The sequence below is a fragment of the Gordonia asplenii genome, from assembly GCF_012933505.1.
GTDB lineage: Bacteria > Actinomycetota > Actinomycetes > Mycobacteriales > Mycobacteriaceae > Gordonia > Gordonia asplenii.
Window position 1 is genome coordinate 1 of record NZ_JABBNB010000037.1, and the last position, 57,671, is coordinate 57,671.

The following is a 57,671-nucleotide window of genomic DNA, read 5'->3' on the forward strand; positions in this document are numbered from 1 at the left end:
GAGCGGCCCCATCCGCTGGTTGAGGGGCCGCCACCCGCTGGTTGACGGGCCCACCCGCTGGTTGAGGGGTCCCATCCGCTGGTTGAGCCGGGCCGAAGCGCTAGCGCAGGCCCGTGTCGAAACCACGCAAGCCGACCACCAAACGCCATGAAACAGTTGGTAATTCGTGTGCCGCGGTGATTTCGACTCGGCTGACGCCTCGCTCAGTCGGCAGACCTTCCGACCACCTCGCTCAATCGGCGCACCTTCTGACGGGCTCGGTACGCAGCCGGGAGATTAAATCGTCGGTGGTTCAACCGGTTTCGTGACGGCCGTGCGTCGATACGGTGTCTGCACCCGACGGCCCCTCGCCGTCTCCAGACACCGTGAGGAACTTGTGACGTGACCGACCAGACCATCATCGAAACCTCGCCGGATACGGCGACCCGAGCCACGAAACCCGCTGAACGACAACGACTCACCGGGTCGCTCGGCGTGTGGGGCATCGTCTTCATCGTCGTGGCCGCGGCGTCGCCGCTCGGAGTCATCGGCGGGCCGGTGCCACTGGGCATCGGCCTCGGAAACGGCGCGGGACTGCCCACCGCCTTCGCGGTCAGTACTGTGATCCTGCTGCTCTTTGCAGTCGGCTTCACCGCACTGACGCCGTATGTGCCCAATGCCGGCGCCTTCTACTCCTATATCGGCAAGGGACTCGGGCGAGTCACCGGACTCGGGTTCGCGTTCGTCGCGCTGATTTCCTACCTGGCGTTGGAGATCGGCGTCTACGGGCTGATCGGCCAGGGCGCCAAGGCGCTCGTCGAATCGTGGGGATTCCCCCAATTGCATTGGGCCGTCTGGGCTCTAGTCGCCTTCGCGGTCGTGTCCGTCCTCGGGCACCGCAACATCGACCTGTCGCGCACGGTTCTCGGCGTGCTGTTGATCGCCGAGGTGGCGATCGTGCTGGTCCTCGACGCCGTGATCGTCGGCAAGGGCGGCGACCATGGCCTGTCGACCGGGTTCGCATCCATCCACACCGTACTGTCCGGCGCTCCCGGCATCGCGCTGCTGTTCGCGATCCTGAGCTTCGTCGGGTTCGAGGCGACCGCGGTGTTCCGTGACGAAGCCCGCGATCCCGACCGCACGATTCCCCGGGCGACATACCTGTCACTCGGGCTGATCGGGGTGTTCTACGCCGTGTCGACGTGGGCGCTGCTCAGCGGATGGGGCGATGACACGGCCGTTGCCAAGGCGCAGTCGACCCCGGATACGCTGCTCGCACAGACCACCGAACGCTATCTCGGTGCGGTCGGCGGCCACATCATTCAGGTGTTGTTCGTGACCAGTCTGTTCGCGTGCATTCTGTCCTTTCACAACATCGGCTCGCGTTATGTCTTCACGCTGGCACAGCGGTCGGCGCTGCCGTCGCACGTCGGCCGCCCCCACCAGCATCACGGGTCACCGCATCTGGCGTCGGCCGCAGTATCGGTTGTGGTCGGCGTGTTCTTGATCATCGGCGTCCTCGCCGACCTCGATCCGGTGACGCAGTTGTACACGTGGTTCGCCGGCGTCTCCACCGTCGGCATCGTGACTCTGCTGCTCGCGACGTCGATCGCCGTGCCGCTGTTCTTCGCTCGCCGACGGCGAGAGGGTGAGCTGACGGTCCCGGCGTCGAGGGCGCTGGTCGCGCCGAGTCTCGCGGTGCTGGGCTTGACCGGGGTGTTGATCCTGATTCTCGCGAACCTGCCGAGTCTGGTCGGAGATTCGACGGCCATCGCCGTGGGTGTGGTCGCATTGTTGGCGGCGACATTCGCCGCTGGCGCGGCCCTGGCGTGGCAGCGTCCACAGATCGTCGTGGACTAAGGCGTGTCGCGCCTAGTGGTATTGATATCGTGCGCGGATCCTGCTTCGCCGCATCCTGCTGGTTGAGCGAGGCGAAGCCGAGTCGAAACCACTGTGACGCTCCGGGTTGCGTCATCGCCCGGCCGGCGGGTTTCGACTCGCTCCGCTCGCTCAACCGGCAGAGGAACGCAACGTCATACAACGCTTTAAGTGCGACACCCTGCAAATGTCCCGGGCGGTCAAAGGTAGTCGACGCCGGTCAACTTCTCTGCGAGGACCCACAGGCCCTCGCCCAGGTCGGGGTCGTAGACAGCGTCGGCCGCCTGTACCAGAACTGGTGCACCGGTGAATTGCAGGCGGCCCGAGGGCCCGTAGAAATGCCCGCCGCGCGCCGACGGATCGGTGGCGGCGCGAAGCGTGGGCAACGCGCCCTCGGGCGGCTCCTGAATGAACAGGTGCACCAGCCGACGCGTCTTGGGGCTGTGAAAACCCCACTGCAACAAACGGTTATGCCCCCGCATCACGCCGGTGCGCGACGCGCCGGGGTGCGCCATCACCGACGTCACCTCTCGATTCGACGCCGACAGCCGACGGTCGAGTTCGGTGGCGAACACCATTTGTGCGAGCTTCGATCGCGAGTACGCGGCGGACACGCTGAAGCTGCGGCGCATGTCGATGTCGTCGAAGTCGATCGTGCCGCGCCGGTGCGCGACGCTGCCCACGGTGACGATCCGGCCGCCCGGCGCGACGTGGTCGAGCAGGCGTCCGACCAGCGCGAAGTGACCGAGGAAGTTGGTTCCGAAGTCCATCTCGAATCCGTCGACGGTGAGGGCGTACTCGCTGGCGATAAGGCCCGCGTTGGCGATCACCAGGTCGACGGCTTCGGTGAGTCCGATGATTTCCGCGGCCGCCGAGCGCACCGACTCCAGTGAGCTGACGTCGAGTGCGACGATGTCGACGATCGCGTCGGGCAGCCCGCCGAGGATGTCCTCGCGTGCTTCGCGGGCGGATTCGACGTTGCGGCAGGCCATGATCACCCGGGCGCCGAGCTGCGCCAGCCCGCGAGCGGTCTCCCGACCGATACCCGAGTTGGCGCCGGTCACCACGGCGACCCGGCCACTCTGCGACGGCGCGTCGGACAGCGCCCAGTTGAGGTCAGACATCCCCGAAAGCCTACGGGGGCTCACGGGGGTGAAGGTGTGCGGGGCATTGCTGAGTCAGAAATTGGGACACTTTCGCGTCATCGTCGGGGAAAAGGCTTTCGCTTGTAGTCGCACCACACCGGACTTGAACCGGCAACATACTGATTTGAAAATCAATCGCTCTGCCAATTGAGTTAATGAAGCATTCGACTGAGGATGCACTTTCCCACGCGGCTCCGATACTTTTGGCATCGGAATACCGCGCACCCTCGACCTTTCGATTGTCATTTCTATTCGATCTCTCGCGCGAAGCAGCCCTGCACCGCGCCCACGGTTGTAGGATCCGCCCTCGACTGACCGTCTCGGACTGTGATTCCCTTCCCCTGCCGCAGTTTTCCGTCGCTTCTGCACAACGCCCCGGCTTGGGGCGATGGGTCACCGATCGGCTCCCCCGGCGTCGAAAAGCTCCGGCGCCAGCGGTGTCGCTTCGAATCTGCCTCCACCCGGAGATGAAGGATTTCGGCTCAGAGTGCATCGGGTACCCGAATCGCTTCGGGCGGGGGTTGTCACCCACCCTTCGCCGAGTCTCCCCGACTTATGCGCCATGCCGCTTATCGCTATTCAATTGTGATCATGCCCTGCCTCGCGAGCGACAACCTCGTGACGCGAGCACGCATAGAGAATCTCGGCGTACTCGACGACCGGTGCAAGGCGATATTCTCGCCGACCGATAGTGTGCGGGTATGAGCGCCTGGGAGTTGGTCGTCGTCGCGCTCGCGGGAGTCGCCGCGGGTGCCATCAACGCCGTCGTCGGCAGCGGCACGCTGATCACCTTCCCGACGCTGGTGGCGTTCGGCATCCCGCCGGTCAGTGCGACGATGTCGAATGCGATCGGACTGGTGGCCGGCGGCGTCTCCGGAACCTGGGGCTACCGGCGTGAGCTGTCGGGCCAGTGGCCGCAGTTGAAGTGGCAGATCCCGGCGTCTTTCCTCGGCGCTCTGCTCGGCTGCTTTCTGCTGATGCACCTGCCGGAGAAGGTATTCGAAAGTGTCGTGCCGGTACTGCTCGTCGGTGCGCTGATCCTGGTGGTGGCTCAGCCGGCGATCGGGCGGTGGGCCGCCGCACGCGTCGGAGTCGCCGAGGACTCCCCCAGACTCGACGCCGCGCTGCTGACCCCGGGGCGGATCGTGGCGCTGGCCGTCGCAACCTTCGCCGTCGGCGTCTACGGCGGATACTTCACCGCGGCGCAAGGGATTCTGCTGGTCGGCGTGATGGGGGTCATCGTTCCCGGCGACCTGCAACGGATGAACGCCGCCAAGAATCTGCTGTCGCTGATCGTGAATGTGGTTGCCGCACTGACCTACACGTTCGTCGCCGTCGACCGTATCAATTGGGTGGTGGCCGGGCTGATCGCGATCGGTTCGCTGGCCGGCGGCGTCGTCGGCGCCCGCTACGGACGCCGACTGACTCCGACGGTGCTGCGTGCCGTCATCGTCGTCGTCGGGCTGATCGGGCTGTGGCGGTTGATGACGACCTGACCCGACCCACGTCGACCGCTCAATGCGGGACGGGACACCCCTTCGCGAAGGTGCCGAGCTTTTCCAGGTCGTAGCCGTTGGGGTAGCTGCGGATGTTCGGCAGGTCGCGGGTGTACTGCGGTTCGGTACGTGACGGCATCACCGACAGCAGCCGCCCCCGCAGTCGTAACGCGCCGTGCGACACCGCGCGCACCGCCGCGTGTGGTTGCCGATAGCCGAACGCCGTAATCAACGGCTCGTCCATCAGGGCCCGGCTGAACACCTCGACGGCGCTGCGGGCGGGTCGTGGATAGAAGGTGGTCATCAGCTCTTTGGTGGCGTCGGCGACACGCCGCGCACCTGCGTCGTAGTCGAAATGTGCCTCCTCGTAGGAGTCCATCAGGGCGGCGAACTCGTCATATGTCGCCGGGATGTCTTTGATCGCCATGTGTCGGCCGAGATCCTGGTAGAAATGCACGGTGGCGAGGACCTCGGCGTCGGTCAACTGACGCCATCCGTAGTCGGCGATCCATCGCGTCGGCACCACCACGAAGGTGCTCAGCACATAGCGCATGTCGTCGTTGGAGATGTCGTACATCTTGTGCATCTGGTTGATCCGACGCATCGCGGATTTGCCGGTGGCACTGTCGAATCCGTCGATCAACGGCGCTTCGAGGAGCAGCGCGGTGTCGTCATAGCGCTTCTGGGTGAAGTCGCAGAACTGCCTGGTCTCATCGAGCAGGGCGCCGATGCTGGGGACCGCGTAGGTCCGAAACAGCGCGAAGCTCAGCGACTGGTTCATGTCCCACGGGAATTCGTAGATGGTGAGGTTGCGATAGATCTCGGTGTAGTCCTCGGCTGGATCGAGACCCTCGTTGGGATTGCGTTTGGCTGCCTTGCGCTTGGCGATCGCGGCGCTCGGCAGCGCCGCCACGGTCGCTGTGACGTGGGCGAGTGTATCGAGTGCCATGGTCATCCTCCAGACGTGTCGACAGCGTCGTAAGTCGACTTACAAAGGTACTATAAGTCTTGTTATAGCGTCCGTGCAACAGGTCACAGGAGATCGTCGTGTCGAATCCCACTTCCCCGCAGCTGCGATACCTCGACGCGGGCTTGGCGATCCTCGCCCGTGACGGCTATCCCGCGCTCAAACTCGCGGCGATCTGCACCGAGACGTCGACGACGACCGGCTCGTTCTACTACGCCTTCCCCAACTGGGCGTCGTACTGCCAGAAGCTCATCGAATACTGGCGCCACAGCAAGAGTGATGTGCTCATCGACGCCATCAAGTCGATCGACGACCCGCGCGAGCGCTTCGACGCACTGGTCGAGGTGTCCCTGAATCTCCCCTACGCGTCCGAAGCCGCCATCCGGATCTGGTCGGCGAGCGACCCCGACGTCGCGAAGGCCGTCGCCGAAGTGGACGCCGACCGTGTCGCCGTCATCGCCGAGACCTACACCGCGATCATCGGCGACGCCGCACGCGCCGAGCACATCGCCCGACTGGCGATGATGCTGCTGGTGGGCCACGAGTTGGGCACCACGTCGACCTACGACGAACTCGAATGGAGTTTTCGCAGCCTCGTCGATTGGGCACTGGCGCCGGTCGACGAAACCACACCCTAGGGCGCTAACCTCGCCGAGTGCATGTCGCGACTTGGCTGGCGCTGCTCTCCGCCTGCCTGCTGATCAGCTTCACCCCGGGCGCCGGGGCGATCAACACGATGAGCAATTCGCTCAACGTCGGCTTTCGCCGCGCACTGTGGGGAATTCTCGGTCAGCAGGCCGCCCTGATGATCCAGCTGGCAATCGTCGCCGCGGGACTCGGCGTCGTGATCCAGCGATCACCGACCGCGTTCGACGTCGTGCGCTATCTCGGTGCCGCGTACCTCGTGTATCTCGGTGTGCGCCAATTCTTTCGGCGCCCCGACCTGTCCGAGGAGGCTGTCGAGCAGCTCGCCGGCGAGTCGTCGTGGTCGATGTTTCTGCGCGGCCTGTGGGTGAACCTGCTCAACCCGAAGGCCATCGTGTTCCTGCTCGCGTTCATTCCGGGCTTCGTCGCCACCGCCGATCCTCTGCTGCCGCAGTACCTGACGATAGGCGTCACCATCGGCGTCGTCGACATCGCCGTGATGTGGCTGTTCTTCGCCCTGGTGGCCCGCGGGTTCAGGCGCATCACTCGCAGCGAACGAGGGCAACGCAACCTGAACCGGCTGTTCGGCTGCCTGTTCGTCGCGGTCGGCGTGCTGCTCGCGCTGGTCTGAGGCCTACTCAGGCCGCGGTCGCGTTCACCATCCAATTGACGCCGAAGCGGTCGGTGAGCATGCCGAACGTGTCGCCCCACGGCGCCTGCATGAACGGCGCGGTCACGGTGCCGCCGTCCGCGAGCGCTTCGAACCATCCGCCCAACGTCTCGACATCGTCTCCGGAGAGCGACACGGTGATCGAGTCGCCGACGTTGAGCGGCATCGCGTTCGGCGTGTCGGCACCCATCAGGACCAGGCCGTCGGGCGTGGTCAGCATCGAGTGCATGATCTTGTCCGCCTCGGCTGGGTCGGAGCCGGGCATCTGCTCGAACGTCATCACCTCCAGTTCGCCGCCGAGCACGCTGCGATAGAACTCCATCGCGTCGCGGGCGTTGTCCCGAAAGCTGAGGTAGGGATTGAGTCGGACGGTCATGGTTGCTCCACAGGTCGACGACGGTATTCGACGCCCATTGTCCCGCGTCGGCGAGCCGTTGTCCGTCGGTACGACAGATCGGCGACCACACACCCCAACACACCACGCCGCCCGGGCACGCCGGACGCGTACAAATCCGCATTTCCGCCCACCATCGGGGGCCGGTGGGTCATGATGAACTCGGCGTGTCGCAGATCGCAGGCCCGCTACCAGCGCATATCTCACTAATCTGGATTAATTCCAGAAAACACTTTCCCTTTGGTCACAGCGTCGTTAAGGTGAATGCATGGCCGAGTCATCCACCCACGCCGAACGGTTGCGCACAGCCGATCTGCGTGTGACGAAGCCACGGTTGGCTGTCTTGACGGCGGTCGACGGCAACCCCCACGCTGACACCGAGACCGTCTTCGATGCCGTGCGCAGCGAGTTGCCCAGCGTGTCCCGTCAGGCGGTCTACGACGTGCTCCACGCACTCACCGTCGCTCGGCTCATCAGACGCATCCAGCCCTCGGGTTCGGTCGCGCGTTACGAGTCGCGCGTCGGCGACAATCACCACCACGCCGTGTGCCGATCATGCGCGACGATCGTCGACGTCGACTGCGCGGTCGGTGAGGCACCCTGCCTCGACGCCGTCGACGACAACGGTTTCGCCATCGACGAGGCCGAGGTCATCTACTGGGGACTGTGCCCGCAGTGCGCGGGAACCAGCACGATCGGTGATTCCCCGCAGGACGTCGTCAGCCCGTAAGCCAGCCCAAACCGAGTAGTACCCGTTGTCCGCAGTTCTTCAACGTCAGCCCCAAAGAACACTCTCGAAAGGTCTATCGTGTCGGTCGAACATCCCCCCATCGGCGAAGCCAACACCGAACCCGCAGCCGGCGGCTGCCCCGTTGCGCACGGCGGAATCAAGCCGCCCGTCGAGGGTGGCGGCAACCGTGACTGGTGGCCCAACCAGCTCGATCTCAAAGTGCTGCAAGAGAATCCCGATATCTCCAACCCCGAAGGCGCTGACTTCGACTACGCCGCGGAGTTCCAGACACTCGACCTCGCCGCGGTCAAGAGCGACATCGAAGCCGTCCTGACCGACTCCAAGTCGTGGTGGCCCGCCGACTGGGGCAACTACGGCCCGTTCTTCATCCGGATGGCGTGGCACGCCGCGGGCACCTACCGCATCGGTGACGGACGCGGCGGCGCGGGCACCGGCATGCAGCGCTTCGCGCCGCTGAACTCGTGGCCGGACAACACCAGCCTCGACAAGGCTCGCCGCCTGCTCGGACCCGTGAAGAAGAAGTACGGCCGCAAGCTGTCCTGGGCCGACCTCATCGTGCTGGCCGGCAACGTCGCGCTGGAGTCGATGGGCTTCGACACCTTCGGTTTCGGCGGCGGCCGCGAAGACAAGTGGGAGCCCGAGGGCGTCTTCTGGGGCCCGGAGCGCACCTGGCTGGGCGATGAGCGCTACACCGGTGAACGCGATCTCGACAACCCGCTCGCAGCGGTCCAGATGGGTCTGATCTACGTCAATCCCGAGGGCCCCAACGGCAACCCGGACCCGCTGCTCGCCGCGGTCGACATCCGCGAGACCTTCGGCCGGATGGCGATGAACGACGAAGAGACCGTCGCGCTGATCGCCGGCGGCCACACCTTCGGCAAGACCCACGGTGCCGGCCCCGCCGACAACGTCGGCCCGGAGCCGGAAGCCGCTCCGCTGGAGCAGATGGGCCTGGGCTGGAAGAGCACCTACGGAACCGGTGTCGGCGGCGACGCCATCACGTCGGGCCTGGAGGGCGCCTGGAACTCCACCCCCACCACCTGGGACAACAACTTCTTCTGGACTCTGTTCGGCTACGAGTGGGAACTCACCACCAGCCCCGCGGGCGCCCACCAGTGGATCCCGAAGGACGGTGCCGGCTCCGACAGCGTCGCCGACGCCCACGATGCGGAGAAGACGCACCCGCCGGTCATGCTCACCACCGACCTCGCGCTGCGCTTCGACCCGATCTACGGCCCGATCTCCAAGCGGTTCCAACAGAACCCGAAGGAGTTCGCCGACGCCTTCGCGCGCGCATGGTTCAAGCTGACCCACCGCGACATGGGCCCGATCGCCCGCTACCTCGGCCCGGAGGTCCCGCAGGAAGTTCTGATCTGGCAGGATCCGGTTCCCGCAGCTGACTACGACCTCATCGGCGACGCCGACGTCGCCAAGCTGAAGGCCGACATCCTGGCGACCGGTTTGACTGTGGCACAACTGGTTTCGACCGCTTGGGCGGCAACGTCGTCGTTCCGTGGCAGCGACAAGCGCGGTGGCGCCAACGGTGGCCGCATCCGCCTGCAGCCGCAGGCCGGCTGGGAGGTCAACAACCCCGACGAGCTCGCGCAGGTCATCTCGACCCTCGAGGGCGTCGTCGAGGCGTTCAACTCGGCACAGTCGGGCAACACCAAGGTCTCGTTCGCCGACGTCGTCGTGCTCGGCGGCGCAGCGGCGATCGAGAAGGCCGCCAAGGACGGCGGCGTGGAGATCACCGTTCCGTTCACCCCGGGCCGCACCGACGCCACCCAGGAGTGGACTGACGTCGAGTCGTTCGCCGCACTCGAGCCCGGCGCCGACGGCTTCCGCAACTACCTCGGCAAGGGTGCCGCACTGCCCGCCGAGTACCTGCTGGTCGACAAGGCCAACCTGCTCAGCCTCTCCACCCCGGAGATGTCGGTGTTGGTCGGCGGACTGCGAGTCCTGGGCGCCAACTACGACGGTTCGGCGCTGGGCGTCCTGACCGACGCTCCCGGCACCCTGACGAACGACTTCTTCGTCAACATCACCGACATCGACGTCGCGTGGGCTCCGTCGTCGGCCGACGACGGCACCTACGTCGGCGTCGACCTGAACACCGGTGAGACCCGCTGGACCGGTTCGCGCGTCGACCTGGTCTTCGGTGCGAACTCGCAGCTGCGTGCCGTGTCGGAGGTCTACGGCGCCGACGACGCCAAGGAGAAGTTCGTAGCGGACTTCGTCAAGGCCTGGGCGAAGGTAGCCGACGCTGACCGCTTCTGAGCGAATCGGCAAGTGCGACAACTGAATAACTGAGCAATGCGATGGCCGGTCCGAATGGGCCGGCCATCGCATTGCGCTCAGTGCCAGTTGGAGATCTGCACGTCGCGCGGCGCGGGGGCGCCGGTTCCGGTCTCCACCAGCGCCTTCAGGCTTTGCAGGAAGACCGCCCACTTGGTGCTGCAGTGGTACATGAACTCAGCCTGCTCACGCCATCCGCGGTGCTCGAACAGCACGACGTTGTAGTCGCCGTCGCGGGTGATGCGCCAATCGATGTCGGTGCCGATCCATTCGGCCGGGCCGTCGACGACGTGCCATCCGACGTGGTCGGGGGCGACCGAGGTGACGGCGATGTCGAAGCCGCCGTTCTCACCGAAGCGGAAGGCGCTGATTCCACCGGCCGACGCGCTGCCGGACACATCGGTGGTCCACCAGTCAGCGAGGCCGTCGATGGTGGTCAGTGCGTCGAGCACCTTCTCGGCGGGCTCGGTGGTGGCGATGCGATGAACGATGGTGAACATGATGACTCCTTATTTTTGTTTCGGCTGATTGTTGTCGGGATTCTTCGCCTGCTGGATGGCCTCGGCGAGACGCTTGATGCGTTGCATCCTGCGGTCCCATGCGGCGCCGACCGCGTTGAGTTGGGTCACCGCCCGCGCCAGTTGCGCCTCGTCGACCCGATAGCGGACTTCCCGTCCGACGCTGGTGGGATGCACTAAGCCGGCGCGGTCGAGTACGGCCAGATGTTTGGCGACGGCCTGGCGGGTCACCGGCAGTCGATCGGCCAGCACGGTGGCGGTGGCGACGCCGTCGACGAGCAAGAGGTCGATCATCTGCCGTCGCATCGGGTCGCCGACGGCCGACCACAGTCGATCGTCGACGTCGTCGTTCATCGCGGGGCCGTTCGCCGTGCGCCCACCTGCTCGGCGTAGGCGATCAGGACCGGCAGGTGCTGCCCCCATCCCTGCACGTGATCGTGGTAAATCTGCTCCAATACTGCTGCCTCCCAACCCTTTTCACGGAATCCAGTCTCCGTCATGGACACCCACGTGCCCGCGCCCCGCGGGGTCAGGGTGAAGGTGACCAACAGCGCCCGGCCGGCGAGTTCGGCGTCGTCGTCGGGATAGCACCAGTGGAACGAGAAGGTGGTAGGCGGGACGGCCTCGACGATCTGAAACGACTCGGCGTGAAAGTCGGGCCCGTCGGGTTCACCGAAGGAGATCACGCCCGACGCGCCCGGTTCATCGCCGTCGAGCGTCAATTCGTCCGACCACCACTGCGTGATGTGTTCGGGCTGACTGACGACCTCGTAGACGATGTCGGGGGTGGCGTCGATGTACATCTCACGGGTGATGCTGCCCAGTTCTGGGTCATTGCCTTCGGTCATCTGCGACTCCCATCAATATGCAACCTTTGGTTGCTTATTACTGTACGACGACCGTTCGCCATAGGCAACCATTAGTTGCGTATTTCTGCGCTGGTGGCGATCGAGCAGCTGCCGGATCTGGCAAAATCGGTTGACGTGGCGGCATTCGACGACGACGAGCTCGAGCGGTACTACCGGCTCATGGAAGAACGCACCGCCGCGCGCGCCGCCGATTCGACTACGCGGCGGCTGCACCGTCGAATCGCCGACGAACTCGTCGGATGCCCGACCCCGTCGAAGACCGCGTTCACCAGTCGAGCCGACGCCGCTGCCGCGATCACCTCGATGTCAGTGGGTACCTGGCGGACCGTGTCGCTGCGTACCTACCGGTGCCAGTGCGGCTCATGGCACCTGACGAGCAGCACCCGCGACGACTGAACGAGCGGCGAAAGCCCTCCCCGCTTGATCCATCGATCGACGCACGTGTGAAACTCAACACGCCGGGTTGCGGTTCCACGTACCCGAAATGTCCGCTTCCGTGCAGTAAACAAGGAGAAGACAAGCGATGATTCAATCGACGATGCAGCATGGCGAGCTGTCGATCGCCCGACTGGTCGAATACAGTCGGCGAGTATTTCCCGAAGCCAAGATCCGCACCTGGACGGGCACCGAGCTGCGCGACATCTCGTTCGCCGAGGTCGGCGACAAGGCTGCTCAGCTGGCCAATGCGCTTGCGAAACTCGGTGTGCAGCGCGGAGATCGCGTCGCCACGTTCATGTGGAACAACAATGAGCATCAGGTCGCCTATGCCGCCGTCCCGGCGATGGGCGCCGTACTGCACACACTGAATCTGCGGTTGTCGCCCGAGCAGGCCGTCTTCATCATCAAGCACGCCGAGGACCGCGTGATCCTCGTCGACGCGTCGATCGCACCGATGCTCTCGCAGTATGTCGCCGCGACTCCCAACGTCGAGCATGTCATCGTCGTCAACGGCCCGGCGTCGGCGTTCACCGCGCCCGACGGTGTCACGGTGCACCAGTTCGACGAACTGATCGCCGACGAGCCCACCGCCTACGCGTGGCCGCAGGTCGACGAGAACGATGCCGCGGTCATGTGTTACACCTCGGGCACCACCGGCGACCCCAAGGGCGTCGTCTACTCCCATCGCAGCATCTGGCTGCACTCGATGCAGGTGTGCCTGCCGTCGGGGATGGCGCTGTCGAACGCCGACTCGGTCCTGGCGATCGTGCCGATGTTCCACGTGATGTCGTGGGGCCTGCCGTTCGCCGCGATGATGTCGGGCATCACGCTGATCATGCCGGACCGCTTCTTGCAACCGGAGCCGCTGCTGGCGATCATGGCAGCCGGCCAGCCGACCTTCGCGGCCGCTGTCCCGACCATTTGGCAGGGCGTCGCCGCGCAGCTCGACGCTGTGCCGCAAGACATTTCACATCTGCGCGAGGTGGTCGTGGGTGGCGCCGCAGTGCCGCCGTCGATGATCCGCAAGTTCGACGGCTACGGCGTCCCGATCGTGCACGCGTGGGGCATGACCGAGACCTCGCCGCTCGGCTCGGTCGCGCGGCCGCCGTTCGGCGTCGACGACCTGGACGACGAGTTCGCCTACCGCGTCACGCAGGGACGCTTCCCGGCGTCGGTGGAGGCTCGCCTCATCGCCGACGACGGTTCCGAGCAGCCATGGGACGGCGAAGCGGTCGGCGAGTTGGAGGTCCGCGGACCGTGGATCACCGGCGCGTACTACTCCCCCGACGGCCCGGTCTCCGACCCCGCCAAGTTCCACGACGGGTGGCTGCGCACCGGCGACGTCGCGTCGATCAGCGCCGACGGATTCATGACGATCGTCGACCGCACCAAGGACCTCATCAAGACCGGCGGCGAGTGGATCTCCTCGGTCGAACTGGAGAACACCGTGATGAGCAACCCCACCATCGCCGAGGCGGCCGTCGTCGCGGTCCCGGATGAGAAGTGGGATGAGCGGCCGTTCGTCCTGGCCGTCGTCAAGGACGCCGCCGACGCCGACATCGCCAAGCAGCGCGAATTCCTCGGCGGCGTGGTGCCACGTTGGCAGATCCCGGAGCGCTGGGCGTTCGTCGCCGAGGTTCCCAAGACCTCGGTCGGCAAATTCGACAAGAAGGTGATCCGGGCGCGCTACGCCGACGGCGACTACGACGTCGTGGAGTCCCGCGACTGAGATCAGTCGGTCGAACGATGCCTCGGGCCGCGCCAGCCCGAGGCATCGGCGTCGGTGGCACCGGCAAACCGGTGCCCCTCAGCCGGGCAGATGCTCCCCCCGCGTTTGCTCCGCTCAGGGGCCCGGTTTCGCGCTATCCGCGGTCATAACGGATGCGTGGCGGATAGGCGGATCAGATCTGACAGCGTTAGGGTCTCCAGCATGGAGCGGATCGGACAGCGCAAGCGGAACCTGCCCGCGCCGCCGCACGCGGTATCCGACGATCTCGTGAATCCGCACCGCAGTGCCGTACGACCGTGGCTGATCCTGCTCGACGATGAGATGGAACCCGAGGTACTCGACTCGCGTGCGCCTGACCGCGTCGCCTGGTCGTCGTTGTGGAAGCGCCGGCCCGATGCCCGGATCCATTTCGAGCTCGCGGATGCGGATGGGGGAACCGATCTCATGTGGACGCTAGACGTCGACGGCGAACTACCGGACGCGAGCCTCACCGGGCATCTGCGTAAGAGGATGAACGTGCTGATCAACGCAAATCTGCGGTTCACCTACGGAGCGTGATTTCCCACCGTTCGACGGGTCCAGACACGAGACGGACTATCGGTTCACCGCTTCTCCGATAACCCGACAGTCGCGCCGCCCCCCGTGGGTTGGTCGAGCGGCCCGATCACCACATCAGCACCCTCAACGGCCCAGCCCACCGCGTCGGCATCAGAACGCCCGCGCGGCTAGCAGGTGCCGCCGCTATCGGCTCCGCCACCGCTGCCGCTGTCCCCGCAGCCACCGCTGGAGTCACCACCCCAGCTTCCGGCGTCCCAACCCCCGAAATCCCAGCCTCCGTCCGACGAACCGCTCGAGCCGTGACCGCCATGCCCGGAACCCGTGAGTACACACAACGCGACGACAACCACTGCAACCACCACTATCAAGAACCACATCACAATCACCGCCTTCGATTCGACGGAGGTTCGCTCGGACCGGCGACCTTTCGTCGGAGCAGCGTAACCCGGGCGATGACCCGACGACCCGTGTGATCGTCGAGAATCATCGTTGCGCCACAACGGGTTCCTCGGCGAGGAGCTCCCGCACGCGCGGCATCACACGGGTGCCGTAGAGTTCGATGCTCTTCATCAGCTGCGAATGCGGCATCGGGCCGCTGGCGTACTTGAAATCGAAGCGGTCCAGGCCGAGCGTGCGCACGGTGTTCGCGATCTTGCGCGCAACCGTCTCCGGCGAACCCACGTACTGCGACCCCTGCGCCACCTCGGACAGGAACTGCGATTTGTGCATGGGCGGCCAGCCGCGTTCGGCTCCGATGCGGTCATGCATCAACTTGGCGTGCGGCCACGCCTGTTCGATGGCGAGCTCATCGGTCTCGGCGATATGCCCGGGCGAGTGAGCGCCCAGCGGCATCGGGCCGGTCAGCCCGACGTCGGGTCCGAGCTGCTCCTGCGCGCGCTTGTACAGGTCGACGTACGGTACGAATCGCGCCGGGTCGCCGCCGATGATCGCGAGCATCATCGGGATGTTGTAGCGAACAGATCGCACGACCGATTCCGGTGATCCGCCGACGCCGATCCACGCGGTGAGCCGCCCGGAGTCGGTCTTCGGATAGACCTCCTTGTTCGCCAGCGGCGAGCGGTGCCGGCCCGACCAGGTCACCGGCCCCTCTTTGCGCAGCTCCGCGAACAGATCGAGCTTCTCCTCGAACAGCATCTCGTAGTCGTCGAGGTCGAATCCGAACAGCGGGAACGACTCGGTGAACGAACCGCGGCCGAGGATCACCTCGGCCCGGCCCGACGACGCGGCGTCGAGCGTGGCGAATCGTTCGTAGACGCGCACCGCGTCGTCGGAGCTGAGGACGGTGACCGCGGTGCCGAGCCGAATGCGTTCGGTCTGGCCGGCGATCGCCGCCAGCACGACGTCGGGTGCGCTGATGGAGAAGTCGTCGCGATGGTGTTCGCCGACGCCGAAGAAGTCGACGCCCACGTCGTCGGCGAGCACCGCCTCGTCGATCACATCGCGGATGACCTGCGGATAACTGGTGCGTTCGCCGTTGTCGTCGACGGTGACATCGCCGAAGGTGTCGAGTCCGAGCTCGACCGTGGTGCTCGTCATTGCTGTCCCCTCTCTGGGATTCTCACCCGGCTCAACATAAACGGACCGCGGTCCTATTCCTGCCGGATCCGACGCCGATGGGTACTTCTCCCCGGGTACTTCTGCCCATCGCGCGAACGGCGGACTGCTCTTACGGTCGACAGCATGACTACACGCTCTCGTCTTGCCGCAGGCGCCGCGGTCGTCGCAGCCGCGGCAGCGACCACATTGCTCGCCGCACCCGCGTCGGCCGCACCCGCCGCCTACTGCGCGGCCGGAAGCAGCCAGGTGCACTCGGTATCCACCGCGACTGCGGTCGTGCGGATCTGCCAATTCCCGTCCGGCGCGTTCCAATACCGCGGCACCCTGCGCGAGACCGGTCACACGGGTGTGTTTGCGGCCTCCTATGAGCGAGTCCGCGGCTACTACGTCGCCCGAAATCGCGGGTACTACTACCTGGTGTGGCGTAATGCCGTCGAAGTACGCGACCCCGGCTACAACTTCGTGTCCTATGAGAGCGCACAGTGAGCGCCGCCGACCGCAGGCGGCGTTACGTCACGTGCGCGCACCACGCGAGTGCTCGATCAGCAGCGTCGCAACAGCGAGCGTCCGATCCCGCACGGTACACACGCGGGTCCCTGGCTTACGTCCGGCACGGATCTCGCTGACGTCGAAGCCGTTGTCGCGCAACGCTTGCGCGCTCAGCTCGAGGTCTTCGGTGCGCCAGGCGATACCCCAGAACGAAATCTTTTCCGGCACATCGGATTTCGCGACGACCTCGATGATCAGCTCGCCGTCCCGGAAGAACAGCTGGGTGACGGCGGCAGCCTGCTCGGGGTCGGTGACTCCCGGAATCGATTGCGCCAGACGGAAGTCCATTCCCAGCGTCGCGCCGAACAATGCGACGGCGTGGTCGCGATCGGCAGCGAAGAACACCAGGTGATCGACTGCGACGATGCCCGCATCGCCGCCCGCACTGCCTGGCGCCACGCTCGACGATGTGATTCCGACGGGAAGGTCGCGGGCTCGCAGACCGTCCGGTATGGCGTCGAGCTCCAGGCCCCGGCGCGTCAGCAGTCGCGTGGTCGACGCCGCGTCGTCGACGCCGACGAGGACCAGATTCTGCGGCGCCGCGGTTACGCGCAGCCGTGCATTCGGCAGTGACCACGTCCCATCGACGCTGGGGCCCAAGAGTTTTCGGTAGGCATCGAGCACGTCGTCGCCACCGGTGAGTACCACGTCGGCCAGTCCCATGCGACCACTGTATCGACCGGGGATCGTCGTCGAATCGATGCGTCGCCACATTGAGCAAGAACGGTCAAGCGCCGTCGGGCGACGGCGGCCGATACTTGCTTACATGGCCGATGACACGCACGATCCCGATCCGTGGCGGCGCCTGCTCGACGCCGTGCTCGACGCCGACAACCGATCCCTGACCGCGATGGCCGGCGACGCCCACACCTCGGAGTTCCATTTCACCCGGCAGGTGCGGGCACGCTCGGGTGAGTCTCCGGTCGCGTTGCGGCGCAGGGTGACACTCGAACGCGCGGCGTGGCTGTTGCAGCGCGGGACGTCGGTGACCGACTGCGCGTTCGATTCCGGGTACGAGTCGGTCGAGGGCTTCTCGCGGGCATTCGCCCGAGCGTTCGGACACCCGCCGACCGCGATGCCGCCGGCTGCCGAACGTGGCCATTGGCTGCCCGCGCCGAACGGCCTGCACTTTCACTCCCCCACCGTCCTGTACGTCGATTCGGGCGCGGCGTCGGAGCATTCCGCCGGTGATGTCCTCGCCCTGTTGGTCCGCCACGACCTCGACGACACCACGCAATTGCTGAGCGTCTGCACGGCACTCGCCGACGACGACTACCGCCGCGTGCGCCTGGCCGGACATCGGGTGCTCGAGTGGCACGGTCTGGAGGAATCGATCGCCGCGGTCCTCACCCGACTGGTTCGTGCGAAGCTCCCCTGGCTCGCCACCGTCGAAGGCGCCGCCGCGCCGAACGTCGACGGCCCCGATGACGTGGCGTCGCTGCGCACCGATCACGAGAACATCGCCCCACGCTGGCTCGCGATGATCCGCGACGTCGAGCGGCGCGACGCATGGGCCGACATGATCATCGACGCCCTGTGCGAACCGCCGGAGTCGTTTCTGATGTCGCAGATCGTCGCACACGAAATCACCTTCGCCGCACATCGCCGACAGCTGCTGCGCTGGATGCTCGCCGACGCCGGCGTCGAATTAAGTTCTCCGGCAACCGATCCCGACCCCATCATGTGGCATCGCCGCACCTGGCACGCCGACACCTGACCCGAAAGGCAGACCCGTGACACGTTTCCGCTTCTACACCGCATCGAGCATCGACGGCTTTCTCGCCGACGCCGCCGACAATCTCGACTGGCTCTTCACCCAACCCATTGACGAGAACGGGCCGCTCAACTACAAGGAGTTCATCGCCGACGTCGGGGTGGTGGTGATGGGTGCGACGACCTACGAGTGGATCCTCGCGCGCAATGCGCGGACCGGCGAGGCCTGGCAGTACACCCAACCCACCTGGATCTTCACGCACCGGCAACTGCGTCCGATCGCCGAGAACGTGCACATCGTCGCGGGCGAACCGACTGACTTCCGGCAGACACTGATCGACGCCGCCGGCGACAAGGACGTCTGGATCGTCGGCGGCGGTGATCTCGCGACTCAGTTCGCCGACGCGGGACTGCTCGACGACCTGGTGATCTGCTACGCGCCGGTGACGCTCGGCGCCGGCCGACCGCTGTTCACCAAACCCTACGACCTCGAGTTGCGCGAACTCGACCGGAACAAGGCGTTCATCATGGCCCGCTACGACGTCGTCGGGGCGCGGCAGTAGCGTCCCGCTGGTTGAGCCGGGCCGGGGCGCTAGCGCAGGCGCGAGTCGAAACCACGGTGCCACACCAGCTTTCGCGGATCGGGGCGGTCGTTGTTGCGTGGTTTCGACTCGGCTGCGCCTCGCTCAACCAGCAGGAGGGGGCTTGGGTTCTTCGTCTCACCGGCCCCTCGTTACACCGAAGCTCGTTCCTCGCTTCGGCACTCGGGGAGCGGGGTGGTCGCCTCGCCGACATGACTCGCGGAGCGACGATGTACACCGAAGCTCGCTTCGGCACTCGGGGAGCGGGTGGTCGCCTCGCCGACATGACTCGCGGAGCGGGGTGGTCGCCTCGGCCGGACGCCTAATCTCCCGGCGCCAGGATGCCCGGGGGCGGGTTGTCGCCGAGGTCGCGGACCGCCTTGGGCAGGATGAAGATGCCCTCGGCTTCGACGGTCACGGCGTCGTCGACGATCACCTGGCCGGAGACGAAGGTCTTGACCCCCTCGACGCGGTCGACGGCGGACTGCACACGGATGGGACCCAGCGGCGTGCCCCTGTTGTAGCGGATGCGCAGCGTGCCGGTCATGCCGGGGACGCCGGCGTTCACCGCGGCGTCGCCCAGAACCTGGTCGAGCATCGCCGCGATGATGCCGCCGTGCACGAGCGTCGGCGGCCCCTCGTACTGCGGGCCGATCACGACGTCGGCGTAAGTGAGGTCGCCGCGCTGGCGGATGTCCAGCGGCGGGGCGATGGGGTTACGCAGTCCCACGATCGCATTGCCCCAGGTACGTCGCTTGCCGTCGGGAGTCCAGCGGACGCCGAATGACCCCTCGACTGCTTTGGTGCCGAGCAGCGCCGTCGCCTCCTCGATGAGTTGGATCGCCTTCGCGACGTCGGGGGCGGGCACCTCGGTCAGTACCGTCGCCGCAACGAGTTCCCGAACTCGATCGGCGAGCGGCGCGTACAACTGGCTCGCCGCGGCGATCTCCTCGGGAGTCAGGTCTTCCATCACATGTCCGAACATCATCGACGCCGCTCCTTTACCTTGCCTACTGCTAGAACACGTTACAGTTCCAATCGACGGGAGTGCGCGGGGTAGCGTTTTCCACCATGACTGATACTTCCCTCGACTGGAAAGCCTTCACCGTCGCGATCGCCGACGACATCGCCGAGGTGACCCTGATCGGCCCCGGCAAGGGCAACGCGATGGGCCCCGACTTCTGGTCTGAGCTGCCCGTGTTGTTCCGCCAGCTCGACGCCGATCCCGCGGTCCGTGCGGTGGTGATCACCGGATCCGGCGCGAATTTCTCCTACGGCCTCGATCTGCCCGCGATGAGCGGCACCCTGGGACCCGTACTCGCCGACGGCGCGAAGGCCGCGCCGCGCACCGCGTTCCACGACCACGTGATCGCGATGCAGTCCGGCATCAACGCCGTCGCGGAGTGTCGCAAGCCGGTCGTCGCCGCGGTCAGCGGCTGGTGCATCGGCGGCGGCGTCGATCTCATCAGCGCCGCCGACGTCCGCTATGCGAGCGCCGACGCCAAGTTCAGCATCCGTGAGGTCCGCGTGGCGATCGTGGCGGACATGGGGTCGCTCGCACGACTGCCCGCGATCATCGGCGACGGCCACTTCCGCGAGCTCGCGCTGACCGGCAAGGACATCGACGCCGCCCGAGCCGAGCGGATCGGCCTGCTCAACGACGTCCTCGACGATCAGGAAGCGGCCCTCGCCGCAGCGCGCGCCACCGCGCGCGAGATCGCCGACAATCCGCCGCTGGTGGTCCAGGGCATCAAGACGGTGCTCGAACAATCGCGCGCCGCCGACATCGCGGCATCGCTGCGCTATGTCGCGGTGTGGAACTCGGCCTTCATGCCCAGCAACGACCTCACCGAGGCGATGACCGCCGTCTTCGAGAAGCGCCAGCCGCGGTACCAGGGCGAATAGCCGACTTAAGTCAAACGTCGCAACTCGAACACCGGAATCTTGCGATCGGTCCGCTGCTTATAGAGCGCGAAGTTGGGCCACACGGCCTCCAGCGTCTGCCAGGCGGCGTCGTAGGCGGCACCGTCGAGTTCGGTGACCGCGACGTCGGTCTCGACGCCGTGGACACCGACCTGCGCTTTGTCCACCGCACGCAGGTTGAACACCCACGCCGGCGTGCGGTGGTCTCCGAAGTAGGAACCCGCGATCAGCCATCCCTGCGCGGTCGGCGCGCAGAGCAGGCGGGTCGATCGTCGGGCACCCGACTTGCGGCCCACCACGAACAACGTCACGTTGGGCAGCCCCGCGATGTCGAGCAACGCGACGCGGTTGCGGCTCAGCCGTTGAATCGCCTTGTCGCCCTTCACAATCCACGGGAGAAATCGCGGGAGCCAGGGAATACTGCCGACCCAGACCGCGACGGGGGTCAAGAAACTCATGAGCTGCAGTGTACTTTCAGCTGATGGCTCAGCGAATCGCCGTCGACGGTGGCCAGTCCGGTACGCGGATGCGGATCGACGGGCTCGGCGAGGTCGACGCCGGCCCGATCTACACCGACCGACCGCTGGTCGGGCAGCTGCGCGGATATCTCTCGACGGCGCTCGCAGACCTCTCCGGACCAGCCGAATATGAACTCGCCGTTGGGATTTCGGGTCTCACGCCAGCCAACTCCCGACCCGACGAACTGCTTGCGGCCTGTCGTGAACTCGGCATCGTCCGGGTGGCACTCGCACACGACTCGGTGTCGGCGTACCTCGGCAGCAATGGCTGGAACTTCGGCGCCGTCGTCGCGGCGGGCACCGGGATCGTCGGGCTCGGGGTGTCGGCGGACACCGTCGGGCGCGTCGATGGATGGGGGTACCTGTTCGGCGACGCCGGAAGCGCGTACTGGATCGGCCGCGCCGGAATCGCCGCAGCGCTGCGGGCCTTCGACGGTCGCGCCGCCGCGACGACGCTGGAGGCGCTCACGGTGCAGCACTTCGGTCCGCTTCCCGAACTCTATGTCGCCGTGCAGTCCGATCCCGACCGAGTCTCGAAGGTGGCGGCCTTCGCCGTCGTCGTGGCGGCCGCGGCCGACGATGGCGATCTCGTCGCGACACAGATCATCGACGATGCGGCCGACGAGTTGGCGCACACCGTGTGCACGGCGGCGCGCAACGTCGCACCGCGGTGGCCGGCGCCTCCGCGGATCAGCTGGACCGGAAAGGTGATCACCGGCAACGACGCTCTGCGCGCACGATTCGTCGAACGGGTACGGGCATCGATTCCCGACGCCGACGTCGCCGCACCGCTGGGAAGTCCGCTCGACGGCGTCGCGCGGTTGTTCGACGCACCGCAGGGGCATCCGCTGGGACGGGAAATCGCGCTGGCGGCACACCGGTGACGAAACGACGACACCGGACGCCCATCAGGGCGACCGGTGTCGTCGATGATCTCTCGCGTCAGTTCGACGCCGTGAACGTCGGCGTGGACGCCGACAGATCGATGGTGCCGCTCAGATAGTCGGTGGTGGTGTCGGTCTGCGCACCGTCGTAGGTCGAGGTGTACGAGTACGACCAGGAGACGCTGCCGGACACCTTCACCTTGTTCGGGTCGTCGTAGTCGAAACGATAGGTGAGGCCGCTGAGGTCGGTGGGCTTGGTCCAGCGGACACTGCCGGGAACCGTCGAGCGGTAGGTCGACTGGTCACAGCCGGGCCGGTCGGTGCTGGCCTTGGCCTGCGTCGACGTCGCGCAGTTGGTCATGTAGGAGTTGATCGCGGAATCGACCACCTGTTTGCCCTGCGTGCTCAGACTCGTGTCCAGCGAAGGATAGAACGTGTAGTCCTCGGGACCCAGCGGGAACTGCTTCTTCGAATCGGTGACGTTGATGTTCGCGTTCGACGATCCCCACACCAGCGGGCCGGGGAAGACATAGATCTTGGTGTCGTCGGAGACGTCGACGCCGAACAGCGACAATCCGGGAATCTTGTTCGTCGAGCTCAAGGTGATGGCGAGCGCACCGTTGTCGAGCTTCCACTCGTCACCCGACTTGCGTACCCGAATGTCCTCGTCGACGTTCTTGTCTCCGTGCTTGTAGGTGGCGTTCACCGTCGCCATGGTGCTGAGATTGGTATCCGGCTTGCGCACCGTGATGTCGGTGATCGGGGCCGATTCGCGCTGCTTCTTCACGATCTCGTCGGTCAGCAGATCCTCCGACGCCGGCGTCACCGACACGCTCAGCGCCTTCTTGGCGTCTCCGCCGGCCAGCGCGTTCAGATACGTCTGCACGGCTGCCTCGGGGCTGCCGGTCGAGTCGTCACCGCCGGTGAACATGACGACGAGCGAGACCACCAGCACGACGACGAGTACCGCGGCGCCGATGCCCAGCCCGATGAACAGGCCCTTGTTGCTCTTCTTGGGCATCCCGTTCGGGCCGGGTCCCCATGCGGGCGCACCGCCGGGGACCGGGCCGGTGCCGAACTGCTGCGGCCCGGTGTGGCCGAACTGAGGCCCAGACGGGCCGTAGCCGGGGGCTTGCTGCTGCGACCACACGTCGCCGGTGGTGGCCGGGTACTGCGGCTGGCCACCGGAGTACTGCGCGTCGCTGAACGGTGCGCCCGGCTGACCGCCGGCGGTGTTGATCTGCGTCTGCGCCCACTGCTGGTGACTGGGATCCTGTGGGTGGTTGGGATCCTGCGGGTTCGTCATTGCTCCGTGTCCTGTTCGGGGGCGTCGCCCTCGGGCGCGAGCGCCCGGGTCAACGAATCGGCCAACAGCCGGGCGAACGCGGCGGGATCCTCCAGCTCGCCTCCCTCGGCTATCAATGCCATACCGTAGACCAGCTTCGCCGAGTCGACGAGTTCGGCGGCGTCGGCGTCAGCGGCGTGAGCGGCACGCAGCGCGACGACGAGGGGGTGGTCCGGATTGAGCTCGAGAGCTCGCTTGGACCGCGGAATCGGCTGGCCAGAGGCCCGATACAGCTTTTCCAGCTGGGGCGACATGCTGAACGCGTCCCCGACGAGCACTGCCGCGGACTCGGTCAACCGGGTCGAGATCCGCGCCTCGGTGATGTCGTCGGACAGGGCCGTGCCGAGCCAAGTCAGCAGGTCAGCGAACTCTTCGTTGCGCTTGGCCTGCGCTTCGTCGGCGGCCTTCTTCTCGTCTTCGGTGTCTCCGGCGTCGAGGTCGACGGCGCCCTTGGCGATCGACTGGAAGCGGTGATCGCTGTAGTCGCCGACGCTGTCGACCCACATCTCGTCGACCGGATCGGATAGCAGGAGGACCTCGAATCCCTTGGCGCGCAACGCTTCCATGTGCGGCGAGTTCTCGATCTGCGTGCGCGACTCGCCGGTCATGTAGTAGATGACGTCCTGCCCGGATTTCATCCGCGAGATGTACTCGTCGAGCGTGGTGAATCCGTCGTCGGATGTCGTCGATTCGAATGACGACGCCTTGAGGATCGCGTCCTTGTTGTCGGGGTCGTTGACCAGACCTTCCTTGAAGACGCGGCCGAACTGGGTCCAGAACGTCTTGTAGTCGTCGGGGCGCGACGACTGCAGGTCGGTGACCGTCGAGATGACCTTCTTGGTCAACCGGCGTCGAATGGCGCGGATCTGACGGTCCTGCTGCAGAATCTCGCGGGAGACGTTGAGGGAGAGGTCGGCGGCGTCGACGACGCCCTTGACGAAACGCAGGTACTCCGGAAGCAGATTCTCCGAGTCCTCCATGATGAACACGCGCTTGACGTAGAGATGGATGCCGCCGGAGCGCTCGCGCATGAACAGGTCGAACGGCGCCTGGCTCGGGATGAACAGCAGCGCCTGGTACTCGAAGGTGCCCTCGGCCTTGAGAGTGATGATCTCCAGCGGGGTGTCCCACGCGTGGCTCACATGCCGGTAGAAGTCGGCGTACTCCTCGTCGGAGACCTCGTCGCGTGTCTTGGCCCACAACGCCTTGCGGGAGTTGATCGTCTGGATCTCGGTGATCGTCTCCGGCGTCGCGTCGGACTCGGATTCGTCGTCGTCGGCCGGCTTGGGAGCGGGCTTCTCCACCTCGATGCGGATCGGCCAGCTGATGAAGTCGCTGTAGCGTTTCACCAGTTCACGAAGCTTGTGTTCGCTCGTGTAGTCGTAGAGGTGGTTCTCGTCGTCGGCCGGCTTGAGGTGCAGGGTGACCGACGTGCCCTGCGGGGCGTCGGGTGCCTCTTCGATGGTGTAGGTACCGCCGCCGGTGGACTGCCAGCGCGTTCCGACGCTCTCCCCGGCCCGCTTGGTGACGAGGGTGACGGTGTCGGCGACCATGAAGGTCGAATAGAACCCGATGCCGAACTGACCGATGAGTTCCTCCGACGCGGCCGCGTCCTTAGCCTGCGCGAGCTTCTGGCGCAGTTCGCCGGTGCCCGAGCGGGCGAGCGTGCCGATCAGGCCGATCACGTCGTCGCGGCTCATGCCGATGCCGTTGTCGGCGACGGTGAGGGTCCGCAGTTCCTCGTTGGTGTCGAGCATGATGTGCAGGTTCGACGTGTCGACGTCGAGGTCCTTGTCCTGCAGCGACTCGATGCGCAGCTTGTCCAGTGCGTCCGACGAGTTGGAGATCAGCTCACGCAGGAAACTGTCTTTGTTGGAGTAGACGGAATGGACCATGAGGTCCAACAACTGCTGTGTCTGCGCCTGAAACTCGAATGTCTCGGCCTGGGAACTCATCGACTGACCCTCCGGGAAATGCTCAACCGTCAATAATCCTTCGTGCGCGCGGGTCCGGTCCGCTAGACACCCCCGCGCGCCGCCAGCTCCCACGAAATCGGTTGTGAGAGCCAGCACAGAGTCTAGCGAGCGGCTCGGACAGTGCTCTCGGGCGGCTATGGTGGAGCGGTCGCAACGGCAGACTGATCGACGCAGGGAGCAGCGGTGACAGGTGATGTGCCTCGCATCCTCGGTGTGCATGCACACCCCGACGATGAGTCCATCTGGACCGGCGGAACGCTGGCCCGCCACATCGAGCGCGGCGGCATCGTCGACACCGTCACCTGCACATGGGCCACGGGGACGCCGCGTCACCTCGAGTTGATCGACGCACTCGCCCAGCTCGGCGTCGATCATCCCCCCAAGATGCTCGGATACGCCGACGGCGGCGTGCCCGAATCCGCCCCCGACCAGCCGAAGTTCGTCGACTCACGGCTCAACGACGCCGTCGGCGCGGTGGTCGAGTACATCCGCGACGTCAAGCCGCATATCGTCATCACCTACGACGCCTACGGCGTCTACGGCCACCCCGACCACATCCACGCCCATCGGGTGGCGCTGGCCGCCGTCGAAGCGGCCGCCGACTCGCACATGTACATCGACCGGGGCGCCGCGTGGCAGGTTCAGTCGCTGTACTTCGTGACGATCGGCGAGGAGCAGATGGCCGGCGGCTGGAATCGGCTCGTCGCCAAGACCACCGACCCGATCGCAATTCCCGGTACCCCGGCCGATCGCATCGACGTCATCGCCGACGTCGGGGCGTGGCAGGCGAAGAAGTGGCAGGCGATCAAAGCCCACCACACCGAGTTCAACCGCAGCCGGACGCTGAAGTCGATGGCCGCGCTGGAGCCCGAGGCGCTCGAACGCCTGATGAGCATCGAGAGCTTTCAACGGCGAGACCTCGTCCCCGGCGGGTGCGACCTGTTCTAGCCGGCGACCGTCGCCGGAAATCGGGTTGGTGTGTGGTCTGCCGGGCCCGTCTGCTGGTCAACTCACGCGTCGCCCCCGACCGATGCACGGCAGGCCACGACCCGGCCGACACCTGAGCCGAACGCCGACGTGACAAGCCCGACCGCGCCAGCCTCATCAGCCCCACCGGTGACAACGAACCGTTACTGCAGTATGAAGACCCGGTCTAGTGGCGTGTTCGACACGTGCGCTACCATCAAATGCATTGTGGTACAGGGGTTTCGACACGCTCGTCACTTCGACTCGGCTAGCGCCTCGCTCAGTACGGCGCGCTTGCGCTCCTCACGGCTCAACCAGCAGATGAAGTGCCCGGACCTGTGAAACCAGGCTCAACCGGCAGAGAAGCGCAACGTCATACAACTCTCTGAGTGCCAGACGAGGCGAACGTCGAGCTGACTCCCCGCGAGTCGATCACCGCTCCGATTTCGGCGCCGCCAACGCGCTCTCGCCGTCGAGCGGCTCCCCCAGCCCCCGACGCCGAGCGTGCCAGCCGACCGCTACGACGACCAGTGCGATGGTGCCGAGTTGCAACACGGCTCCGCCGATCAGCGGCGCGCGCGGACCGAACTCCTCGGCGAGCCATCCCATCAGCGGCGATCCGACCGGCGTGCCACCCATCAGGACCATCGTGTAGAGCGCCATCACTCGACCGCGGACGTGGTCGTCGGCGTTGGTCTGAACGAACATGTTCGTCGCGGTCATCGTCAACAGGCCGGCCAGTCCGACGAGCGGCAGGGACAGTGCGTAGGTGGCGTAGGTCGGTGTCAGTCCGCTGACCGCGAGGATCAACCCGAAGATGACCGACGTCCCGACGACGAACCGCAGTCCCGGGGCCGACTGTCGGCGGGCGGCCAGCAGCGCACCGGCGAGCGAACCGATTCCCATCACCGAGCCGAGAACGCCGTACGATTCCGGCCCCAGATGGAATTCGTGCTGCACCATCACGGCGTTGGTCAGTTGGAAGTTCAGGGCGAAGGTTCCCACCGCGAAGCCCACACCGAGCGCAATCAGCAGTTCGGGGCGCTGAGCCACATATCGAAAGCCTTCGCGCACTTGACCTTTCGCGCGTGGAGCGGGCGTCGACCGGTCCAGCTTGGACGTATCCAGCAGGGCGAGTGCGATCAGCATCGCCACATAGCTCAGCGCGTTGGTCAGGATCGCCCAGCCGCTGCCCCACGCCGCGATGATGAGCCCGGCCAGACCCGGCCCGATCAATCGCGCGACGTTGAACGAGGTGCTGTTGAGACCGATCGCATTGGTCAGATGTTCACGTCCGGCGACCTCGGTCACGAATGACTGCCGGGCGGGGACGTCGACCGCCGAGCCGATGCCGAAGATCAACGCGATGACGTACACGTGCCAGGTCTGCGCGGCGCCGAGTACGGTCAGCAGACCCAGTGCGAGCGCCGAGCAGGCCATCCAGGTCTGGGTGATGGCGAGCAGCAGGCGTTTGTCCATCCGGTCGGCGAGCAGCCCGCCGACCGGCGACAAGAGCAGCGCGGGCAGGAACTGCAGTGCGGTCGTGATGCCGACCGCCACCGCGGAGCCGCCGGACAGTTGCAGGACGAGCCAGTCTTGGGCGACGCGCTGAATCCAGGTGCCGACGTTGGAGATGACCGCGCCGGTGAAGTAGGTGCGGTAGTTGGGTACGGCCAGCGATGCGAACATTCTCGACTCAGCCATATTCACACGCACCGCCACTTCCCTGCTCGCCGGACGTTCTGCTCGTCCTACGTATCGATCATCGGTCACCCCGCCGACCTAGAACAACGCGGGAACACACGTGCGATATTCCCACTTGCGGCGCGTCGACCGCGACGTCAGCCGGCGAGCGCCGCGAGAGCCTGGTCGGCGTGGGTGTCCATGTTCACTTCCGAGGCGACGACGGCGGCGATGGTGCCGTCGGCGCGGATCGCGAAGGTCGTGCGCTTGGTGGGCATGAACTTGCCGAGCAGCGACCCGCGCGCGACGTCGTAGGCGGTTGCCACGCTTCCGTCGACGTCGGCGAGCAGCGGATAGTCGAAGGAGTGTTTGTCCGCCCAGTTCTGCTGCTTGTCGACGGCGTCGCGGCTGATGCCGACACGTTGCACGCCGGCCTGGGCGAATTCGCTTGCCAGATCACGGAAGTGGCACGCTTCCTTGGTGCAGCCAGCCGTCCCGGCGGCCGGATAGAAGAACAGCACCACCGGGCCGTCGGCGAGCAGCGTGGACAATTTTCGCAGTTGACCGTTCTGGTCGGGCAGTTCGAAGTCGGGTGCGCGATCGCCAGTTTTCATGACTCCGACACTAGCCTGCCCGGCCGGCGGCGCGCCTACTGAGCGTCGAGCGGTGCGATCTGGACGCGCATCGGCCGCAGCACGGCCTTCGTCCCCTCCTCGGTGACCACGGCGACGGAGATGTCGAGGCGGTCGGGACGCGACCGCTTGGCCGAAAGTTGAAGTCGTGCAGGGTCTCCCGGAGTCACGTAGACCGGCGCCACGAAGCGGGTGTCATATCCGGCGAGCACGAAGCCGTTCTCGGTGGCCCATCGCGTCGCGTGCCCCAGCACGATTCCGGCGGTGAGCATCCCGTGCGCGACGGGCGCCGGAAGACCCGCGGCACGGGCCGCCTCCGGGTCGGTGTGAATGGCGTTCGAGTCGCCCGCGACGACGCCGTAGCGCCGCACGCGTTCGGTGTCGATGATCTCCTCGGCGGTCCACACGACGTCGGTCTGTTCACTCATCGGCCGCGGCCCCTTCTTCCTCGAATGCGATCGTCGTGGTGACGACGGCGATCTCCGGCTCGGCCGGCGCGTTCACCTTGGTCAGCGTGGTCACCGAGACCGCGCCCGCGCGGCGTCGAACCGCGGTGACCTCCAGCGTCGTCGACACGACTTCGCCGAGCCGCAGCGACCGCTTGTACGTCGCGGCTTCGGCGGTGTGCACGACGCCGTGCTGCGGCACCAGCCCGCTCATCACGAATTCCCCGACGACACCCATCAGCACGACATTGAAATAGCTCGGCGGCACGATGTCGTCGGGCGCACCGAGCACCGCCGAGAACTCGGCGACGTGCTCGGGATCGACCGCCACGTCATCGACCGCGTAGCTCAGACCTTCCACCAATGAATCCACAATCGACCAGCGTATAAGCCCGCCCGGTCATTCTCCGAATAATGAGATGACGACCACGCCACCGGCCGGTAAGGTCAGCGATCTTGTCCACCGACCGGCGGGCGGACCACAGCATTCGAACCAGTGAAAGACATGACTACGCACAGCGATCGCGCTACCCTACGCCGCACTCTCGGCGTCCTCGTCGACGCGTTGGCCGACGGTGGCGCGCCGTCGGACGAGGAGGCAGCCGCACTGCTCACCCGTCGGCTCAACGCTCGACGATCCGAATTGACCAGCCAGACAATGGAATTGGTGGCGGGCAACATCATCGCCGCCGGGCTGGTGATCGGTGAGCTGATCGAGAAGCACAGCCCGGAGATCGGCGCCGGCCCCTACGACCGTCCGCCCAAGTGGAAGAACTACGAGGTCGGGACCGACGAGGTCGTGGTGCCCGCGAACCTGACCGCCGTCTTCGACGCGAGCACACTGCTGCCGGTCACGGTGGCGATCCAGATCGACGCGAGTCTGAGTTATCCCGCGGGCGAGTCGGAGCTCATCATCCTCGCCGGGCCCGGCGCGACCGACCACGTGACCCGCCTCGTCAGTGATCTGCGGTCGATGATCGACGCCCGAAATCCGTTGCGCGGGCGTGCGTTGCTCGCCGGCGTGGGTGCAGTGGGACTGGTGTTGTCGGTGATCGCGACGCCGCAGACCAGGCGTACCGACGTGATTGTGCCCGCGGACGTCTGGGCGGAGATCGACCTCACCGTGTCCTCGGTCACCCGGCGCCGCGACCTGCTGCGAGCAGCGGGTTTCTCGTCGAGCCGGGGTGTGCTGCTCGCCGGTGCCCCCGGAGTCGGCAAGACGGCGATCACGCGTGCCGTCGCCGCCGAACTGGCGGGCGAATTCACGATCATCCTCGCCGACGCCACCGCGGCGTCGTCGTATCTGCTGCAGATCTACGCGCATGCGCGAGTCTTCGGCAGGGTCGTCATCATCCTCGACGACGTCGATCTGTACGTCCATCGGCGTGGCGTCGGCAGCGACACCGGGCTGGCGGCGTTCCTCTCCGCGCTCGACGGCGTGGCACAGCACGACGACGTGCTCACCATTGCCACCACCAACGATCCGCGGGCGCTCGACGGCGCGGCGACCCGATCGGCCCGCTTCGACTCGATCATCACGCTCGACGAGCCGTCGCCGGAGGCGATCGCGCACATGCTGCGCAGCGCGCTGGGCCGGGTACCCGGTGCGGACGCCTCGACCATCGACGTCGCGCTCGTCGCTTCGGCGTTTCCCGCGGGCAGCAGCGGCGCCGACGTGAGCGAAGCGGTCCGGCGCGCGCTGTTGGTGGCGGGAGCGGCGATCACCACCGCTACCTTGCTCGACGTCGTCGGCGAAGGTTCCCATGCACCGGCACTGCCGGTCGGGACCTACCTGTGAGCCGGTGAGCAGCAGCGGCGGCGTGTTTCCACAGCTGTCACGGCAGACTCGGTTATCCCCGACTCCGGCCCGCGGTGCCCGGATCGGTCGGTGGGGACCCGTAGATTGTCTTGCATGCCGCCATCCACCCCGTTCACCGTGAGCGACCTTCTCGAGTCGTTTCCCGCCGGTGCGATCGAGCGCGGTACCGCCTATGCCCGCCAGGACCGCATCACCGACGCGAGCTGGTCGCCGGACGGCCGTCGGCTCGCGGCGAGTTGCCGCGGCTCGGGCGGGCATGTCTACCGCACCGTCGTCGACTTCGTGATCAATTCGACGCCGCCGCGGGTCGTGAGCACCAGATGTAGTTGTCCGGTGGCCTTCGACTGCAAACACGCCGTCGCGCTGATCATCGCCGAGGGGTCGAAATTGGTGCGCGGCAACGACGGCGCCGTCTGGCGTCGGTACGTGGCCGAAGTCGAAGCCGAGGAGAGCCATGATCGGCCCCGGACCCAGACGTCGCCGCTGGGGCTGATGATCACCCGCCGCGACCTCCGCGGGGCGGGCGCGATCATCGAGTTGCGCCCGATCACGCTGGGTGCGCGCGGCCGCTGGATCAAGTCGAAGGCGACCTGGAAGACACTGTCGGCGAGTTTCGAACTCGACGAATACCATCCGCTGCAAGCATCTGCGCTGCGCGACGTCATGCGGGCGCTGACCGGCACCAGCGGCTACTTCAACCGCGACACGCTCACTCTGGTGACCGCTCCCCCGGACTTCTGGCGCAGCCTCGCCGACGCCGTCGCCGCCGGCGTGGTGCTGGCCTGCGAAGGATTCGACGCGTCGACCGTGGCGCTCGCCGAGACGTTGGCCGTGCAGCTCGACGTCGTGCGCGACGATTCCGGTCTGCGACTGGTGCCCAATGCGCTGCTCAACGGGCGGCGGGTCGACGGTTCGACGATGACGATGGTCGGCCGCCCGCGGGCGTCGGGCGCCTTCGTCGTCGACGATTCGACGCTGTGGATCGGCTCGTTCGAATCCCCGCTGACGGTGACCGAGACCAATCTGTTCGGCACTCAGCGGGGTATCTCGATCCCCGACGCCGACGTCGAGGAGTTCACCGAAGCATTGCCGATGTTGACTCGGCGTCGCGACGTGCGGGTCTCCGACGAGATCTTCAGTCCACCGGTGATCAGCGCGCCGATCGTACAGCTGGAAATCTGTGCCAGCGATGTCGGCGCGGCCCTCACCTGGCAGATCGCCTACGACGTCGACGGACAGATCAGGTCGTTCGACGCCGACTCGGCCGTACGCTCGAGCCGCATTCGGGATGCGGCCGCCGAGGACCGGGCGTGGCAGGCCGCGCGCGGTGAACTAGAGACCGTCGCCCTCGCCTGCGGCACCTGGCGCTACCAGGCGATCGAGCACATTCACGCCACCCCCGGTCTGATGCGCGCGACCGAGGTGTTCTCGGTGCTGACCTCGTTGTCCACGAGCCCCTCGGTCGCTGAAGCTGTGCGCGGTGCGCCGCTGCGGGTGGTACAGACGCCGCTGGCGCTGTCGCCCGCCGAGCTCGCGGTGCTGTCCAACGAGATCGTGCCGAAACTCGAGGTGTCCGAGCTGGTCCGAGTGGTGTGGCAGGGCGAAGAGATCGACTTCCGATTGCCCGCGACGCCGCCGGAGATCCGCTTCTCGACCGCCGACGGAGACGACGCCCCCGAGCACGATTGGTTCGACCTCGCGATCAACCTGATCGTCGACGACCACGCCCTCCCGATCTCGTCGGTGATCGCCGAGTTGGCGCGGGGCGCGACGCACATGGTGCTCGACGACGGCACCTACTTCGCACTCGACGCCCCCGAACTCACCCGCCTGGGCGAGCTCCTCGCCGAGGCGCGGGCCATGGGCGAGCTCGACCACGAGCAGGTCAACGCCGCGACCTTCAACGTCACGCTCTGGGAAGAGCTTCTCGAGCTCGGCGTCGTCGACGAACAGGTATCGGCCTGGCACGAGCGCCTCAAACGACTGTCTGAGGCACGTCCGCCGCACTCGGTGACGCCGTCGCCCGGCCTCGATGCCCAGCTGCGGCATTATCAGCAGGACGGTCTGGACTGGCTCAGCTTCCTGTGGGACAACCAACTCGGCGGAATCCTCGCCGACGACATGGGCCTGGGCAAAACGCTGCAGACGCTGGCGTTGATCAGCCGGGCCGTCGACGCCGACCCGACCGCGCGCTTCCTCGTCGTCGCACCGACCAGTGTGATCTCCAACTGGGCCGCTGAGGTCCGGCGCTTCACGCCGGCCCTCGGGGTCTGCGAGGTGGTGTCGACGCAGGCACGCGCGGGAGCGGACCTCACCGATCAGATCGGCGACGCGCGCATCGTCGTGACGAGCTACACCCTGCTGCGCATCGACTTCGAGGCCTTCGACGCCATCGAATGGTCGGGTGCGATCTTCGACGAAGCCCAATTCATCAAGAATCACAACGGCAAGACGCACAAGGCTGCGCGCCGTATCCGGGCGCCGTTCAAACTGGCGATCACCGGTACTCCGATGGAGAACAATCTGATGGAGTTGTGGTCGTTGCTCTCGGTGGGCGCGCCCGGTCTGTTCGCGTCACCGACGACCTTCCGGGAGTACTTCGCCAAGCCGATCGAAGCCGGTGAAGCTCCCGAACAGTTGGCGACGCTGCGTCGGCGCATCAAGCCGCTGATGCTGCGCCGCACCAAGACCGACGTGGTCACCGATCTCCCGCCCAAGCAGGAGCAGGTGCTATCGCTGCCCTTGGGCGCCAAGCATCGCAAGTTGTACGACACGCATCTGGCGCGCGAACGGCAGAAGGTTCTGGGTCTGCTCGACGACTGGGAGTCGAATCAGTTCATGATCCTGCGGGCGCTGACCCGGATGAGGCAGTTGAGCCTGCATCCGGGTCTCGTCGACGCCGAGCACCTCGACGTCGCTTCGGCCAAGGTCGACTATCTCGCCGAGCAGATTCCCGAGTTGATCGCCGAGGACCACAATGCGCTGATCTTCTCCACGTTCACCGGTTTCCTCGACCTACTGCGACAGGCCTTCGACGCCGCCGGCATCGGCTACGCGTACCTCGACGGGTCGATGAGCGCCCGCAACCGCAAACGGGCGATCGCCGATTTCACCGAGGGACGGGTGTCGGTGTTCCTGATCAGCCTCAAGGCGGGTGGTTTCGGCCTGAACCTCACCCAAGCCGACTATTGCTTCGTCTGTGACCCGTGGTGGAATCCGGCGGCCGAAGCGCAGGCCGTCGATCGCGCCCACCGCATCGGTCAGCAACGTCCGGTCAATGTGTATCGGCTGGTCTCGGCTGCGACGATCGAGGAAAAGGTCGTCGAACTGCAGGAACGCAAGCGCGAACTCTTCAACGCCGTCGTCGACGACGGCAACGCGTTCGCCGCGGGCATCACCGCCGACGATGTCCGGGGCCTGCTGACGACGAGTTGAATGAATCTCCACAAATGGGTAGATATTGCGCTGCAACACACAGTATTGTTAGTTACGTGAAGTACCGCCTAGCGATCTCACTGACTGCTTGCTCCATCGCGGCGGTCGTCTCTCTCGTACTTCCAGCCGCTGCATCCGCCAGCACTCCCAACCCCGGTTCGCCCTGCTCGAAGAGCGAAGCGTCGTCGACGCGGCAGAGCGCCAATGGAACTCGTGTGGTGTGCGTCTACCTCAGTTCGGGTCGCTATCAGTGGCAGCGGGTAAGCCAGCCGACCCCGACGCGCTGAACCCTGTTCAAGTCCATCGCCAAGTGAGGACCAAGTAGGCTCCAAGCGGCATCGGCGAAGGTTGTCGCCATGGAGCAGCCAACCGCGACCGCCGTACCGACCGTGACCGTCGGAGACATCGTTGCGGGTCACCGCGTCGACGCGGTGCTGGGCCGTGGCGGAATGGGTCAGGTCTTCGTCGCACATCACCCGAGCATCGGCCGCTGCGCGCTCAAGGCGGCACCCGCCGACAGCCCGATGGGGCCCGGTTCCACCGATGTGCGACGGGAAGCAGCGCTGATGACGGCTCTGCGACACCCGCGGATCGTGCGTCCGTTCGGATCGGGGCGTGCGGTCACCGCCGCCGGACACCACCTCACCTGGATGACGATGCCGCAGATTCCCGGAGTGGATCTGACGCGCGCCGGTCGGCTGCGCGCGGGTGAAGTCCTCGACGTCGCGCGCCAGATCGCCGACGCCCTCGACCACATTCACACCGCCGGCATCATTCACTGTGATGTGAAGGCCGCCAACATCATGGTCGAACGCACCCCGACCGGCCGCATCGGCGGCGCGACCCTCATCGACTTCGGCATCGCACGATACTGGCTGCGGGCGCCCGGGCCCGCCGACCCGTCGTTCGTCGGAACGCTAACCACCGCTCCACCCGAAGCACTGCGCGGAGAACTGTGCGGTCCCCGCTCAGACCAATACGGATTGGCCTGCACGGTGTACACGATGCTGGCGGGCTTCCCGCCCTTTCTCGACGACGGAACGCTGCAGAGCGCACTGGCCGCACGACGTTTCCGTGCCCCCGAGCCGCTCGGCGCCGTCGATTCCGCGCTCGCCGGATTCGACGCCGTGCTGCGCCGTGCCCTCGCGAGCGACCCGGCCGACAGATTCGGGTCATGCGGCGAATTCGTACGGGCACTGAATTCGCGGGTAGTGCCCCGCGCCGCCACTCGGCCCTGGATCGACACCGCACCCATCGCGATGTCGCATGCGACCCAGCTTCGCTTGCCGCAGACCTTGATTCCGGCCTAGACAGCGATTCGTTCTTAGCGGGGACACCGCGCCTCGTGACACAAGTTGTTCAGAGTGTTCCTACCGAGCGAACGGTCGGTGTAGTGTCGAGCGCACCTTCCGTTTCGTGTTGAGGAGTTCACCGCCTGTGTTTCCCGGATCCTTCGTTGCCACCACACCCGACAAGCCCGCGGTCATCCGTCCCGCCACCGGCGAGCAAGTCACCTACCGACAACTCGACGAGAATTCACTCAAGGTGGCCAACCACCTTCGGTCCCTGGGCCTCGCGGCGGGCGATTCGGTCGCCGTCGTCACCGACAACGATCTGCGCGCCTTCGACGTCTACTGGGCCGCGTTGCGTAGCGGGCTCTACGTCACGGTGGTCAACAATCACCTGACCGCCGACGAGGTGAACTACATCCTCGGCGACTGCGGCGCCAAGGTGCTGTTCGCGAGTGCGACCGTCGCCGACGCGGTGTCCAAGTCCGCCGAGATCGCCGATCTGTCCGTCACCGGTCACCGAATCGCTTGGGCCGGAAGCATTCCCGGCTTCGACGACTATGCCGAGATTCTCGCCACCGCGTCGACGAACCCGTTGCCGTCGCAGCCGCGCGGCACCGACATGTTGTATTCGTCGGGCACGACCGGACGCCCCAAGGGCATCAAGATCCCGCCGCCGGAGGGGCAGGTCGACGAGGTGCCCGATCAATACACCGCGATCTTCGCACCGCTGTACGGGTTCTCCTCGGACACTGTCTACCTGTCCCCCGCACCCGTGTATCACGCCGCTCCCCTGCGCTATTGCGGCGTGACGGCGTCGGTCGGCGGCACCATCATCCTGATGGATCGATTCGATCCGGAACTCGCACTCTCGCACATCGAGACCTACCGGGTGACGCACAGTCAGTGGGTGCCGACGATGTTCATCCGAATGCTGAAGCTGCCCAAGGAAGTTCGCGACTCCTACGACGTCAGCAGTCTCCAGGTCGCCGTCCACGCCGCCGCGCCCTGCCCCGTCGAGGTCAAGAAGGCGATGATCGACTGGTGGGGTCCGGTCATCCACGAGTACTACGCGTCGACCGAAGCCGCGGGCGCCACCTTCATCGGCCCCACCGAGGCGCTCGAGCACCCGGGCTCGGTCGGGCGGGCCCTGCTGGGCGTCCCGCATATCGTCGACGACGAGGGCGACGACCTGCCGGCCGGCCAGGTGGGGGTGATCTACTTCGAGCGCGACGACGTCCCCTTCCGCTACCACAACGACGACGCGAAAACCGTTGCCGCGCAACATCCGGCGCACTCGAATTGGGCCACGACCGGCGACATGGGGTACCTCGACGAAGACGGGTACCTCTACCTCACCGACCGCAAGGCGTTCATGATCATCTCCGGCGGAGTGAACATCTACCCGCAGGAAGCCGAGAACGTCCTGGTCAACCACCCGGCCGTGTACGACGTCGCGGTGATCGGCATCCCGGACCCGGAGATGGGCGAACAGGTCAAGGCGTGCGTGCAGCTCGCCGACGGGGTAGTCGGGACCGACGAACTCGCCGACGAACTGATCGCGTTCACCATGGCGCGCCTCGCGCACTACAAGGCACCCCGCAGCGTCGACTTCCTCGACGCACTGCCGCGTACGCCCACCGGAAAGCTCGTGAAAGGCGAACTGCGCAAACAGTATTGGCCGAAGTAGGACGCGCATGCGCCGCTCAGTGCAGCGTCTGCTCGTTCGAGGACATCTGGATAGTCCGTGGGGTGGATGCGTTGACCGTCACCGGCCCCTTGCCGTTGCCGCCCCAGCCGATGCTGTAGCAGCAGTTCGGCGACATCTGGCTCTTCGTGCCGGTGACCCGCAGATCGAAGACACCCGGGCCGCTGATCGTCGCGACGTAGCGATAGCTCCTTCCGGATACCGCCCAACCGTAATATTGAGCCGTTGCCGCGACCTTGCCGGACTTCGTGTCGAACACCACCACGGTGGGTGGCGGCGCGTTTCCCGCGATGCCGATGGTGATGTCGACGTGAGTTCGGAAGAACTGAAACGTCTTCGGCGGGAACTTCAACGTCGGTGTCGCGTTGCCCGCTCCAGCCGATGCGACGAGTAGGGCGAACCCGAGTATGAGGGCGCCGATGCTTGCACTGAACCTGCGCATGACCACTCCTAGTCTGCTGATCTTCGACGAACAACGCGATCTACGCCGTTCTCGATCAATGATCAGCTGACGTCGCACAGATCCGACGAGTGGTGAACTACTCGAATCAGGCGAGCTCGATGAGTTCCTGATACTCGTCGGACCAGTGATCTTCGGTGCCGTCGGGCAGCAAGATCACTCGTTCCGGCTCCAATGCCGCCGCCGCACCGGGGTCGTGGGTGACCAGTACCACCGCCCCGGTGTAGGAACGCAGGGCGTCGAGGACCTGTTCGCGAGACACCGGATCGAGGTTGTTGGTCGGCTCGTCGAGCAGCAGCACATTGGCGGCCGACGACACCAGTCCCGCCAACGTGAGACGTGTCTTCTCACCGCCGGACAGCGTGCCCGCGGGTTGGTCGAGCTGCGGGCCGGAGAACATGAACGCACCGAGCAGGCCACGCAGGTCCTGTTCGCCTGCGTCAGGTGCCGCGTGCCGGATGTTCTCCCAGACGGTGGCGGCGTCGTCGAGCGTGTCATGCTCCTGCGCGAAGTACCCGATCTTGAGCCCATAGCCGGGCTCAAGTTCCCCGGTGTCGGGTTTCTCCACTCCCGCAAGGAGTTTCAGCAGGGTGGTCTTGCCCGCGCCGTTGAGGCCGAGCACCACGACGCGGCTGCCCTTGTCGATCGCGAGATCCACGCCGGCAAAGATCTCCAGCGAGCCGTACATCTTGGTGAGGTTCGACGCCATGAGCGGAGTCTTGCCGCACGTCGCGGGTTCCGGGAACCGGATCCGCGCGGTCCGATCGGCCACGATCTCGTCGTCGAGTTCGTTCATCATGCGCTCGGCGCGCTTGAGCATCTGTTGTGCCGCGGTCGCCTTGGTGGCCTTGGCACCGAGTTTGGCCGCCTGCGCGCGCAGCGCTCCGGCCTTCTTCTCCGCGTTGGCGCGTTCACGTTTGCGGCGCTGCTCGTCGGTGGCGCGGGCGTCGAGGTAGCGCTTCCAGCTCATGTTGTAGATGTCGGCCTCGCCGCGCACGGCGTCGAGGAACCAGACGCGGTTCACGACGTCGGCGAGCAGGTCGACGTCGTGGCTGATCACGACGAGCCCGCCGTCGTGGTTCTGCAAGAAACTGCGCAGCCAGGTGATCGAGTCGGCGTCGAGGTGGTTGGTCGGCTCGTCGAGGAGCAGGGTGGTGTCGGACTTGCCGCTGCCGTCGGACGCGGCAAAGAGGATGCGGGCCAGTTCGATGCGCCGTCGCTGACCGCCGGAGAGCGTCGAAAGCGGTTGCGCCAGAACTCGATCCGGTAGGCCGAGGCTGTTGCAGATGCGGGCGGCCTCGGATTCGGCGACGTACCCGCCGAGCGCGGCGAAGCGTTCTTCGAGCTGCCCGTATTTGCGGACGGCCCGGTCGCGGACCTTGTCGTCGGCGGTCTCGGCCATCAGCGCCTGCTGCTTTTCCATATTACGCAGGATGGAATCGAGGCCGCGCGCGGAGAGGACGCGGTCCTTGGCGAGCACCGACAGGTCGCCCTCTTTGGGATCCTGCGGCAGGTAGCCGAGCTCACCGTTGCGCAATATGGTGCCCGCGTACGGCTCGGTCTCGCCGGCCAGGATGCGCAGCGTGGTGGTCTTGCCCGCGCCGTTGCGGCCGACGAGGCCGATCCGGTCGCCGGGGGCGATGCGCAGCGCAGAGCCGGGCGCCGACAGCAATGTGCGGGCGCCCGCGCGCACTTCGAGGTCGGTCGCGGTAATCACGACCGACGATGTTACCGGTGAACAGCGGCAATACCCGATTCGTGCAGGCAGGTAGGCTGTCGGCCATGCCCGCCGACCTCGATCTCATCGTCGCCGGAGCCGGTCCCGCGGGCCGTGCGCTGAGCTGTCGGGCCGCACGAGCGGGCCTGTCGGTCGCGCTGGTCGATCCCGACCCGCAGCGGCCGTGGCGCGCGACCTACGGCGCGTGGACCGACGAGCTGCCGCCCTGGCTCGACGCCGAGTGCATCGCCGCCGGCGCCTCGTCGGCGACGGTCTACACCCCCGGTCGACGGGTCGTCGAGCGGGGCTACAGCGTGTTGGCGACCGGTCGCCTGCAGCAGTCGCTGAGCTCGTGCGAGGCTCGGGTGATCGCCGCGAGCGCCGCGTCGGTCAGCCGGCATCAGGTCCGCCTCGTCACCGGCGAAACTCTCTCCGCGACAACGGTTATCGACGCCCGCGGCACGCCTCGCACGGCGGAACACGCGGTCCCCCGTCAGACCGCCGTCGGCGTTCGCCGCGCGGCGTCGGGCGGCGAGATGGTCGTGATGGACTGGCGTCGCGCGGCGTCGGCCCCGACGTCGACGTTCAGCTATCGCATCGCGCTGGGGTCGTCGATCGAACTCGTCGAGGAGACCTGTCTGGCCGGTGCGCCGCCGGTCGATCTGCACCGGCTCGCGCAGCTCACCGCGTCCCGGATCGGCGGAGCGCCGCCGGACGCCGCCGGCACCGACCCCGACGTCGAGCTGGTGGACTTTCCGCTGCTCACCCCGCGGCCGCCATGGCGTCGTGGCGCCGACGAACCGCTGCGGTTCGGCGCGGCAGGCGGGCTGATGCATCCGGCGACCGGCTATTCGGTGGCGGCGTCGCTGTCGGCCGCCGACGTCGTCGTCGAGGCGCTGACCGCGGGCGAGGATCCGCGAAAGGCATTGTGGCCACCGTCTGCCCGCGCGGTGTATCGGCTCCGTGCGGCCGGGCTGACGGCGATTCTGCGGATGAGCCCCGACGAACTGGTGGCGTTCTTCGACGCGTTCTTCGGTCTGGCGCCGACGTCGCAGTACGCCTACCTGTCATCGCGGACCGACCTGGCCGGAGTGATCGCGGCGATGTGGCAGGTGTTCGCACGGCTCGATCGACGCGGGCGGACCCGCCTGGTCACCGGATTCACCGCGGGGCTGCGACCAGCGATGTTCACCTACGCCCACAGCCGCCGACGGCGCTGATAGTCTCGTCCAGTGTCGACCGATCCCACCGAACTGCACGGTCTGCTCGCGCATTCCGAGCCCAAACGCACCACGCGTACCACGATGCGCATGACCCCGTTCGGACAGTTGCGCTACGACATCTTCGGCGACGCCCCCGTGCGCGACGACGGGCGCACGCCGGAGGCGCAGACGGCCCTGACCAATGCGGCGCGGATCGCCGCCGAGGGTCGGATCGCCGACGCGATCACGCTGCTGACGAAAGTCGGTGAGGCCGCCCCGGGAAATGTCGACATCGCCCGCATGCTGGGCGCGTTGCACGAGTCGGCAGACGACACCCGCAACGCGCAGTACTGGTACCGGCAGGCCGTCGCGCTCGACGGCGATCTGCGCAGCGTCGTCGCACTGGGATCGTTGTACGGCCGGGCCGGGCGCACCGCCGACGCGCTCGCGCTGCATTCCTACGCGTGGGAGCATCGCGACGGATCGGCGTCGGACGACGACAAGGTGGTCTGCGAGAGCTACCTCGCGTCGCTGGCGCGGACCTTCGACGCCGTCGGGCTGCGCGATGCCGCCGACCTGGCGATCCTGCGCCACGGCACCGACCCGGTCTTCATGTACTACATGGCGTTCGGGCACATCCTGGAGTCGCATGCCGACGATGCGCGGCGCATCATCAGCACCGTGCTGCCCGAACTCGCACCCGACGACCGGCTGGCACAACCCTTCCTCGACCTTCGCGCACGCGTCAACGGCCTGAGCACCGTCACCGCGGGCGGCGGATCGGGTGCCGGTCCCACGCCACCGCCCCGCGAAGTGAACCTCGACGTCTTCGACCTGAATGCCCTTGTCGCGCACTATCTTCCGCCCCGCGGCGACTACGGCGTAGCCACCATCGAGTCCGATTTCGGCGAGTTGCGCTTCGATCTCCACGGCCCGAAAGAGGTGTACGGCACCTGGTCAGACCACTTCGACGCGCTGTACGCGACAACACAGTCGGCCGATCGCGCCTTCGGTTACGGGCTCTACGACGACGCCATCGACATCCTCACCGACCTGATGATCAGCGCCCCCGACTTCATGCCCGCGCTACGGCTCCTCGCCGACGCCTACATGGCGAAAGGCAACTACGCCGAGGCCGAGTACTGGATCAAGCAGTACATCGCCTATACGCAACGACTCGACGGCGTGTACACGCTGAGCATCGTCTACCGGCAGCTCGGGCGCGGTGCCGATTCACTGTGGCTGCTGGATTACCTGTGGCACAACCGCATCGAGATCGATTGGGAGATCGGTGTTCAGGTGGCGCGCGACCTGCTGTGGATGCTGTCGGCCGAACCGGAGAACGGCCGGGTGATGATATCGGTCGGAGAGCGTGCGGCCACCGAGTACGGGCGCGACCCGTGGATCGACTTCTACCGCGGACTCGGCTACCTGTTCGCGCAGCGCATCGTCGAGGGCGTCGATACGCTGCGCACGCTGCTCACCTATGTCGGCGCCAACGACGAGCTCCGGCGCCGCGCGGAAATGCTGATCGCGGAGCACAGCTGAGGCGACGACGCGCTCACCCCCGAGGGGTATCGGTGTCCGATCTGTACTGTACCGAGTATGAGCTTCACCTCCTCTCATGATGCGGCTCCCTCGCAACCGTTTCCTGTTCTCGCCAACCCAGCGTCAGTAGTCCACATCGCACACACCGACATCAATGGAATGGCCCGCGACGCCGCTCGACTGTATGCGCGCACGCCACGACGTGCTCGCTTGCCGGTTCTGACGTTCGCGCTCGTCGCCGTCATGGCGATTGCGATCACGGGAGTCCAGAATGTCGATTGGGTCTTGCTCGTCTTGATACTCGTCGCCGCGATACCCACTGTCATCGCCGCCAATTGGATCCAAACACGAACACTCGTTCCTCAGTTCGTCGCACTTCTCACCGGCGACCGGTCAATGCACACCTACGTCTACGCGGCGTCCGTCCAGAGCGACTCCATGGATGTAGTCCTGCACGACAGTGTCTACGAACGTCTGCACTTCTCGTCGATATCGCGCGTGGACCAATCGGCGTCAATTATCGTCGTTCGATCTCTCGGCGGCGCAATACGCCTAATTCCGCGCGCACTCGTTCCGGACGAGTGGTTCGATGCGCTGCGCAGCGCCGGAGTGCGCGTTCACACCTGACTCGCCACCAGCGCCGACGCCGCTTCCTCGGCGACCAGGTCGGCATTGACCGCGGCGCCCGCCATCACCCCGGAACCCGACGACGCCGATACCATCGCGCTCAAATCGGTGATGTTTCCCGCGGCCCACACACCGTCGACGGCCGTCTTGCGCATCAGGTCGGTCTCCACGAACGTCCCCATCGGATGGTCGGAGACCTCGCCGCCGAGCCGGCGATAGATGTCCGCGCGCGCCTCGAAACGCGGACCGACGACCACCGCGTCGACGCCGTGCTCGGTTCCGTCGGCGAGCACCACGGCGCCGACCAGACGACCATCATGCGCGAGTCTGGCCACTTCGCCGTCGACCACCGCGATGCCGACCGCGGCGAGCTGACCACGCGCGGCCTCGTCGAGGTCGGCGGTGTGCGCGAACATCGTCACGTCGTCACTGAGCTGACCGAACAAGAGTGCCTGATGCACAGCCATCGGACCGGTGGCGAGGATGGCGATCCGTTGCCCGCGTACTTCGTAGCCGTGGCAGTACGGACAATGCAGCACGGTGGCGCCCCAACATTCACGCACGCCGTCGACGTCGGGCAGCACATCGGTGAGGCCCGTCGCCAGAATGAGTCGGCGCGAACGGATTTCGCGGCCCGACGCCGTGGTGAGAACGAACCTGTCGGCTGACCGGGTAGCAGCGGTGACCTCGGCGTCGACGAACTCGACGCCGTAGCCCAGCGCTTCCGTTCGACCCGCGGCGAGCAGATCGAGTGGTGAAACGCCTTCTCGCCCAAGCACATTGTGCGCATGGTCGGCCGGAGCGTTCCGGGGTTGCCCGGCGTCGACGACGATGACGGACCGCAGCGAACGGGCGAGTGCGATCGCGGCGGAGAGCCCCGCAGAACCGCCGCCCACGACGACGACATCGGCCGATTGATCTTCTCGAGATGCGTTCATGCCTTTCACCGTACCGACGCTGTGCGTGAAGGGCACGACGTCTTGCAGGATTGGCAATATGTCGCGGCGGGCCGCGTCGGTCAGTTCCGCGCGACCACGTCGAGGAAGCCGTCCACCAGTCGCTGCGCGCGTATCCGGGATTCTCCCTCCCGAGCCGAGGTGTCGTCGATGAGCGCCCGCACGTCGTGGCCGGCGGCCTCCAGCTGCCGGTCACCGCCGTTGTCGAGCCACCCGATTAGCATCGCGGCGTTCAACTCCGGATGAAACTGGACGGCCAGGTTGCGTCGAATCACGAAGCCCTGCGACGACGCGGCGTTGCGCGCGAGTTCGGTCGCCTTCGGCGGCACGTCCCAGCGGTCGTAATGCCACTGGAACCAGTCGCCGCCGGGCACGACCCCCTCGTCGTCGCTGAACACCGTGCGCCACCCCAACTCCGGCGTCGATGAGCGGTAGACCACTCCGCCGTGCGTCGTGGCGAGCACTTGACCGCCGAAACAGATCCCGAGCACCGGAACGCCGGCGTCGTCGGCGGTGGCCATCATGTCGATCTCCGCGCCGACCCAGTTGCCGATCGTCGCCTCGTCGTACACCGACCACGCGGCCCCCATCGTCACGATCGCGTCGAAGGTCGTCGGATCTGGTAGATCCGTCGTCACGTTCGGCGACGCGAAGCGCTCGGCGGGAACGACCTGGTGTGACGAAACGTCGTAGCCACGCTCGACGAGTCGCTCACCGACGGGTCCGGCCGGAGAGACGTGGTCATGGGAGAGGATGAGGGCTCGCATGCACCACATCCTACACATTGTTCGTATCCAAACAATACACCGCCGACCGTTGGAAAAGCCGCGACCGAAGCCCGAAATCCCTTGCGTAACGGCACGTCATGCCATATCGTTTGTACCCGAATGAATTATCAGTAACGTCAGAGGCAGGGACATGACAGTCACCGAAACAGTTGTCAGAGAGACCGAGTTCGATCTGCGAATAAGCGCCCTCGATCGAGTGTCCGACGGCGTGCTGTCGATCGAGCTCACGCCGCTAGACGATTCCGCTCTGCCGGCATGGACGCCCGGCGCGCACGTGGACCTGATCCTCGGCCCCGACCTCGTCCGGCAATACTCCCTCTCCGGCGATCCGGCCGACCACGGCCGCTGGCGTGTCGCCGTCCTCTTGACGCCGGACAGCCGCGGCGGCTCGCGCGCCGTGCACGAGAACCTCACGGTCGGTGACACCATCCGCGTACGGGGCCCGCGCAATCACTTCGTTCTCGCCGCAGCGCCGTCGTACGAGTTCGTCGCGGGCGGCATCGGCATCACCCCGATCCTGCCGATGATCGCCGAGGCGCAGGCCGCGGGCGCGTCGTGGCGTCTGCACTACGGCGGACGTACCCGCGCATCGATGGCTTTCACCGACGAGCTCGCGCAGTACGGCGACAAGGTGACCCTGGTCCCGCAGGACGAGAGCGGACACCTCGACCTGCAAGCGATCCTCGGAACGCCGGCGGCCGACACCCTCGTCTACTGCTGCGGACCGACACCGCTGCTCGACGCCATCGAATCCACGTGCGAGACGTGGCCGTCGGGGGCCTTGCACACAGAGCGTTTCGCCGCGCAAGAGGTGGACACCTCCGGTGACTCCGAGTTCACCGTGGTCTTCGCACAGTCGGGCATCGAGGCCAAGGTACCGGCCGACAAGTCGGTCTTCACCGTCGCCCGCGAGAACGACCTCAGCGTGCTCGGTTCCTGCCTCGCAGGCATCTGCGGCACCTGTGAGACCGACGTCCTCGACGGCGAGGTCGATCACCGCGACAGCGTCCTAGACGAGGATGAGCGCGCCGCGAACGAAACCATGATGATCTGCGTCTCCCGTTGCCGCGGTCCCCGACTCGTCCTCGACATCTGATCACTCCCGCAGCGAAGGAACCGAACATGACTTCCACCTCTGGAACTGAGCGGCGCGCGGCGTCGATCGACTTCCCCACCGGCAGCTGGTACGCCGTCGCAACGAGCACGAGCGTCGGCCGACAGCCCTCGGCCTGCCGCGTCCTCGGCAAACGCGTCGTGGTCTATCGCGACAGCCGCGGCGACGCCGTCGCGCTCGACGACCGGTGTTGCCACTCGTCCTATCCGCTCAGCCTCGGCCGCGTCGAAGGCGACGACATCCGTTGCGGCTACAGCGGATTCGTCTACGGCCCGGACGGCGCGGTGCGCAGCGTGCCGACGCAGTCGCTGGTTCCCATCGGCGCGCACGTGCACGCCTACCCGGTACGCGAGCAGGACGGCCTCATCTGGGTCTGGCCGGGATCGCCCGGTCGAGCGGCGCGGCGAGAGATTCCCGCACTCGGCTGGCTGACCTCGCCGGACTGGACGACATTCGGCGACAGCTGGGTCGTGGAGGCGAATGCGACACTCCTGCAGGACAACTTCGCCGACATCACCCACATCGCGCACCTCGATCCGGTGGCCGCTCCGCCGGTCCTGTCGAGCCAGACGCCGGAGATCGTCGTCACCGTCAACGAGCTGACCGTCTCGTTCAGTCGCGATTACCCGGCGTCGGCGCTGCAACCCTGGCAGGCCGAGATCCTCGAGGTTCCCGCGGACTCGCAACACGCTCAACGTGAGGAGGGGACGTTCCTGTCCCCCGGCCTCTGGGTCGACCGCTGGGACATCAGCGTCGACGGCCACGGCGAGCAGGACGGAACCAAGACGTCGTACTTCACCCACGCGATCACTCCGATCGATGAGCGCACAACCGCACACACGTGGCGCGTCAGCCGCAACTACACGCCGTCGGCCGCGGCCACCGGAACGATGGAACCGGTGATGCGCGACTACTACCGTTCGGTGCACCGCGCACTGGAGACGATCCAGCGGGTCATCGACGACGACGGCCCCCGCCGCGACGTGACCGTTCGCGCGGACGCGGCGAAAGTCGCAGTCCGCAAACTGATGCGCAGGCTCGCCGCCGAAGAGGCCTGAGCCGTCGTAGACGAAAGACCCGATCCCAGGGGCCTGGGGTCGGGTCTTTTCGTGTGGCGTCGGGTCGGGTGCACCGATGGCGATTGGAAGCTGTTGAGCAAGCGAAGTCAGTCCGCACCCGTTGATTGAGCGCGCAGTCCGCTCCCGTTGATTGAGCACGCGCAGTCCATCCCCGTTGATTGAGCCGGTGATTGAGCCTTGGTTGAGCCTGGTTTCACCGGTCCGGGCACTGCATCTGCTGGTTGAGCCGCGAGGAGCGCTAGCGACGAGCGTGTCGAAACCCCTGTACCACAATGCATTTGATGGTGGCGCACGTGTCGAACTGCGATGGAATCGAACATCGAGGCGTGTGCACCCGTAGAGGGCACACGCCTCACTTGCCGGGTGAGATCTCCGATATTGGCGCGCATCATCGAAAGTCGTTGTGGCTGAGAGGTTTCGACACGGACTGGGCTAGCGCCTCGTCCGGCTCAACCAGCAGAGGGGCGCTTCGGCCGGTGGATCCAGGTTGAGCGAGCGCAGCGAGTCGAAATCACACTCACAATCGACCTCGCGCGACCCCACACCCGACTTCTGATTGCCGTGGTCGTCTGACGCCGAACCCAAAAGGTGCATTCGACGGTTCAGCTGTCGAATGCACCTCTAGGCGGCGAGGCTTCGCCTTTAGTCGGTTGTGTCGCCGGGGTTTCGACACGGGCCTACGCTTGCGCTCCGGCCCGGCTCAACCGGCGGCTACTTCAATGTCACCCGTACCGGGAACGACTTCATGCCGTTGACGAAGTTGGATCGGATCCTCTTGGCCTCGCCCGCCAGTTCAATCGTCTTCAGTCGGGGCAGGAGTTCCTCGAGCACGATCCTGATCTCCAACCGGGCCAGGTTGTTGCCGAGGCACAGGTGCGGGCTGCCCTTGCCGAAGGTCATGTTGTCGACATTCTTACGGGTCACGTCGAGTTTGTACGGCTCGGGGAAGATCTCGGAATCCCGGTTGCCCGATGCGAACCAGGTGACCACCTTGTCGCCGGCCTTGATCTGCTTGCCGGCGAGTTCGACGTCACGGGTCGCGGTGCGCCGGAAGTGGTACACCGGTGACGCCCACCGCAGCAGTTCTTCGAGTCCGCTACCGATCAACGACGGATCGGCCTGCAGACTGGCCATCTGATCGGGCTGGTTGATCAACGCGTAGGTGATGTTGCTGATCGCGTGTCGAGTCGTCTCGTTGCCCGCGATGACGAGCAACGAGAAGTAGTTGTCGAAGTCGAGATCGCTGAGCGGAATTCCGTCGGTGGGCATCTTGTTGGCCAGCATGCTGACCAAGTCGGTGCCGGAGCCGCCCTTGCGTTCGTCGCGCAGCTTGCGACCGTAGTCCCACACGTCCTGAATCGTCGGCGACCGGAACGGCAGATGCGCGAACTCCGCGCTCTCGGGGGCGTCGAGGGGGTGGTCGGTGAAGTCGGGGTCGGTGTTCGCCACTAGTTCGTTGCCCCACGCGATCAGCTGCGGGGTATCGGACCGGGGAACATCGAGCAGCCGGGCGAGAACCTGAATCGGCAGGTCGGCACTGACCTCTTCGATGAAGTCGAACTCGTCCTTCTCCAGTGCCGCGTCGATTGTCTGCTTGGTCAGCTCCCGAAGGAACGCCTCGTAGTTCTTCATCAGGTTGCGGGGCGAGAACTCTCGCTGGATGAGGCCCCGCAACGCCTGGTGGCGTGGACCGTCGGTCTCCAGGATCGAGCGTCGGGCGTCGCGCAGCTCCGGAGCGACCTCTTCCAGGTTGACGAATTCCGTCGATGTGAAGGTGTCGGAATCCTTCTGGACATCCCAGATGTCGTTGTAGCGGGTGACGGCCCAGAAGCCGTTCCCGCCGTCGGTCTCCTCATTCCAGTGCACCGGGTCCTCGCGGCGCAGGGTGTCGAACATTCCCCACGGGCCGCCGTCCGCGGCGAAGCGGTCGACGTCGGCGAGGTCGACCTGATCGAGGGGTACCGAAATCGGTTCGGTCGTCATGTGCATCTCCTTTGATGTCTGGGCTGTGACTGTGGGAGGGCTATAGGTGATAGGTGTACTCGGCGAATTCCCAGTCGGTGATGAACGACTGGAAGCGGTTGATCTCGTCCCGCTTGTAGGTCAGGAAGGTCTTGACGAAGACGTCACCCAGAACGTCACGTAGTTCGGTGTCGGCCTCGAGGGCGTCCAGAGCCGCGGAGAGCGTCGTCGGCAGCATCTCCGACCGCTCGGGGTCGTATCCGTAGCCGACCAGCGGCTCGGCAGGCTCGATCTTGTCTCGGACTCCGAGGTACGCCGCGGCGAGCAAGCTGGCCGTGGCCAGGTACGGATTGGCGCTGGCATCGCCCAGACGCAACTCCAGGCGACTCGCCTTGCCGCGCTCCGGGGGAATCCGCACCATCGCCGACCGGTTGTCCAAGCCCCAGTCGATCAGCCACGGAGCCAGGGTGTCCGGCCCGAACCGCTTGAACGAATTGATGGTCGGATTGTGCAGTGCCGCCAATGCCGGCGCATGCGCGAGGATGCCGCCGATCGCCCAGTGCGCCACCTGCGACAGACCGTCCGCCGAGTCGGGGTCGTCGAACAGGGCGGCGCCGTCGTCGGACCACATCGAGAAGTGGATGTGGAAACCGGAACCTCCCTCGTCGTTGAACGGTTTGGCCATGAACGTCGCGAGTTTGCCGAGTTTGCGCGCCAGTTCCTTCACCGCGGCCTTGAACCGGTGTGCTCGGTCAGCCGAGTCGAGTGCGTCCGAGTGCCACAGGTTGATCTCGAATTGGCCCGACGAGAACTCGTGATTGGCCGCGACCACTTCGAGGCCGTAGTCACCGAGCTGCCGAAGCGACGACAGCAGGACGTTCTCCGGATCGCCACGCAGCCCGGACACATAGACGTTGCCGGTCGCTTCGCCGTAGCGCGCCCACCCGTTCGGCGCCTTCTCGTTGGGCTCCAAGACGTAGAACTCCAGCTCCGGCCCGCAGATGGGGCTCATCCCCAATTCCGCGAACTGCTCGACGACGCGCTTGAGCACCTGTCGCGGGCTTTCCTGCGACGGTGAGCCGTCCGGGTTGAACACATCGGCGATGCAGTGGGCCACCCCGGGCTCCCACGGAACCGGCTGCATCGTCTCCAGGACCGGGAAGGCGACGACGTCGGGGAGGCCTGCGTTCATGCCGCCGTCGATGTCGACGACGCCGCCGCCCGGCGTCGTGCCGTACACCGATCGACAGAAGGCGACGCCACCGCCGACCGTCCGACCGAACCGGTTGACGAGGACATCTCGCCCGCGGTCGGTGCCGATGATGTCGCTGTACCCCAGACGCACGACATCAATGCCCTGTGCTTCGAGGTCGGCTTGTGCCGGCGCTAATCCTGAGGTGTCGAAATGTGCCACGGTTGCCTCCAACTGGATGATCGTTCGGGTCCAAACAATATCGCAATGTTTCCTGCGTCACAAGGTTTTCAAGAGACTCGGAACCCTGTATTGTTTGGACCCGAACGACTTTCCGAACACCCCGCGAAGGAAGAGACACTCATGGCCACACTCAACGGATTCTTTTACCCGCGAACGGAATTGGGGACGGCCGGCATCGTGCCGAATCCGCCGTGGTATTACTCCGGCGACCTACTGACGGTCGAATACCGGACAGATCCGGCACGGGTACGTGAGCTGCTTCCCGAACCGCTCGAACTCGCCGACGAGGATCCCGGCGCGGTGGCGTTGATCTGGGCGGACTGGCAGTCGTGCAGCGGATCGCGCGAGGAGCTTCTCGATCCGGTCCGCGCGCAGTACAAAGAGGCTTTCGTCGTCGTGCGCTGCTCGTATGCCGGCCAGACCTTCTCGCGGTGCGTCTACATCTGGGTGGACAAGGATTTCGCCATCGCCCGCGGCATCCACCAGGGCTACCCGAAGAAGCTCGGCTCCATGTGGCAGACCCGGCCGCACCCATTCCTGCAGGCAGCGCCCGCGATCGGACCGGGCGGTGTGTTCGGCGCGACGCTGGCGGCCGGCGATCGTCGGCTCGCCGACGTCGTGCTGACCCTGCGCGAAGAGTCCGACACGAACGGCTTCGTCAACGGACACGCGATGGCTCATCACCGCATCCTGCCCGGCATCGAAGCAGGCTCCCCCGACGCCTACAACGAGCTGATCTCGTCGCAGGGCGCCGAGTTCGAACGCGGGCAGGCATGGAAGGGCGACGTCGACATCAACCTGTACAGCTCACCGACCGAGGAACTCGATCGACTCACCGTCGACGAGATCATCGGCGGCTACTACTGCCAGGTCGGAGTCGTCTGGAACGGCGGACACAGCCTGACTCGCCTGGTTCCGTGACGTAGTCGAGGCAGCGTCGTCCCATATACTCGCCCGCATGTCCCCTTTCGCCACGCTCCGCGAAACCGAGGAGGCGGTCGGTGAGCGGGTCGGCGCGCTCCCGATCGACTTCAACGCGATGCACGCATTGTCGAGCCTGCACCGCGCTGCCAACGCCATCCGAACGCACACGACGAATACCGTCCTACGAGATGCTGACATCTCGTGGACCGGATTCGTCGTGTTGTGGTCGGTATGGATCTACGACGGTCTGCCCACGTCGCAGGCCGCCGAGTCGGCGAATATCTCCAAGGCAACCTTGACCGGGGTGGTCGGAACCCTGGAGAACCGCGGCTGGATCGAGCGATCGACCGACCCCGACGACCGCCGGCTGATCAATCTCGCGCTGACCGACGACGGTCGAGCCCTGATGGATTCCCTGTTCCCGAAGTTCAACGCACTCGAGGCCGACATCGTCGCACCGCTCGGCGACCGGAAAGTCCGGGAACTGACGAAAAGCCTGCGCCTGATCGTCGAGCAGATCGAACAGCTAGAGCTCGACTGACCCGGCGCAGGCCGGACCGGAACGATCCATCCGCTGGTTGAGCCGGACCGGAGCGCTAGCGACGGTCCGTGTCGAAACCTCGCAAGCCAACGATGCCAACGCATCCAGACACCATGGAACCAGCGGAGATCGGCTCACCGTGGTTCGACGCGAGCGCGTCACTTCGCTGCGCTCGCTCAGCACGGCGCTCGCTGCGCTCGGCGGGCCCGGCTCAGCGGGTGGGTGTGGTGGTTTCGACACGCTCGTCGCTAACGCTCCTCACGGCTCAACCAGCGGCGGGCCTGTCCTCGGTGGATCCAAGTTGAGCCGGACCCCAGCGGCTCCTTCCGCTGGTTGAGCCGGACCGGAGCGCTAGCGAAGGACCGTGTCGAAACCTCGCAAGCCAACGATGCCAACGCATCCAAACACGATGGAACCAGCGGAGCTCGGCTCACCGTTTCGACGCGGGCGCGTCACTTCGACTCGCTGCCCTCGACGGGCCCGGCTCACTGGCGGGTGTCGTGGTTTCGACACGTTCGTCGCTAACGCTCCTCACGGCTCAACCAGCGGATGGCTCGGCGGGCCCGGCTCAGCTGGCTGCGCGGGTCTGGATTCACCCCCTACCTCGCCGCATTCACCAGACCGCCGAAGATCGACGCCGACAGCCGATCTGACCCGGCGGTGTCCTCGGGGTGCCACTGCACTCCGACGAACCATCCCGGGGCGTCGTCGAGGCCCACGGCTTCGATCGTTCCGTCGTCGGCTCTGGCGACGACACTCATCCCCTCACCCAGCCGGTCGATCGACTGATGGTGGTAGCAGGAGATCTCAATCGTGTCGGTGCCCCATAGGTCTGCCAGCAGACTGCCTTCGGTGACCGCGACCGTGTGCACCCGATGACGGTGGTCCGTGCCGCCGGTCGACGCCGCGTCCATGTGCGCGTGCAGCGTGCCGCCCCGCGCCACCGTGACGACCTGCAGGCCGCGGCAGATCGCCAGCAGCGGAGTGCCCGACGCGAGCGCGTAGCGGGCCACCGCCATGTCGAAGGCGTCCTGCTCCTCGTCGACGTCATAGTGTTCGGGATGACGCTGCGCACCGGTCCACACCGGCGACAGGTCACCGCCGCCCGGCAAGAGGATCCCATCGCAGAAACTCAGCCGCCGGGCCACCTCGTCGACGTCGACGACCGCACCCGGCGCCACCGGGTGCACGACGACGGGCTCGCCGCCCGCCGCGTAGACCGCGTCGAGCAGTGCGCGAGCCGTCACCTCGGCGCCGTACCGCAGTGCCGACGCGTTCTCCGAGAACCGCGCGGGGATCGCGATCAGCGGACGTCGGCCTGCGTCGCTCACGGCTGCGGCGGCGCGGGCTTGCGGATGCCGCGGAATTCCCAGTCGCCGCCCTGCGCGGTCGAGAGCACCTCTTCGCTCTCGGTCGGCTGAGCGCCGACGTCGGACCGGATCGGCGTCGGGCCCTCGACGATGTGGTTGCGCAGTGTGCCCAGCCCTTCCACCTCGACCTCGACGACGTCACCGGGGTACACGGTGCGCGAGATCGCCGGCGTTCCCGACAGCAGGATGTCGCCGGGCTGGAGGGTGATCGTCCGCGCGATGTCGGCGACGAGGTAGTGCATGTCCCATTCCATCTCGTCGGTGTTGCCGTCCTGACGCACCTCGCCGTTGACGATCGTGCGGATCCGCTTGCCGCGGAAATCCCAGCCCTCGACGATGCCCGGCCCGATCGGGCACAGCGTGTCGGCGCCCTTGACACGCAGCATCGAACCCGAGTCGGTGTCGCGGAAATCGTGCAGCCCGTAGTCGTTGGCGACGGTGTAGCCGCGAATGTAGTCCCCCGCTTCGGCGGGCGAGATGTTGCGCGCGGTGCGCCCGATGACGATGGCGATCTCGCCCTCGTAGTTGAGCCACTTGCAGCCGACGGGCCGCACCACCGCGGCGTCGTGAGCATTGAGCGCGGAGACCGGCTTGTGGAAGTAGGTCGGCGCCTTGGGCAGCGCGGTCTGCAGCTCGGTGACCCGGCTGAGGTAGTTGAGGTGGACGCAGATGATCTTGCTCGGCTCGACCGGCGCAAGATGCGTCGCGTCGGCGATCGGTGTGCGACGACCGTCGCCCGCGACGAGATCGGTGCCGTCGACCCGGACGTCGACGACGTTGCCGTCCAGCAGGATCCGACGGTATTCGGTGGTGGTCATGGGTGTCCTTCGGGTTCGGCTCGCCGGTTATCCGGCTGCGGTCAGGTCGGGGCCGGCGGTCTGCCGGAGGTAGTCGGGATCGGCGGGAGTGCGGCGCGGGCGCGGGAAGCCGGACTCAGGCCGGTCGAACCAGTAGTGCACCTGGCCGGTTCCCACCGAGTTCTCGTATTCGCCGTAGCGTCGCCCGGACGCGGTGCAGTCGCCTTCACCGATCGCACCCATCATCATCAGGTAGTGCCCGAAGCGCGCCTCGGGTTTGAATCGGTAGAACTCGTCCATCGTGTCGAGCACCCGTGCGTGATCACCCGCTTCGAACCACTCCATGCGCTTGGCGTCAGCGGCGGCCGCTTCGGCGGTGAAGATGTGCTCGACGCCCGACGCCTCGTGGTCGCGCAGCTTGCGCAGCGGCCAGAACGTGTGCGAGAGCGCGCCGGAGGCGATGAGCATGACCTTGCGGTCGGATTGGGCGATCGCGTCGCCCAGGGCGCGGCCGAGGCGCAGGTTGTCTTCGCCGTCGGCCGTCTGGCAGACGCCGATCGAGATCCACTTCTTGTCCGGCAGGCCCTGCCCGAGGAATTCCCACAGGTTGGTGGTGGCGTAGAAGATCGGCAGGTGATCGTCGTCGATCGCGGTGATGAACGTGCTGTGCGCGGGACCCTGCTCGGCGATGCGGTGGGCGAGCTCGGGATCTCCGGCGAAGTCGTAGTGGCGGCGAGTCATTCCGCGCGGCAACTCTTCGGAGGTGAACAGCCCGGCGCGGCGCTGCTGAGCGGTGACGACGAATTCCACCGTGGTCGCCCAGTGCGAGTCCAGCACGACGACGGTGTCGTAGTCGACGGTGTCGAAGACCTCGGAGCGCAGCTGATGCAGCGCGGGCACGAGGGTCGTGTCCTCGCCGTGATTGAGCTCGCGCCGAATGTCCTCCGGCAGCACGATAGTGGGGACGTGCGCGAGCAATCCCGCGCCGACGACTTCGCCCATCAGTTTTCCTTTCCGTCTGCGGTCCAGCCGGCAGGCGAGAAGACCGAGTTCTTGACATTGGTGTAGAAGTCGAAGGACCAGATTCCGCCTTCGCGGCCGATCCCGGACTTGCCGTTGCCGCCGAACGGGGCGCCGAGGTCGCGCACGAAGAAGCAGTTGACCCACACGGTTCCGGCGTCGAGGCTGTTGCTGACCCGCTCGGCCCGCACCGGATCGCCGGTGACCAGCGTGGCTGCCAGGCCGAATCGGGTGTTGTTGGCCAGGTCGACGGCCTGCTCTTCGGTCTCGAAGGTCTCGAGGGTGAGAACCGGCCCGAAGACCTCCTCGGTGAGGATCTCACTGCCCGGCGTCGCGCCGGTCAGGATCGTCGGCGCGAAGAACAGTCCCCCGAGGTCGCCGTTGGGTCCGCCGCCGAGGATCGGCTGCGCGCCGTCGGCGATCGCGCGTTCGACGAAGCCCGCGGTGGTGTCGAAATGCCTGCGATGGATCAGCGCCGAGACGTCGGTCGCCTCGTCGCGCGGATCACCCTGCACCAGGGTCGACGCCTTGTCGACGACGCGGCGGGTGAACTCGTCGGCGATCGATTGCTCGACGATCAGCCGCGAGCCCTTCAGGCAGACCTGCCCGGCGTTGTCGAACTGCTCGACCGCGATGTCCACCGCGAGGTCGAGGTCGGCGTCGTCGAACACGACCAGCGGTGACTTGCCGCCGAGCTCGAAGGACAGCGGCACGATGTTCGGTGCCGCGGCCGCGGCGATGACTCCGGCGGTCGGTACCGACCCGGTGAAGCAGAGTCGGTTGATGCCGGGGTGCGCGGTCAGCGGGGCGCCCGCTTGCGCACCGGTGCCCTGCACGACGTTGAAGACGCCCGCGGGCACTCCGGCGTCGTGCATGATGTCGGCGAGCAGGGATGCGGTCAGCGGCGCCCACTCCGGCGGCTTGACGACGACGGTGTTGCCCGAAGCGAGTGCGGGACCGATCCGCCAGGTCGCGAGCATGAGTGGGGCGTTCCAGGGTGTGATGATCGCGACGACGCCGGCCGGGTCATAGGTGATCCGTTCGCGGTGGTCACGCACCTCCATATCCGGGTGCGCGAGCTGCTCCTGCGCATAGTCGGCGAAGTAGCGGAAGTTCATGGCCACACGTGGCATGACACCGCGGCGATGGCTGCGCAGCAGCGAGCCGTTGTCGCGGGTTTCGACGACGGCGAGTTGCTCGACGCGCTCGTCCACGAGGTCGGCGACGCGGCGCAGGATGGCGCTGCGCTCTTCGACGGGCATGGCCGCCCAGGCCGGGAACGCGGCACGCGCCGCGGCGACAGCGGCATTCACCTCTGCCTCTGTTCCGGCGCTGACGCGTGCGATCACCGATTCATCGATCGGCGACACGGAGTCGAAGGTGGTCGCCGAAGCCACCCGCTCGCCGCCGATCCAGTGCCGGGTGTCGACGTCGACGCCCTCCACCGTGGCATGAAATTCGTTCATCTGTCCCTCGCTTCGTCGAGATCGTTCGGGTCCAAACGATAGGCGCTTTCGCCTCTCGGGTCAACACCTTTCACCCGACGCGGTCAGTTCCCGCGAATGTCGCCGAAAGTCTTGCGCGACACAGTGAGATGGATTACCTTTTTGCAATGTCGTTCGGACCCGAACGATGCAGGAACGGCTTAGGAGCCCGCCCATGACAACGCCACCCGAAGCGCACCCGCCCTCAGTGCCCACGGACCACATCGAACGTCGCGACAGCCAGAAACTGCGCGCCGGCAAACTCGGCACTCTCGCCATCGCCTTCCTGGTGGTGTCCGCGGCGGCCCCACTCACGGCAATGGCCGGCGGCGCGCCCGTAGCCATGCTCCTCGGCAACGGACCGGGGGTACCCGCCGCATACGTCATCGTGTCCGCGCTGCTGATCGTGTTCGCCGTCGGGTACACCGCGATGGCGCGCCACCACACCAGCACCGGCGGCTTCTATTCGTTCGTCGCCCGGGGCCTGGGGCAATACGCCGGTGGAGCAGCCGCGTGGATCGCACTGCTCGGCTACAACACCATGCAGATCGGTCTGTACGGACTGTTCGGATCGGCGACGGCGTCGTTCCTGTCGGAGAACTTCGGCTGGCATGTGCAATGGTGGGTGATCGCGTTCATCGGCATGGCGATCATCGCCGTCCTCGGCTATCGGCAGGTCGACCTGTCGGTGAAGGTCCTGTCCATCCTGGTCGCCGCCGAATTCCTGGTCGTGATCATCGTCGACGCCGCGGTCGTCGCCAAGGGCGGCCAAGGCGGCACCACCGGTCTCAGCCTCGACTCGTTCAGCTGGTCCAGTCTCACCACGGGTTCGCTCGCGGTCGCCCTGTTGTTCAACTCGGCGTCGTACATCGGCTTCGAGGCGACGACCATCTACAGCGAAGAAGCCCGCGACCCCAAGCGCACCGTTCCCCGCGCCACCTATCTCGCGGTCCTCGTCATCGGCACGTTCTACACGATCACCACCTGGCTCATGGTCAACGCTCAAGGCGCGACCGGACTCGTCGCACACCTCGCCGGCCTGCAGCCCGACCCGACGGCATTCCTCTTCGAGATCAGCCAAACCTACGTCGGCACCGCCGTCACCAGGACCATGTCCCTGCTCTTCGCCACCAGCGTCTTCGCCGCGCTGCTCGCCTTCCACAACGCGGTGGCCCGCTACCTCTACGCACTCGGTCGCGAAGGCCTGGTTCCCGAGCGGCTCGGCCGGACGCACCCCCGGCACCTCAGTCCGCACGCCGGATCCGTCACG

53 protein-coding genes (1 of these 53 running past the window's edge) are annotated in these 57,671 nt (G+C 66.3%); 27 read left to right on the plus strand and 26 right to left on the minus strand.

Annotation, left to right across the window (positions count from 1 at the left end):
• The first annotated feature begins 381 nt into the window (after nt 1–381).
• Complete coding sequence (locus HH308_RS25200; RefSeq protein ID WP_312870850.1) at nt 382–1,839, plus strand: APC family permease; 1,458 nt, start codon at nt 382–384, stop codon at nt 1,837–1,839.
• Between the two features lie 218 nt (nt 1,840–2,057).
• Here the strand turns inward: HH308_RS25200 and HH308_RS25205 are convergent, their stop codons facing one another.
• The gene (locus tag HH308_RS25205) at nt 2,058–2,981 is read right to left on the minus strand and encodes an oxidoreductase (RefSeq protein ID WP_170197028.1); all 924 of its coding nucleotides are present in this window, start codon (nt 2,979–2,981) and stop codon (nt 2,058–2,060) included.
• A 722-nt stretch (nt 2,982–3,703) separates the two neighbouring features.
• Between HH308_RS25205 and HH308_RS25210 the strand changes: the two genes are divergently transcribed.
• Entirely contained in the window at nt 3,704–4,498 is a 795-nt protein-coding gene (locus tag HH308_RS25210; RefSeq protein ID WP_170197029.1) for a sulfite exporter TauE/SafE family protein, read from the plus strand.
• A gap of 19 nt (nt 4,499–4,517) precedes the next feature.
• Here the strand turns inward: HH308_RS25210 and HH308_RS25215 are convergent, their stop codons facing one another.
• Complete coding sequence (locus HH308_RS25215; RefSeq protein WP_170197030.1) at nt 4,518–5,447, minus strand: oxygenase MpaB family protein; 930 nt, start codon at nt 5,445–5,447, stop codon at nt 4,518–4,520.
• Between the two features lie 98 nt (nt 5,448–5,545).
• On the opposite strand from HH308_RS25215, the gene HH308_RS25220 reads away from it, so the two are divergent.
• Together HH308_RS25220 and HH308_RS25225 are read left to right on the plus strand one after the other, a co-directional pair.
• Entirely contained in the window at nt 5,546–6,103 is a 558-nt protein-coding gene (locus HH308_RS25220; protein WP_312870851.1) for a TetR/AcrR family transcriptional regulator, read from the plus strand.
• Nucleotides 6,104–6,120: 17 nt separating this feature from the next.
• Complete coding sequence (locus tag HH308_RS25225; protein WP_170197031.1) at nt 6,121–6,741, plus strand: LysE family transporter; 621 nt, start codon at nt 6,121–6,123, stop codon at nt 6,739–6,741.
• 7 nt (nt 6,742–6,748) lie between these two features.
• On the opposite strand, the gene HH308_RS25230 is transcribed toward HH308_RS25225, so the two are convergent.
• Nucleotides 6,749–7,156, minus strand: a complete 408-nt coding sequence (locus tag HH308_RS25230) for a VOC family protein (protein WP_170197032.1) — start codon at nt 7,154–7,156, stop codon at nt 6,749–6,751.
• Between the two features lie 286 nt (nt 7,157–7,442).
• Between HH308_RS25230 and HH308_RS25235 the strand changes: the two genes are divergently transcribed.
• Complete coding sequence (locus tag HH308_RS25235; protein WP_170197033.1) at nt 7,443–7,904, plus strand: Fur family transcriptional regulator; 462 nt, start codon at nt 7,443–7,445, stop codon at nt 7,902–7,904.
• 78 nt (nt 7,905–7,982) lie between these two features.
• Nucleotides 7,983–10,202 carry a catalase/peroxidase HPI gene (gene katG / locus HH308_RS25240; RefSeq protein WP_170197034.1) on the plus strand — a complete coding sequence of 740 codons (2,220 nt, stop codon included), beginning with the start codon at nt 7,983–7,985 and terminating at the stop codon, nt 10,200–10,202.
• A 77-nt stretch (nt 10,203–10,279) separates the two neighbouring features.
• Here the strand turns inward: katG and HH308_RS25245 are convergent, their stop codons facing one another.
• The 3 genes from HH308_RS25245 to HH308_RS25255 are packed head-to-tail and all read right to left on the minus strand — an operon-like array spanning nt 10,280 to nt 11,586.
• On the minus strand, nt 10,280–10,720 hold the full coding sequence (locus HH308_RS25245; RefSeq protein WP_170197035.1) for an SRPBCC family protein: 441 nt from the start codon (nt 10,718–10,720) through the stop codon (nt 10,280–10,282).
• Between the two features lie 9 nt (nt 10,721–10,729).
• Complete coding sequence (locus HH308_RS25250) at nt 10,730–11,092, minus strand: ArsR/SmtB family transcription factor (protein ID WP_170197036.1); 363 nt, start codon at nt 11,090–11,092, stop codon at nt 10,730–10,732.
• Nucleotides 11,089–11,586 (minus strand): SRPBCC domain-containing protein, encoded by a 498-nt coding sequence (locus HH308_RS25255; protein WP_170197037.1) that lies wholly within the window; start codon nt 11,584–11,586, stop codon nt 11,089–11,091. Before HH308_RS25255 ends, HH308_RS25250 begins: the two co-directional genes overlap by 4 nt.
• Nucleotides 11,587–11,661: 75 nt before the next feature.
• Between HH308_RS25255 and HH308_RS25260 the strand changes: the two genes are divergently transcribed.
• From HH308_RS25260 to HH308_RS25270, 3 genes are all read left to right on the plus strand, one after another.
• Entirely contained in the window at nt 11,662–12,003 is a 342-nt protein-coding gene (locus HH308_RS25260; protein WP_246284836.1) for a hypothetical protein, read from the plus strand.
• A gap of 127 nt (nt 12,004–12,130) precedes the next feature.
• Nucleotides 12,131–13,774 carry a long-chain fatty acid--CoA ligase gene (locus HH308_RS25265; RefSeq protein WP_170197038.1) on the plus strand — a complete coding sequence of 548 codons (1,644 nt, stop codon included), beginning with the start codon at nt 12,131–12,133 and terminating at the stop codon, nt 13,772–13,774.
• Nucleotides 13,775–13,975: 201 nt separating this feature from the next.
• Nucleotides 13,976–14,332: a hypothetical protein gene (locus tag HH308_RS25270; protein ID WP_170197039.1), complete on the plus strand. Its 357-nt coding sequence runs from the start codon at nt 13,976–13,978 to the stop codon at nt 14,330–14,332.
• 483 nt (nt 14,333–14,815) lie between these two features.
• Here HH308_RS25270 and HH308_RS25275 read toward each other — a convergent pair whose 3' ends face one another.
• Nucleotides 14,816–15,889 (minus strand): LLM class flavin-dependent oxidoreductase, encoded by a 1,074-nt coding sequence (locus HH308_RS25275; RefSeq protein ID WP_170197040.1) that lies wholly within the window; start codon nt 15,887–15,889, stop codon nt 14,816–14,818.
• 144 nt (nt 15,890–16,033) lie between these two features.
• Between HH308_RS25275 and HH308_RS25280 the strand changes: the two genes are divergently transcribed.
• On the plus strand, nt 16,034–16,396 hold the full coding sequence (locus HH308_RS25280) for a hypothetical protein (RefSeq protein ID WP_170197041.1): 363 nt from the start codon (nt 16,034–16,036) through the stop codon (nt 16,394–16,396).
• A 27-nt stretch (nt 16,397–16,423) separates the two neighbouring features.
• Here the strand turns inward: HH308_RS25280 and HH308_RS25285 are convergent, their stop codons facing one another.
• A complete protein-coding gene (locus HH308_RS25285; protein WP_170197042.1) occupies nt 16,424–17,122 on the minus strand; it encodes a VOC family protein in 699 nt (232 codons plus the stop codon).
• A gap of 103 nt (nt 17,123–17,225) precedes the next feature.
• On the opposite strand from HH308_RS25285, the gene HH308_RS25290 reads away from it, so the two are divergent.
• Entirely contained in the window at nt 17,226–18,176 is a 951-nt protein-coding gene (locus HH308_RS25290; RefSeq protein ID WP_170197043.1) for a helix-turn-helix domain-containing protein, read from the plus strand.
• A gap of 16 nt (nt 18,177–18,192) precedes the next feature.
• Nucleotides 18,193–18,735 (plus strand): dihydrofolate reductase family protein, encoded by a 543-nt coding sequence (locus HH308_RS25295; protein WP_170197044.1) that lies wholly within the window; start codon nt 18,193–18,195, stop codon nt 18,733–18,735.
• A 340-nt stretch (nt 18,736–19,075) separates the two neighbouring features.
• Here the strand turns inward: HH308_RS25295 and HH308_RS25300 are convergent, their stop codons facing one another.
• A complete protein-coding gene (locus HH308_RS25300) occupies nt 19,076–19,738 on the minus strand; it encodes a PaaI family thioesterase (protein ID WP_170197091.1) in 663 nt (220 codons plus the stop codon).
• A gap of 86 nt (nt 19,739–19,824) precedes the next feature.
• Between HH308_RS25300 and HH308_RS25305 the strand changes: the two genes are divergently transcribed.
• The gene (locus tag HH308_RS25305) at nt 19,825–20,658 is read left to right on the plus strand and encodes a crotonase/enoyl-CoA hydratase family protein (RefSeq protein WP_170197045.1); all 834 of its coding nucleotides are present in this window, start codon (nt 19,825–19,827) and stop codon (nt 20,656–20,658) included.
• Nucleotides 20,659–20,663: 5 nt separating this feature from the next.
• Here HH308_RS25305 and HH308_RS25310 read toward each other — a convergent pair whose 3' ends face one another.
• Nucleotides 20,664–21,134: a nitroreductase family deazaflavin-dependent oxidoreductase gene (locus HH308_RS25310; protein ID WP_170197046.1), complete on the minus strand. Its 471-nt coding sequence runs from the start codon at nt 21,132–21,134 to the stop codon at nt 20,664–20,666.
• Between the two features lie 23 nt (nt 21,135–21,157).
• Between HH308_RS25310 and HH308_RS25315 the strand changes: the two genes are divergently transcribed.
• On the plus strand, nt 21,158–22,078 hold the full coding sequence (locus tag HH308_RS25315) for an N-acetylglucosamine kinase (RefSeq protein WP_211188842.1): 921 nt from the start codon (nt 21,158–21,160) through the stop codon (nt 22,076–22,078).
• A gap of 58 nt (nt 22,079–22,136) precedes the next feature.
• Here HH308_RS25315 and HH308_RS25320 read toward each other — a convergent pair whose 3' ends face one another.
• On the minus strand, nt 22,137–23,384 hold the full coding sequence (locus tag HH308_RS25320; protein ID WP_170197048.1) for a DUF4878 domain-containing protein: 1,248 nt from the start codon (nt 23,382–23,384) through the stop codon (nt 22,137–22,139).
• Entirely contained in the window at nt 23,381–25,378 is a 1,998-nt protein-coding gene (gene htpG, locus HH308_RS25325) for a molecular chaperone HtpG (RefSeq protein ID WP_170197049.1), read from the minus strand. The genes HH308_RS25320 and htpG overlap by 4 nt, the downstream gene beginning before the upstream one ends.
• Nucleotides 25,379–25,582: 204 nt before the next feature.
• Here htpG and HH308_RS25330 point away from each other — a divergent pair, with 204 nt between their 5' ends.
• Nucleotides 25,583–26,347: a PIG-L family deacetylase gene (locus tag HH308_RS25330; protein ID WP_312870852.1), complete on the plus strand. Its 765-nt coding sequence runs from the start codon at nt 25,583–25,585 to the stop codon at nt 26,345–26,347.
• 450 nt (nt 26,348–26,797) lie between these two features.
• On the opposite strand, the gene HH308_RS25335 is transcribed toward HH308_RS25330, so the two are convergent.
• The 4 genes from HH308_RS25335 to HH308_RS25350 all read right to left on the minus strand — a co-directional run bounded on the left by HH308_RS25335 (nt 26,798) and on the right by HH308_RS25350 (nt 29,499).
• Nucleotides 26,798–28,069 (minus strand): MFS transporter, encoded by a 1,272-nt coding sequence (locus HH308_RS25335; RefSeq protein ID WP_246284837.1) that lies wholly within the window; start codon nt 28,067–28,069, stop codon nt 26,798–26,800.
• 137 nt (nt 28,070–28,206) lie between these two features.
• Nucleotides 28,207–28,662 (minus strand): peroxiredoxin, encoded by a 456-nt coding sequence (locus HH308_RS25340; RefSeq protein ID WP_170197050.1) that lies wholly within the window; start codon nt 28,660–28,662, stop codon nt 28,207–28,209.
• Between the two features lie 35 nt (nt 28,663–28,697).
• The gene (locus tag HH308_RS25345; RefSeq protein ID WP_170197051.1) at nt 28,698–29,108 is read right to left on the minus strand and encodes a MaoC family dehydratase; all 411 of its coding nucleotides are present in this window, start codon (nt 29,106–29,108) and stop codon (nt 28,698–28,700) included.
• A complete protein-coding gene (locus tag HH308_RS25350) occupies nt 29,101–29,499 on the minus strand; it encodes an FAS1-like dehydratase domain-containing protein (protein WP_170197052.1) in 399 nt (132 codons plus the stop codon). Before HH308_RS25350 ends, HH308_RS25345 begins: the two co-directional genes overlap by 8 nt.
• A 132-nt stretch (nt 29,500–29,631) precedes the next feature.
• On the opposite strand from HH308_RS25350, the gene HH308_RS25355 reads away from it, so the two are divergent.
• The 4 genes from HH308_RS25355 to HH308_RS25370 all read left to right on the plus strand — a co-directional run bounded on the left by HH308_RS25355 (nt 29,632) and on the right by HH308_RS25370 (nt 37,359).
• Nucleotides 29,632–30,924, plus strand: a complete 1,293-nt coding sequence (locus tag HH308_RS25355; RefSeq protein WP_170197053.1) for an AAA family ATPase — start codon at nt 29,632–29,634, stop codon at nt 30,922–30,924.
• A gap of 114 nt (nt 30,925–31,038) precedes the next feature.
• Nucleotides 31,039–34,380 (plus strand): DEAD/DEAH box helicase, encoded by a 3,342-nt coding sequence (locus HH308_RS25360; RefSeq protein WP_170197054.1) that lies wholly within the window; start codon nt 31,039–31,041, stop codon nt 34,378–34,380.
• 356 nt (nt 34,381–34,736) lie between these two features.
• Nucleotides 34,737–35,690 (plus strand): serine/threonine-protein kinase, encoded by a 954-nt coding sequence (locus tag HH308_RS25365; RefSeq protein WP_170197055.1) that lies wholly within the window; start codon nt 34,737–34,739, stop codon nt 35,688–35,690.
• 127 nt (nt 35,691–35,817) lie between these two features.
• Nucleotides 35,818–37,359 carry an acyl-CoA synthetase gene (locus HH308_RS25370; RefSeq protein ID WP_170197056.1) on the plus strand — a complete coding sequence of 514 codons (1,542 nt, stop codon included), beginning with the start codon at nt 35,818–35,820 and terminating at the stop codon, nt 37,357–37,359.
• A 16-nt stretch (nt 37,360–37,375) separates the two neighbouring features.
• Here HH308_RS25370 and HH308_RS25375 read toward each other — a convergent pair whose 3' ends face one another.
• The gene (locus HH308_RS25375) at nt 37,376–37,819 is read right to left on the minus strand and encodes a hypothetical protein (RefSeq protein ID WP_170197057.1); all 444 of its coding nucleotides are present in this window, start codon (nt 37,817–37,819) and stop codon (nt 37,376–37,378) included.
• 106 nt (nt 37,820–37,925) lie between these two features.
• A complete protein-coding gene (locus tag HH308_RS25380; RefSeq protein ID WP_170197058.1) occupies nt 37,926–39,554 on the minus strand; it encodes an ABC-F family ATP-binding cassette domain-containing protein in 1,629 nt (542 codons plus the stop codon).
• A gap of 17 nt (nt 39,555–39,571) precedes the next feature.
• Between HH308_RS25380 and HH308_RS25385 the strand changes: the two genes are divergently transcribed.
• Genes HH308_RS25385 through HH308_RS25395 form a run of 3 tightly spaced genes read left to right on the plus strand, consistent with a single transcriptional unit; the run spans nt 39,572 to nt 42,931 of the window.
• Nucleotides 39,572–40,774, plus strand: a complete 1,203-nt coding sequence (locus tag HH308_RS25385; protein ID WP_170197059.1) for a lycopene cyclase family protein — start codon at nt 39,572–39,574, stop codon at nt 40,772–40,774.
• A gap of 12 nt (nt 40,775–40,786) precedes the next feature.
• Complete coding sequence (locus HH308_RS30575; RefSeq protein ID WP_170197060.1) at nt 40,787–42,304, plus strand: tetratricopeptide repeat protein; 1,518 nt, start codon at nt 40,787–40,789, stop codon at nt 42,302–42,304.
• 57 nt (nt 42,305–42,361) lie between these two features.
• Nucleotides 42,362–42,931, plus strand: a complete 570-nt coding sequence (locus HH308_RS25395) for a hypothetical protein (protein WP_170197061.1) — start codon at nt 42,362–42,364, stop codon at nt 42,929–42,931.
• On the opposite strand, the gene HH308_RS25400 is transcribed toward HH308_RS25395, so the two are convergent.
• Entirely contained in the window at nt 42,922–43,869 is a 948-nt protein-coding gene (locus tag HH308_RS25400; RefSeq protein WP_170197062.1) for an NAD(P)/FAD-dependent oxidoreductase, read from the minus strand. The genes HH308_RS25395 and HH308_RS25400 overlap by 10 nt on opposite strands.
• Before the next feature lie 80 nt (nt 43,870–43,949).
• Nucleotides 43,950–44,654: a type 1 glutamine amidotransferase gene (locus tag HH308_RS25405; RefSeq protein ID WP_170197063.1), complete on the minus strand. Its 705-nt coding sequence runs from the start codon at nt 44,652–44,654 to the stop codon at nt 43,950–43,952.
• A gap of 151 nt (nt 44,655–44,805) precedes the next feature.
• Here HH308_RS25405 and HH308_RS25410 point away from each other — a divergent pair, with 151 nt between their 5' ends.
• Nucleotides 44,806–45,771: a PDR/VanB family oxidoreductase gene (locus HH308_RS25410; RefSeq protein ID WP_170197064.1), complete on the plus strand. Its 966-nt coding sequence runs from the start codon at nt 44,806–44,808 to the stop codon at nt 45,769–45,771.
• Nucleotides 45,772–45,797: 26 nt separating this feature from the next.
• On the plus strand, nt 45,798–46,847 hold the full coding sequence (locus tag HH308_RS25415) for a Rieske 2Fe-2S domain-containing protein (protein ID WP_170197065.1): 1,050 nt from the start codon (nt 45,798–45,800) through the stop codon (nt 46,845–46,847).
• 732 nt (nt 46,848–47,579) lie between these two features.
• Here HH308_RS25415 and HH308_RS25420 read toward each other — a convergent pair.
• Complete coding sequence (locus HH308_RS25420; protein WP_211188843.1) at nt 47,580–48,851, minus strand: cytochrome P450; 1,272 nt, start codon at nt 48,849–48,851, stop codon at nt 47,580–47,582.
• A 40-nt stretch (nt 48,852–48,891) separates the two neighbouring features.
• The gene (locus HH308_RS25425; RefSeq protein WP_170197067.1) at nt 48,892–50,244 is read right to left on the minus strand and encodes a glutamine synthetase family protein; all 1,353 of its coding nucleotides are present in this window, start codon (nt 50,242–50,244) and stop codon (nt 48,892–48,894) included.
• A gap of 141 nt (nt 50,245–50,385) precedes the next feature.
• On the opposite strand from HH308_RS25425, the gene HH308_RS25430 reads away from it, so the two are divergent.
• Together HH308_RS25430 and HH308_RS25435 are read left to right on the plus strand one after the other, a co-directional pair.
• On the plus strand, nt 50,386–51,186 hold the full coding sequence (locus HH308_RS25430) for an acetoacetate decarboxylase family protein (RefSeq protein WP_170197068.1): 801 nt from the start codon (nt 50,386–50,388) through the stop codon (nt 51,184–51,186).
• A 37-nt stretch (nt 51,187–51,223) separates the two neighbouring features.
• Complete coding sequence (locus tag HH308_RS25435) at nt 51,224–51,730, plus strand: MarR family winged helix-turn-helix transcriptional regulator (RefSeq protein WP_170197069.1); 507 nt, start codon at nt 51,224–51,226, stop codon at nt 51,728–51,730.
• Between the two features lie 599 nt (nt 51,731–52,329).
• On the opposite strand, the gene HH308_RS25440 is transcribed toward HH308_RS25435, so the two are convergent.
• From HH308_RS25440 to HH308_RS25455, 4 genes are read right to left on the minus strand one after another with little or no spacing between them, the layout of a single operon-like run.
• Nucleotides 52,330–53,061, minus strand: coding sequence for a gamma-glutamyl-gamma-aminobutyrate hydrolase family protein (locus HH308_RS25440; protein WP_170197070.1), 732 nt, complete (start codon nt 53,059–53,061; stop codon nt 52,330–52,332).
• A complete protein-coding gene (locus HH308_RS25445; protein WP_170197071.1) occupies nt 53,058–53,918 on the minus strand; it encodes a fumarylacetoacetate hydrolase family protein in 861 nt (286 codons plus the stop codon). Before HH308_RS25445 ends, HH308_RS25440 begins: the two co-directional genes overlap by 4 nt.
• A gap of 27 nt (nt 53,919–53,945) precedes the next feature.
• Entirely contained in the window at nt 53,946–54,899 is a 954-nt protein-coding gene (locus HH308_RS25450) for a DODA-type extradiol aromatic ring-opening family dioxygenase (protein ID WP_170197072.1), read from the minus strand.
• Nucleotides 54,899–56,383, minus strand: a complete 1,485-nt coding sequence (locus HH308_RS25455; protein ID WP_170197073.1) for an aldehyde dehydrogenase family protein — start codon at nt 56,381–56,383, stop codon at nt 54,899–54,901. The genes HH308_RS25450 and HH308_RS25455 overlap by 1 nt, the downstream gene beginning before the upstream one ends.
• 193 nt (nt 56,384–56,576) lie before the next feature.
• On the opposite strand from HH308_RS25455, the gene HH308_RS25460 reads away from it, so the two are divergent.
• Nucleotides 56,577–57,671: the 5' portion of an APC family permease gene (locus HH308_RS25460; protein WP_170197074.1), read on the plus strand. 435 nt of this gene lie beyond the right edge of the window; the window shows 1,095 of its 1,530 coding nt (coding positions 1–1,095); the start codon lies at nt 56,577–56,579; the stop codon falls past the right edge of the window.

Bases quoted from the DNA above. Each gene is read 5' to 3' on its own strand.
- HH308_RS25265 (WP_170197038.1), top strand. From the start codon at position 12,131: ATGATTCAATCGACGATGCAGCATGGCGAGCTGTCGATCGCCCGACTG.
- HH308_RS25285 (WP_170197042.1), bottom strand. From the start codon at position 17,122: ATGGGACTGGCCGACGTGGTACTCACCGGTGGCGACGACGTGCTCGAT.
- HH308_RS25445 (WP_170197071.1), bottom strand. From the start codon at position 53,918: ATGACCACCACCGAATACCGTCGGATCCTGCTGGACGGCAACGTCGTC.
- HH308_RS25305 (WP_170197045.1), top strand. From the start codon at position 19,825: ATGACTGATACTTCCCTCGACTGGAAAGCCTTCACCGTCGCGATCGCC.
- HH308_RS25360 (WP_170197054.1), top strand. From the start codon at position 31,039: ATGCCGCCATCCACCCCGTTCACCGTGAGCGACCTTCTCGAGTCGTTT.
- HH308_RS25270 (WP_170197039.1), top strand. From the start codon at position 13,976: ATGGAGCGGATCGGACAGCGCAAGCGGAACCTGCCCGCGCCGCCGCAC.
- HH308_RS25450 (WP_170197072.1), bottom strand. From the start codon at position 54,899: ATGGGCGAAGTCGTCGGCGCGGGATTGCTCGCGCACGTCCCCACTATC.
- HH308_RS25300 (WP_170197091.1), bottom strand. From the start codon at position 19,738: ATGTTCGGACATGTGATGGAAGACCTGACTCCCGAGGAGATCGCCGCG.
- HH308_RS25410 (WP_170197064.1), top strand. From the start codon at position 44,806: ATGACAGTCACCGAAACAGTTGTCAGAGAGACCGAGTTCGATCTGCGA.
- HH308_RS25205 (WP_170197028.1), bottom strand. From the start codon at position 2,981: ATGTCTGACCTCAACTGGGCGCTGTCCGACGCGCCGTCGCAGAGTGGC.
- HH308_RS25395 (WP_170197061.1), top strand. From the start codon at position 42,362: ATGAGCTTCACCTCCTCTCATGATGCGGCTCCCTCGCAACCGTTTCCT.
- HH308_RS25430 (WP_170197068.1), top strand. From the start codon at position 50,386: ATGGCCACACTCAACGGATTCTTTTACCCGCGAACGGAATTGGGGACG.
- HH308_RS25215 (WP_170197030.1), bottom strand. From the start codon at position 5,447: ATGGCACTCGATACACTCGCCCACGTCACAGCGACCGTGGCGGCGCTG.
- HH308_RS25320 (WP_170197048.1), bottom strand. From the start codon at position 23,384: ATGACGAACCCGCAGGATCCCAACCACCCACAGGATCCCAGTCACCAG.
- HH308_RS25250 (WP_170197036.1), bottom strand. From the start codon at position 11,092: ATGAACGACGACGTCGACGATCGACTGTGGTCGGCCGTCGGCGACCCG.
- HH308_RS25375 (WP_170197057.1), bottom strand. From the start codon at position 37,819: ATGCGCAGGTTCAGTGCAAGCATCGGCGCCCTCATACTCGGGTTCGCC.
- HH308_RS25420 (WP_211188843.1), bottom strand. From the start codon at position 48,851: ATGACGACCGAACCGATTTCGGTACCCCTCGATCAGGTCGACCTCGCC.
- HH308_RS25355 (WP_170197053.1), top strand. From the start codon at position 29,632: ATGACTACGCACAGCGATCGCGCTACCCTACGCCGCACTCTCGGCGTC.
- HH308_RS25290 (WP_170197043.1), top strand. From the start codon at position 17,226: ATGGCCGATGACACGCACGATCCCGATCCGTGGCGGCGCCTGCTCGAC.
- HH308_RS25455 (WP_170197073.1), bottom strand. From the start codon at position 56,383: ATGAACGAATTTCATGCCACGGTGGAGGGCGTCGACGTCGACACCCGG.
- HH308_RS25210 (WP_170197029.1), top strand. From the start codon at position 3,704: ATGAGCGCCTGGGAGTTGGTCGTCGTCGCGCTCGCGGGAGTCGCCGCG.
- HH308_RS25400 (WP_170197062.1), bottom strand. From the start codon at position 43,869: ATGAACGCATCTCGAGAAGATCAATCGGCCGATGTCGTCGTCGTGGGC.
- HH308_RS25340 (WP_170197050.1), bottom strand. From the start codon at position 28,662: ATGAAAACTGGCGATCGCGCACCCGACTTCGAACTGCCCGACCAGAAC.
- HH308_RS25335 (WP_246284837.1), bottom strand. From the start codon at position 28,069: ATGGCTGAGTCGAGAATGTTCGCATCGCTGGCCGTACCCAACTACCGC.
- HH308_RS25280 (WP_170197041.1), top strand. From the start codon at position 16,034: ATGACTACACGCTCTCGTCTTGCCGCAGGCGCCGCGGTCGTCGCAGCC.
- HH308_RS25405 (WP_170197063.1), bottom strand. From the start codon at position 44,654: ATGCGAGCCCTCATCCTCTCCCATGACCACGTCTCTCCGGCCGGACCC.
- HH308_RS25310 (WP_170197046.1), bottom strand. From the start codon at position 21,134: ATGAGTTTCTTGACCCCCGTCGCGGTCTGGGTCGGCAGTATTCCCTGG.
- HH308_RS25345 (WP_170197051.1), bottom strand. From the start codon at position 29,108: ATGAGTGAACAGACCGACGTCGTGTGGACCGCCGAGGAGATCATCGAC.
- HH308_RS25275 (WP_170197040.1), bottom strand. From the start codon at position 15,889: ATGACGAGCACCACGGTCGAGCTCGGACTCGACACCTTCGGCGATGTC.
- HH308_RS25415 (WP_170197065.1), top strand. From the start codon at position 45,798: ATGACTTCCACCTCTGGAACTGAGCGGCGCGCGGCGTCGATCGACTTC.
- HH308_RS25230 (WP_170197032.1), bottom strand. From the start codon at position 7,156: ATGACCGTCCGACTCAATCCCTACCTCAGCTTTCGGGACAACGCCCGC.
- HH308_RS25315 (WP_211188842.1), top strand. From the start codon at position 21,158: ATGGCTCAGCGAATCGCCGTCGACGGTGGCCAGTCCGGTACGCGGATG.
- HH308_RS25365 (WP_170197055.1), top strand. From the start codon at position 34,737: ATGGAGCAGCCAACCGCGACCGCCGTACCGACCGTGACCGTCGGAGAC.
- HH308_RS25235 (WP_170197033.1), top strand. From the start codon at position 7,443: ATGGCCGAGTCATCCACCCACGCCGAACGGTTGCGCACAGCCGATCTG.
- HH308_RS25245 (WP_170197035.1), bottom strand. From the start codon at position 10,720: ATGTTCACCATCGTTCATCGCATCGCCACCACCGAGCCCGCCGAGAAG.
- HH308_RS25255 (WP_170197037.1), bottom strand. From the start codon at position 11,586: ATGACCGAAGGCAATGACCCAGAACTGGGCAGCATCACCCGTGAGATG.
- HH308_RS25435 (WP_170197069.1), top strand. From the start codon at position 51,224: ATGTCCCCTTTCGCCACGCTCCGCGAAACCGAGGAGGCGGTCGGTGAG.
- htpG (WP_170197049.1), bottom strand. From the start codon at position 25,378: ATGAGTTCCCAGGCCGAGACATTCGAGTTTCAGGCGCAGACACAGCAG.